Annotated in this window: 49 protein-coding genes (1 of these 49 running past the window's edge); 25 read left to right on the plus strand and 24 right to left on the minus strand. The window is 69.8% G+C overall.

Annotated elements, in window-relative coordinates; all coding sequences use genetic code 11:
- Positions 1–413 precede the first annotated feature (413 nt).
- A complete protein-coding gene (gene ispG / locus KIP89_RS13810; protein WP_213756306.1) occupies positions 414–1,730 on the minus strand; it encodes a flavodoxin-dependent (E)-4-hydroxy-3-methylbut-2-enyl-diphosphate synthase in 1,317 nt (438 codons plus the stop codon).
- Positions 1,731–1,843: 113 nt separating this feature from the next.
- A complete protein-coding gene (locus KIP89_RS13815; RefSeq protein WP_213756039.1) occupies positions 1,844–2,452 on the minus strand; it encodes a Fur family transcriptional regulator in 609 nt (202 codons plus the stop codon).
- A gap of 328 nt (positions 2,453–2,780) precedes the next feature.
- Here KIP89_RS13815 and KIP89_RS13820 point away from each other — a divergent pair, with 328 nt between their 5' ends.
- The 3 genes from KIP89_RS13820 (at position 2,781) to KIP89_RS20165 (ending at position 5,797) form a co-directional block, all read left to right on the plus strand.
- A complete protein-coding gene (locus tag KIP89_RS13820; RefSeq protein ID WP_213756040.1) occupies positions 2,781–3,236 on the plus strand; it encodes a hypothetical protein in 456 nt (151 codons plus the stop codon).
- 135 nt (positions 3,237–3,371) lie between these two features.
- Positions 3,372–4,157 carry a 3-hydroxybutyrate dehydrogenase gene (locus KIP89_RS13825; RefSeq protein WP_213756041.1) on the plus strand — a complete coding sequence of 262 codons (786 nt, stop codon included), beginning with the start codon at positions 3,372–3,374 and terminating at the stop codon, positions 4,155–4,157.
- Positions 4,158–4,183: 26 nt separating this feature from the next.
- Entirely contained in the window at positions 4,184–5,797 is a 1,614-nt protein-coding gene (locus KIP89_RS20165; RefSeq protein ID WP_369807158.1) for a patatin-like phospholipase family protein, read from the plus strand.
- Positions 5,798–5,871: 74 nt separating this feature from the next.
- Here KIP89_RS20165 and KIP89_RS13835 read toward each other — a convergent pair whose 3' ends face one another.
- Complete coding sequence (locus KIP89_RS13835) at positions 5,872–8,118, minus strand: serine protease (RefSeq protein WP_213756042.1); 2,247 nt, start codon at positions 8,116–8,118, stop codon at positions 5,872–5,874.
- A 255-nt stretch (positions 8,119–8,373) separates the two neighbouring features.
- Between KIP89_RS13835 and KIP89_RS13840 the strand changes: the two genes are divergently transcribed.
- Positions 8,374–9,126: an RluA family pseudouridine synthase gene (locus KIP89_RS13840; protein ID WP_213756043.1), complete on the plus strand. Its 753-nt coding sequence runs from the start codon at positions 8,374–8,376 to the stop codon at positions 9,124–9,126.
- Between the two features lie 61 nt (positions 9,127–9,187).
- Here the strand turns inward: KIP89_RS13840 and KIP89_RS13845 are convergent, their stop codons facing one another.
- Positions 9,188–10,159 (minus strand): glucokinase, encoded by a 972-nt coding sequence (locus KIP89_RS13845; protein ID WP_213756044.1) that lies wholly within the window; start codon positions 10,157–10,159, stop codon positions 9,188–9,190.
- 206 nt (positions 10,160–10,365) lie between these two features.
- On the opposite strand from KIP89_RS13845, the gene rsmB reads away from it, so the two are divergent.
- Together rsmB and KIP89_RS13855 are read left to right on the plus strand one after the other, a co-directional pair.
- On the plus strand, positions 10,366–11,736 hold the full coding sequence (gene rsmB / locus KIP89_RS13850) for a 16S rRNA (cytosine(967)-C(5))-methyltransferase RsmB (protein ID WP_213756045.1): 1,371 nt from the start codon (positions 10,366–10,368) through the stop codon (positions 11,734–11,736).
- A 174-nt stretch (positions 11,737–11,910) separates the two neighbouring features.
- Positions 11,911–13,629, plus strand: a complete 1,719-nt coding sequence (locus tag KIP89_RS13855; RefSeq protein ID WP_213756046.1) for a heparinase II/III family protein — start codon at positions 11,911–11,913, stop codon at positions 13,627–13,629.
- 112 nt (positions 13,630–13,741) lie between these two features.
- On the opposite strand, the gene KIP89_RS13860 is transcribed toward KIP89_RS13855, so the two are convergent.
- Entirely contained in the window at positions 13,742–14,452 is a 711-nt protein-coding gene (locus KIP89_RS13860) for an OmpW/AlkL family protein (protein WP_213756047.1), read from the minus strand.
- A gap of 231 nt (positions 14,453–14,683) precedes the next feature.
- Between KIP89_RS13860 and KIP89_RS13865 the strand changes: the two genes are divergently transcribed.
- Entirely contained in the window at positions 14,684–19,543 is a 4,860-nt protein-coding gene (locus KIP89_RS13865) for an NAD-glutamate dehydrogenase (protein ID WP_213756048.1), read from the plus strand.
- 15 nt (positions 19,544–19,558) lie between these two features.
- Here KIP89_RS13865 and KIP89_RS13870 read toward each other — a convergent pair whose 3' ends face one another.
- The 6 genes from KIP89_RS13870 to tsaD form a co-directional block, all read right to left on the minus strand.
- A complete protein-coding gene (locus tag KIP89_RS13870; protein ID WP_213756310.1) occupies positions 19,559–20,269 on the minus strand; it encodes an EAL domain-containing protein in 711 nt (236 codons plus the stop codon).
- Positions 20,270–20,471: 202 nt separating this feature from the next.
- Positions 20,472–22,430 (minus strand): acetate--CoA ligase, encoded by a 1,959-nt coding sequence (acs, locus tag KIP89_RS13875; protein ID WP_213756049.1) that lies wholly within the window; start codon positions 22,428–22,430, stop codon positions 20,472–20,474.
- 120 nt (positions 22,431–22,550) lie between these two features.
- The gene (locus tag KIP89_RS13880) at positions 22,551–23,276 is read right to left on the minus strand and encodes a class I SAM-dependent methyltransferase (protein ID WP_213756050.1); all 726 of its coding nucleotides are present in this window, start codon (positions 23,274–23,276) and stop codon (positions 22,551–22,553) included.
- The gene (locus KIP89_RS13885) at positions 23,237–23,656 is read right to left on the minus strand and encodes an EVE domain-containing protein (RefSeq protein WP_213756053.1); all 420 of its coding nucleotides are present in this window, start codon (positions 23,654–23,656) and stop codon (positions 23,237–23,239) included. Before KIP89_RS13885 ends, KIP89_RS13880 begins: the two co-directional genes overlap by 40 nt.
- A gap of 1 nt (position 23,657) precedes the next feature.
- Positions 23,658–24,647: an NAD(P)H-dependent glycerol-3-phosphate dehydrogenase gene (locus KIP89_RS13890; RefSeq protein WP_213756054.1), complete on the minus strand. Its 990-nt coding sequence runs from the start codon at positions 24,645–24,647 to the stop codon at positions 23,658–23,660.
- Positions 24,647–25,708 carry a tRNA (adenosine(37)-N6)-threonylcarbamoyltransferase complex transferase subunit TsaD gene (tsaD, locus tag KIP89_RS13895; RefSeq protein ID WP_213756056.1) on the minus strand — a complete coding sequence of 354 codons (1,062 nt, stop codon included), beginning with the start codon at positions 25,706–25,708 and terminating at the stop codon, positions 24,647–24,649. The genes KIP89_RS13890 and tsaD overlap by 1 nt, the downstream gene beginning before the upstream one ends.
- A gap of 63 nt (positions 25,709–25,771) precedes the next feature.
- Between tsaD and hemC the strand changes: the two genes are divergently transcribed.
- The 4 genes from hemC to KIP89_RS13915 all read left to right on the plus strand — a co-directional run bounded on the left by hemC (position 25,772) and on the right by KIP89_RS13915 (position 30,560).
- Positions 25,772–26,701 carry a hydroxymethylbilane synthase gene (gene hemC / locus KIP89_RS13900; protein WP_213756058.1) on the plus strand — a complete coding sequence of 310 codons (930 nt, stop codon included), beginning with the start codon at positions 25,772–25,774 and terminating at the stop codon, positions 26,699–26,701.
- Positions 26,702–26,720: 19 nt separating this feature from the next.
- On the plus strand, positions 26,721–27,410 hold the full coding sequence (locus KIP89_RS13905) for a uroporphyrinogen-III synthase (RefSeq protein WP_369807160.1): 690 nt from the start codon (positions 26,721–26,723) through the stop codon (positions 27,408–27,410).
- 97 nt (positions 27,411–27,507) lie between these two features.
- On the plus strand, positions 27,508–28,911 hold the full coding sequence (locus KIP89_RS13910) for a COG4223 family protein (RefSeq protein ID WP_213756061.1): 1,404 nt from the start codon (positions 27,508–27,510) through the stop codon (positions 28,909–28,911).
- Positions 28,908–30,560: a heme biosynthesis protein HemY gene (locus KIP89_RS13915; RefSeq protein ID WP_213756063.1), complete on the plus strand. Its 1,653-nt coding sequence runs from the start codon at positions 28,908–28,910 to the stop codon at positions 30,558–30,560. The genes KIP89_RS13910 and KIP89_RS13915 overlap by 4 nt, the downstream gene beginning before the upstream one ends.
- A 635-nt stretch (positions 30,561–31,195) precedes the next feature.
- On the opposite strand, the gene cobT is transcribed toward KIP89_RS13915, so the two are convergent.
- The 3 genes from cobT to KIP89_RS13930 form a co-directional block, all read right to left on the minus strand.
- Entirely contained in the window at positions 31,196–33,280 is a 2,085-nt protein-coding gene (cobT, locus tag KIP89_RS13920) for a cobaltochelatase subunit CobT (RefSeq protein ID WP_250152498.1), read from the minus strand.
- Positions 33,281–33,428: 148 nt separating this feature from the next.
- The gene (cobS, locus tag KIP89_RS13925) at positions 33,429–34,415 is read right to left on the minus strand and encodes a cobaltochelatase subunit CobS (RefSeq protein WP_213756066.1); all 987 of its coding nucleotides are present in this window, start codon (positions 34,413–34,415) and stop codon (positions 33,429–33,431) included.
- A 54-nt stretch (positions 34,416–34,469) separates the two neighbouring features.
- The gene (locus tag KIP89_RS13930) at positions 34,470–35,087 is read right to left on the minus strand and encodes a J domain-containing protein (RefSeq protein ID WP_213756312.1); all 618 of its coding nucleotides are present in this window, start codon (positions 35,085–35,087) and stop codon (positions 34,470–34,472) included.
- 110 nt (positions 35,088–35,197) lie between these two features.
- Here KIP89_RS13930 and KIP89_RS13935 point away from each other — a divergent pair, with 110 nt between their 5' ends.
- On the plus strand, positions 35,198–35,521 hold the full coding sequence (locus KIP89_RS13935; protein ID WP_213756068.1) for a BolA family protein: 324 nt from the start codon (positions 35,198–35,200) through the stop codon (positions 35,519–35,521).
- Positions 35,522–35,575: 54 nt separating this feature from the next.
- Here the strand turns inward: KIP89_RS13935 and KIP89_RS13940 are convergent, their stop codons facing one another.
- The 4 genes from KIP89_RS13940 to KIP89_RS13955 form a co-directional block, all read right to left on the minus strand.
- Positions 35,576–36,409 carry an META domain-containing protein gene (locus KIP89_RS13940; RefSeq protein WP_213756070.1) on the minus strand — a complete coding sequence of 278 codons (834 nt, stop codon included), beginning with the start codon at positions 36,407–36,409 and terminating at the stop codon, positions 35,576–35,578.
- Between the two features lie 162 nt (positions 36,410–36,571).
- Positions 36,572–37,846 (minus strand): HlyC/CorC family transporter, encoded by a 1,275-nt coding sequence (locus KIP89_RS13945; RefSeq protein WP_213756072.1) that lies wholly within the window; start codon positions 37,844–37,846, stop codon positions 36,572–36,574.
- Positions 37,847–37,855: 9 nt separating this feature from the next.
- Positions 37,856–39,007, minus strand: coding sequence for a 3-dehydroquinate synthase (gene aroB, locus KIP89_RS13950; protein WP_250152499.1), 1,152 nt, complete (start codon positions 39,005–39,007; stop codon positions 37,856–37,858).
- Positions 39,004–39,594: a shikimate kinase gene (locus KIP89_RS13955; RefSeq protein ID WP_213756075.1), complete on the minus strand. Its 591-nt coding sequence runs from the start codon at positions 39,592–39,594 to the stop codon at positions 39,004–39,006. Before KIP89_RS13955 ends, aroB begins: the two co-directional genes overlap by 4 nt.
- 216 nt (positions 39,595–39,810) lie before the next feature.
- Between KIP89_RS13955 and KIP89_RS13960 the strand changes: the two genes are divergently transcribed.
- The 4 genes from KIP89_RS13960 (at position 39,811) to KIP89_RS13975 (ending at position 43,965) form a co-directional block, all read left to right on the plus strand.
- Positions 39,811–39,954 (plus strand): hypothetical protein, encoded by a 144-nt coding sequence (locus KIP89_RS13960; protein WP_213756077.1) that lies wholly within the window; start codon positions 39,811–39,813, stop codon positions 39,952–39,954.
- Entirely contained in the window at positions 39,951–40,964 is a 1,014-nt protein-coding gene (locus tag KIP89_RS13965; RefSeq protein WP_213756079.1) for a tyrosine recombinase, read from the plus strand. The genes KIP89_RS13960 and KIP89_RS13965 overlap by 4 nt, the downstream gene beginning before the upstream one ends.
- Positions 40,965–41,079: 115 nt before the next feature.
- The gene (locus tag KIP89_RS13970; RefSeq protein WP_213756081.1) at positions 41,080–42,033 is read left to right on the plus strand and encodes an acetyl-CoA carboxylase carboxyltransferase subunit alpha; all 954 of its coding nucleotides are present in this window, start codon (positions 41,080–41,082) and stop codon (positions 42,031–42,033) included.
- A gap of 153 nt (positions 42,034–42,186) precedes the next feature.
- A complete protein-coding gene (locus KIP89_RS13975; protein WP_213756084.1) occupies positions 42,187–43,965 on the plus strand; it encodes a L,D-transpeptidase family protein in 1,779 nt (592 codons plus the stop codon).
- 87 nt (positions 43,966–44,052) lie between these two features.
- Here the strand turns inward: KIP89_RS13975 and KIP89_RS13980 are convergent, their stop codons facing one another.
- Together KIP89_RS13980 and secA are read right to left on the minus strand one after the other, a co-directional pair.
- A complete protein-coding gene (locus tag KIP89_RS13980; RefSeq protein WP_213756086.1) occupies positions 44,053–44,454 on the minus strand; it encodes a nuclear transport factor 2 family protein in 402 nt (133 codons plus the stop codon).
- Positions 44,454–47,243 (minus strand): preprotein translocase subunit SecA, encoded by a 2,790-nt coding sequence (secA, locus tag KIP89_RS13985; RefSeq protein WP_213756088.1) that lies wholly within the window; start codon positions 47,241–47,243, stop codon positions 44,454–44,456. Before secA ends, KIP89_RS13980 begins: the two co-directional genes overlap by 1 nt.
- Before the next feature lie 439 nt (positions 47,244–47,682).
- Here secA and KIP89_RS13990 point away from each other — a divergent pair, with 439 nt between their 5' ends.
- From KIP89_RS13990 to mutT, 5 genes are all read left to right on the plus strand, one after another.
- Positions 47,683–48,690 carry a peptidylprolyl isomerase gene (locus KIP89_RS13990; RefSeq protein WP_213756090.1) on the plus strand — a complete coding sequence of 336 codons (1,008 nt, stop codon included), beginning with the start codon at positions 47,683–47,685 and terminating at the stop codon, positions 48,688–48,690.
- Between the two features lie 127 nt (positions 48,691–48,817).
- Positions 48,818–49,102, plus strand: a complete 285-nt coding sequence (locus tag KIP89_RS13995) for a ribbon-helix-helix domain-containing protein (RefSeq protein ID WP_213756092.1) — start codon at positions 48,818–48,820, stop codon at positions 49,100–49,102.
- A complete protein-coding gene (locus KIP89_RS14000; RefSeq protein WP_213756094.1) occupies positions 49,089–49,415 on the plus strand; it encodes a type II toxin-antitoxin system RelE/ParE family toxin in 327 nt (108 codons plus the stop codon). Before KIP89_RS13995 ends, KIP89_RS14000 begins: the two co-directional genes overlap by 14 nt.
- A 150-nt stretch (positions 49,416–49,565) precedes the next feature.
- Complete coding sequence (gene argJ / locus KIP89_RS14005) at positions 49,566–50,813, plus strand: bifunctional glutamate N-acetyltransferase/amino-acid acetyltransferase ArgJ (protein ID WP_213756095.1); 1,248 nt, start codon at positions 49,566–49,568, stop codon at positions 50,811–50,813.
- A 165-nt stretch (positions 50,814–50,978) separates the two neighbouring features.
- Positions 50,979–51,389: an 8-oxo-dGTP diphosphatase MutT gene (gene mutT / locus KIP89_RS14010; RefSeq protein ID WP_213756096.1), complete on the plus strand. Its 411-nt coding sequence runs from the start codon at positions 50,979–50,981 to the stop codon at positions 51,387–51,389.
- Positions 51,390–51,577: 188 nt separating this feature from the next.
- On the opposite strand, the gene KIP89_RS14015 is transcribed toward mutT, so the two are convergent.
- A complete protein-coding gene (locus tag KIP89_RS14015) occupies positions 51,578–52,456 on the minus strand; it encodes a methyltransferase domain-containing protein (protein ID WP_213756097.1) in 879 nt (292 codons plus the stop codon).
- Between the two features lie 117 nt (positions 52,457–52,573).
- Between KIP89_RS14015 and KIP89_RS14020 the strand changes: the two genes are divergently transcribed.
- From KIP89_RS14020 to KIP89_RS14035, 4 genes are all read left to right on the plus strand, one after another.
- Entirely contained in the window at positions 52,574–53,395 is an 822-nt protein-coding gene (locus KIP89_RS14020; RefSeq protein WP_213756098.1) for a ComF family protein, read from the plus strand.
- Between the two features lie 67 nt (positions 53,396–53,462).
- The gene (gene grxC, locus KIP89_RS14025) at positions 53,463–53,723 is read left to right on the plus strand and encodes a glutaredoxin 3 (RefSeq protein WP_213756099.1); all 261 of its coding nucleotides are present in this window, start codon (positions 53,463–53,465) and stop codon (positions 53,721–53,723) included.
- Between the two features lie 16 nt (positions 53,724–53,739).
- Entirely contained in the window at positions 53,740–54,657 is a 918-nt protein-coding gene (locus tag KIP89_RS14030) for a carbon-nitrogen hydrolase family protein (RefSeq protein ID WP_213756100.1), read from the plus strand.
- Positions 54,654–55,148, plus strand: coding sequence for a DUF1178 family protein (locus tag KIP89_RS14035; RefSeq protein WP_213756102.1), 495 nt, complete (start codon positions 54,654–54,656; stop codon positions 55,146–55,148). Before KIP89_RS14030 ends, KIP89_RS14035 begins: the two co-directional genes overlap by 4 nt.
- 203 nt (positions 55,149–55,351) lie before the next feature.
- Here the strand turns inward: KIP89_RS14035 and KIP89_RS14040 are convergent, their stop codons facing one another.
- The 3 genes in view from KIP89_RS14040 to KIP89_RS14050 are tightly spaced (at most 9 nt apart) and all read right to left on the minus strand, a layout consistent with a single transcriptional unit that may run on beyond the window.
- Positions 55,352–55,987, minus strand: coding sequence for a DsbE family thiol:disulfide interchange protein (locus KIP89_RS14040; protein ID WP_369807162.1), 636 nt, complete (start codon positions 55,985–55,987; stop codon positions 55,352–55,354).
- Positions 55,984–56,154, minus strand: coding sequence for a heme exporter protein CcmD (gene ccmD, locus KIP89_RS14045; RefSeq protein WP_213756104.1), 171 nt, complete (start codon positions 56,152–56,154; stop codon positions 55,984–55,986). Before ccmD ends, KIP89_RS14040 begins: the two co-directional genes overlap by 4 nt.
- A gap of 9 nt (positions 56,155–56,163) precedes the next feature.
- Positions 56,164–56,507: the 3' end of a heme ABC transporter permease gene (locus KIP89_RS14050; protein ID WP_213756106.1), read on the minus strand. Its footprint extends 391 nt past the window's final position; only the last 344 of its 735 coding nucleotides appear in the window; the start codon falls outside the window, past its right edge — the gene reads right to left on this strand; it ends in the stop codon at positions 56,164–56,166.

The raw sequence follows: 56,507 nt of genomic DNA on the forward strand, positions 1-56,507 counted from the left end.
TGGGCCGCGACGCCACCGGGTGCGTTAAGCCCGCCGACGCCGCCACCGCCCCCATCCCCCACGCCGGCCGCTCCGGACGCACCCCTCGGTGAGGACAGGTGCGGGTAGGATGGCGCAGTTCGGGGACTGTGTCTAGGGAAATATTCCTATAGTCTCATCCGCCTGCGATTTGCTCGTCATCCCGGACGGCCGAAGGCCGAGCCGGGATCGCGCCCCGCCCCCCAGAACGCCGTCATCCCCGGGCTTGACCCGGGGATCCCAAGACTTGGGTTCGGGCGCATCGGGAGAAGACGTGGATGGCCGGGTTGATCCCCGGATCAAGTCCGGGGACGGCCATGACGGTGTGCAGAGATGGGTCGCCGTCATTGTTAGGTATGGGCGCAGCGAGCCTCGAAGGAGGGGGGGGGCGCCGCTCACTCCGCCGCGTCGACGCCCTCGGTGGGGGTGGGGCGTCCACCGACGCCGAAACGGCGCTCGACATAGTCCTCGACGATCTTCTTGAAGTCCTCGCGCAGGCTGGGGCCGCGCAGGGTCATGGCCTTCTTGCCGTCGAGATAGACCGGGGCGGTGGGGAATTCGCCGGTGCCGGGCAGCGAGATGCCGATATCGGCGTGCTTGCTCTCGCCCGGCCCGTTGACGATGCAGCCCATCACCGCGACGTTCAGCGTCTCGACGCCGGGATAGCGGGCCTTCCAGCCGGGCATGGAGGTGCGGATGAAGTCCTGCACCTCGAAGGCGAGTTCCTGGAAGGTGGTGGAGGTGGTGCGCCCGCAGCCCGGACAGGCGGCGACCAGCGGCACGAAGGTGCGCAGCCCCATGGTTTGGAGCATTTCCTGCGCCACCGTCACCTCACGGGTGCGGTCGCCGCCGGGCTCGGGAGTGAGCGAGACGCGGATCGTGTCGCCGATACCCTGCTGCAGCAGCACGCCCATCGAGGCGGCGGAGGCGACGATGCCCTTCGAGCCCATCCCCGCCTCGGTCAGACCCAGATGCAGCGCGTAGTCGGCGCGGCGGGCGAGCTCTGCATAGACGGTGATGAGATCCTGCACCGCCGAGACCTTGGCGGAGAGGATGATCTTGTTCTTGGGCAGGCCGATATCCTCGGCCAGCGCGGCCGAGAGCAGGGCCGAGCGCACCAGTGCTTCGCGCGTCACGGCGCGGGCTTCCGCCGGGCGGGGGAGTTTGGCGTTGGCATCCATCAGCGCGGTCAGCAGGTCGTCGTCCAGCGAGCCCCAATTGGCGCCGATGCGCACCGGCTTGTCGTGCTTGATCGCCTGTTCGACGATGGTCGCGAAATGCCGGTCGCGTTTCTGCCCGAAGCCGACATTGCCGGGATTGATGCGGTATTTGTCGAGCGCGGCCGCGCAGTCCGGGTACTTGGTCAGCAGCAGATGGCCATTATAGTGGAAGTCGCCGACGATCGGGGTGTCGAGCCCCATTTTCAGCAGGCGTTCCTTGATCGCCGGCACGGCCATCGCCGCTTCCTCGCGATCCACCGTGATGCGCACGATTTCCGAGCCGGCGCGGGCGAGCGCGGCGATCTGCCGGGCGGTGCCCTCGGCGTCGGCGGTGTCGGTATTGGTCATGGACTGGACGACCACCGGGGCGCCGCCGCCCACCGTGATCGACCCGACCTTTACCGCCACGGTGCGGCGGCGCGGTGCGGGGCCGGCGGCCTCCAGATCCGGCGCGACGATGGCGGCCAACGGGGAGGCCAGGGAATCGGCCATCGTGTCGGTCATCGCTTCGCTCTCGCTTCAACGCGGGTGGCCGGTCCGGGCGCCGGTGCCTCGCCGATGATCGGGTTAAGCCGGTGCGGCGAGCCCGTCAACACGGCGCGCGATCACGCCGGGGGGAGGGGCGCGTCGACGCCGGCGGGCCCGGCCTCGCGCGCGGCATCGCGGCAGCGCGCGCAGGTGCCGGCGATTTCCAGCACCGGCGTGTGCGGGGTGAAGCCGGCGGCCCGCGTCGCCCAGGCGAGGTCGCGGCCGATGGCGTGCGAGGACACCTCGGAGGTCAGCCCGCAGCTCTCGCAGATCAGGAAGATGATGACATCGTCGGCGCCGTGGGCGTGGCCGCAGGCGATATAGGCGTTGCGGCTCTCGATGCGGTGGGCGAGGCCCTCCGCCACCAGAAAATCCAGCGCGCGATAGACCGACATCGGCGCGGGCTTGTCGCCGGAGGCGCCGAGCCGCTCCACCAGATCATAGGCGCCGAGCGGGGCATGGCTGTCGGCCAGCCCTTCCAGCACCCGGCGCCGCAGCGGGGTGAGGCGCGCCCCGCTCTGCGCGCAATGCTCCTCGAACCGGGCGAGCGCCCCCGCCACGCAGGCGGCATGGTCATGGTCCTCCGCGCGCGGCTGGCCGCTCGACGGGCCGTGGCCATGCGGATGCGCCGGGGAGTGGGCATGGTCGTGCGGCGGCGCACCGGCGGGGGGAGGGGGAAGTGTCATAGCGGCAATATAGTCGCGATGCGGCAGCGGCGCCACGGGCGGCACGGGGCGCTCGCGATGCCTCCTGCCAAGCCTCCAGCCGCGTCGCCAGCCGTGCCGAGCGCTCCGTCCAAACCTCCGGGATGAGCCTTGGATCGGCGCCCGGTTACCGCGCTCTGTCGTGCGGCTGTCATGGCCGGCCGGCATCTGCGGGGCGCCAGCCATGGCGCGGCAGGAATGTGCGGCGCCGGAACCGGGCTTGCAGGAATAAAATACCGCTGCCGCACCTTGAGACCCTCATAACGCAGGGGCAGGATAGGCGCGTCGGGGTTCATTCATCGGGGGTTACATGCGCGTGTTCAAACTCATTCTGGTGGCGGCGCTGGCGCTGCCTCTGGCCGCCTGTTTCGAGGGCCCGACCGGGCCGGCCGGGCCGGCGGGCCCTGCCGGTGCCAAGGGCGAGGCGGGTGCGCCGGGTGTGGCCGGTCCCGCCGGGCCGGCCGGTCCCGCGGGTGCGGCCGGTCCTGCCGGCCCTGCCGGTGTCGCGGGCGCGGCGGGTCCCGCAGGTCCGGCGGGTCCTGCCGGCGCGCCCGGCTCGGCGCAGATCGCGATGCGCGCGGCCGACTGCCCGGCGGCGGGCTGCGTGGCGAGCTGCGAGACCGGCGAGAGCGTGATCGGCGGCTATTGTCTCAACGCGCAGCGCGGCTTCCAGCACATCGCCTCATTCGCCGAGGATGGCGGCAAGACCGTTGTGGAGTGCCTTCACCCGGTCAAGCAGGTGGTCGCGGTCTGTCTCAAGCCGTGAGGGCGCCCGGTTGCGCCCGGCGATTTCGCGGCGCAACATGGCCCGAAAGAGAGGCCGACGAGACGTCATGTCCGTCGTCTACAGTTCGGCGGGCGGCGCCAAGCCGCCCGTCTGTCAGTGAATGGGGAACCGACTATGGCCTTGAAGGGTAAGAACGCCGTCATCACCGGCTCGACCAGCGGCATCGGCCTCGCCATTGCCCGTGGCCTCGCCGCCGAGGGCGTGAATGTCACGCTCAACGGCTTCGGCGACGCGGCGGCGATCGAGAAGGAGCGCGCGGGGATCGAGAGCGAGTTCGGGGTGAAGGCGATCTATTCCGGCGCGGACCTCACCAAGGCGGCCGAATGCGCGGCGCTGGTGAAATTCGCCGAGGACACGCTCGGCTCCTGCGACATCCTGGTCAACAATGCCGGCGTGCAGCATGTCGCCCCGATCGAGGAATTCCCGGACGACAAGTGGGACCTCATCATCGCGCTGAACCTGTCGGCCGCCTTTCACGCCATCAAGGCTGCCGTGCCGGGCATGAAGGCGCGCAAATGGGGCCGCATCATCAACACCGCCTCGGCCCATGCGCTGGTCGCCTCGCCCTTCAAATCTGCCTATGTCTCGGCCAAGCACGGCATTGCCGGCCTGACCAAGACCGTGGCGCTGGAGACGGCGACCTTCGGCATCACCGTCAACGCCATCTGCCCCGGCTATGTGTGGACGCCGCTGGTCGAGAAGCAGATTCCCGACACCGCCAAGGCGCGCGGCATGACCGAGGAGCAGGTGAAGCACGACGTGCTGCTGGCCGCGCAGCCGACCAAGGAATTCGTCACCGTCGAGGAAGTGGCGGCGCTCGCCGTGTTCCTCGCCTCGGATGCGGGGCGCTCGATCACCGGCTCGCTGCAGCAGATCGACGGCGGCTGGGTGGCTGAGTGACCGACGGACGGGTGAACGACAGGCGCGTGAGCGACAAGGGAGACGGCGTGGCCGAGGACAACAAGCCCGCGCGGGCACGCCGCGCCCCCACTGCCCGCAAGAGCGGGCCTGTCGAGGCTACGCTGGCGGTGCAGGCCGCCCCGGTGGTCGAGGCCGCACCGGCGGATGACACTGCCAAGGCCGGCTCGCCCGCACCCAAGCCGGCTCCCGCGCGCCGCGCGGCGGCCAAGCGGGGCACGGCGCCGGTCAAGGCGGAGCCGGTAACGGCCGCGCCCGCCGCTGTTGACGCGCCTGCCGAGAAACCGGCGAGGGCGGCCGCCAAGGGATCGTCCACGGGCCGCGCCCGGAAGAGTGCCCCTGACACGGCCGCCGCTCCGGCTCCCAAGGCAACCGGCAAGACGCCCGCGAGCAAGACGGTCGTTCCCAAGTCCACGGAGGCCGCGACCGGCGAGTCCAAGCCTTCCGAGTCCAAGCCTTCCGAGTCCAAGCCCACTAAGGCCGAGACCGCCGAGGCGGTCGCCGGGGCGCTGGCGACGCCGTCGGGCCCGGCCGAGGTGAAGCGGGAGGGCGAGGCGCCCGCCCATCACCGGGCCAAGCCGGCGGCGACCCTGCCCAAGCCGCTGAACCTCGCCCTTCAGGGTGGCGGCGCGCATGGCGCCTTCACCTGGGGCGTGCTCGACCGGCTGCTGGAGGATGAGCGCATCGCCGTCGAGGGCATTTCCGGCACCAGCGCCGGGGCGATGAACGCGGCCGTGCTGGCGACCGGGCTCGCCAAGGGCGGCAATGAGGGTGGGCGCCGGGCGCTCGAAGCCTATTGGCGCGACGTTTCCAAGGACGGGCGCACCAGCCCGCTGCAGCGCACCCTGCTCGACCGGCTGATGGGCAATTGGTCGCTCAACGCCAATCCCAGCTACATCGCCTTCGACATGATGAGTCGGTTCCTCTCGCCCTATGATTTCAACCCGCTCAACATCAACCCGCTGATGGAGCTGATCGAGCGGCATGTGGACTTCGTGGAGCTGCAATCCTGCCGCCATGTCCATGTGTTCATCAGCGCCACCAATGTGCACACCGGCAAGGCCCGCGTCTTCGCCCGCCACGAATTGACGCCGCAGGCGATCATGGCCTCGGCCTGCCTGCCCTTCATGTTCCAGGCGGTCGAGATCGACGGCGTGCCCTATTGGGACGGCGGCTATATGGGCAATCCGGCGCTCTACCCCTTCTACAATGCGGTGAAGACCGACGACATTCTCTTGGTCCAGATCAACCCGATCATCCGCCGCGAGACGCCGAAGACGGCCCGCGACATCAGCAACCGGATGAACGAAATCACCTTCAACGCCTCGCTGCTGGCCCAGCTGCGCGCCGCCGAATTCGTCACCCGCCTGCTCGAACATGGCAGCCTGAAGAAGAAGGGCGACGGCATTGACGGCTATCGCGACCTGCGCCTGCACCGCATCGACGGCGCGGAGAAGCTGGTCGCGCTCGACGCCTCCACCAAGATGAACGCGGAATGGGAATTCCTCGTCTATCTCCGGGATATCGGCCGCGAGGCGGCGGAGGCGTTTCTGGAACGCCATTTCGACGATATCGGCGTGCGCTCCACGCTCGATGTGCGCGAAGAACTGCGGCGCAGCTAGGGCCGCGTTCCGATCGGATGTCGCCGACATCCGATCGGGTTCGCCTTCTTCATCCGTCGCGAGAGGCGTGTTGGCTAACCGCCGCAGGGAGCGGGCGCGGCGGAATGACGGATGTTGATCGAGTTGAGGAACTTCAGGACCTCATCCGATGCGATGGCGTAATTGAATTTCGAGGTGTCGCCGCTCGCCCGCCCGCCCGCGACCTTCAGCACGGCCTGCGAGCCCGCATAATGGAGGCCGACGACGTCGCCACAGGCATTGGTGACGGGCGAGCCGGAATTGCCGCCGGAGGTTTCCAGCCCTTCCTGAATGTTGCGCAGGCCGGTCCTGCTGTCGACGAAGACGGACTGGACATGGCCGAAATCAAATTTCGGCGCCGGAATGTCGTCCATGCCCGGAATGCGGTTCTGGCTAATGATCTCGAAGAAGCGTTCGGAGGAGCGGTCGACTTGCGAGGCGCGGCCGGGGAAGCCGCCAATCGCCACCGGCTCGCCCTCGCGCACCATCGGGTTGAAGGACAGATGCCGGTCGGCCGTCCAGTTCACCGTTTCGAGTACGGCGGCATCGATGCCAACGCCCTTGTCGGTCATCCCGATGCCGACAACATTGGCGGCACGCACGCCATAGCGCCGGCTGGCGATTACCAGACGCTTGGCGCCCATCACGACATGGGCGTTGGTCAGGATGTAGCTGGGCCCCATCAGGAAGCCGGTGCCCCAACTGTCGCTTGCGGGATCATAGACGGCGACGATGGAATCCTTGATGAGGCTGGCGATCTCGGCATTGCTGAGCGCCTTGCGCAGCGGGGTGGCGGTTGCCGGGGTGCCGGCGGCAAGCGCGGCGACCTCGGCCTCCACCCGCATTGTAGGTTTCTCGGCGATGGCGGGCGCGGGAGACGCGATGACGGGCTCGGACGCTGGCGGCATGTCGAGCTGCGGGATCAGCGTGGCCTCCGTCGCGGCGGCGACCTGCACCCGGTCGGGGCGACCCAGCGCATCGGCGATGCCGGCGAAAGCGGCGATGTCCGCCACGGTCATCGCCAGAGCCACCGGCGCGTCGCGGGGCTCATCGGCTGGCCCCGCCGCGGTTCGGGGCGAGGCGGCTGGCGTTGAGGTATCGATGCTCGCCGCGTCGGGGGACGCGGCGACCAGATCCGGCAGGGGCGCCGGGGGAGGAGCCGCCGGCTGATCGGCGGCGCGGCTGGCCAGATAGCGGTACCACTGCTCGGCCGCCTCCACATCGCGCGGCTCGCCCAGGCCAAGGGCGAGAGAGGCCGCGATGAACTCGCCATAGGCCGGGCGACCAAGGGCGGCCAGCGCCAAGGCGGCGGCATTGACGATGCCGGCGTCGCGTTCGTTGAGACCAACGCCGGTGCAGGCCAGGAAGTCCTGCATCGCCTTGGCCTTCACTGTTTCCGACAGCGCCGCGTAGCGGCTACCAAGATCGTCGATGGTGGCGGCCGGGTCGGCTTCGGCGAAATCGCCGGCCATGCCGGCCACGGCGTCGCGGACCTTGCCGCATTGGGTCAGCAGCAGTTCCACATTCACGTCGCCGGCCGTCTCGATGGCGGCATTGCCGGCCTCCGTCGCGATTGCGAAGCTGCGGCAGAAATGGGCCCGCAGCGCCGCTTCGCTCTCCGGCGTGCCGGCCTTTTTCACGGCGCGGCGGCCGATGCAGACCTCGTTATAGGCGAGGTCGGGCGTCTCGGCCGTGGCATCGGCGGAGGTGAGCGCGGCCAGCATGGGCGTGGGGGATGGCGTGGCAGCGCCCGCCGCCGACGTCCCGGCCGACGGCGGCGCGACCGCGGGCGGCAGGTCAGCCGGCGTCGCCGTGGCGGGGAATGCCGCCGCGGGCCCGGCTGCCGCATGAGCGGGAGTGCCGTCATCCGGCGTGCGCGAGATAGCGGCGAAGAGCTGGTCGACGCCGGGGTCGCTGCGCGGCACGTTTCCGCCTGGACCGGCCGTCCCTTTGGCCTTGGTCTCGGTATAGGCCTGCATCAGCACGTCGTATTGGACCTGCGTCAGCGTGCCCGTCGGCTCGACGTCCAGCGTCTTCTGGAAGGCGGCTACGGCGCGCCGCGTGCCCGGGCCGTTCTTCCCGTCCACGGCGCCATTGTAAAAGGTGAAAAATTTCAAGGCGGTCTGGATGTTGATCGTGGTCTGGTCGACGACGACCGGCGCCGGCTTCGGCTGCTTGGGGCGGCGGTTGGCGGGCTGACCGGGATTGCGCGCCATGGCGTTGCCGGTCATCACCCCCAGCGCAAAACCCACCGCGCCGCCGGCGAGCGCGGCGCCGACGTCACCGGCGCGGGCATCGGTCATCGGCACCAGCAGGAGCCCGGCACAGAGAAGAACAGCAGGAACACCTCGTCTACGAGGCCGGAAGGTCAGATCGACACGTGCACGCCCGACGCTCCACGTCCCGTTCATGGCTGCCCCCTAGCCGCTCGGCGGTGCTTGAGTATGATTTCAGGGTTGGTCATACGCAACCCGCGCGCCGTGCTTTGTTTACTCTTCGTTAAGAAGTCGCCCCGCGCGCCTCTCGACGCGCGGGCCGCTTTGTGGTGTGACGGCGCGATGAGCCTCACGGAAAACCCCGCGCCTTTCGACATCGCCGCCTGCGTGCTGCACCGGGACGCGATGATGCTGGTCATCGACAAGCCGGCGGGGCTGGCCGTGCACAAGGGGCCGAAGGGCGGGGAGACGCTGGCCGATCACCTCGGCGCGCTCAGCTTCGGTCTGCCGAACCCGCCCGAGCTCGCCCACCGGCTCGACAAGGACACGTCCGGCTGCCTCGTGCTCGGGCGCCACCGCAAGGCGCTGGCCGATCTCGGCAAGGCCTTCGCCGACGGCACGGTGGGCAAGACCTATATGGCGGTGGTGCGCGGCGTGCCGGGTGAGCCGGGCGGGCGGATCGAACTGAAGCTTGCCAAACGCTCGCCGACGCGCGGCTGGTGGATGGCGGTCGACCCGAAGGGGCAGGAGGCGATCAGCGAATGGCGGATGCTGGCGGCGGGCGAGGGCTTCGCGGTGCTGGCGCTCTCCCCGCTCACCGGGCGCACGCATCAATTGCGCGTGCATCTCGACGCCATCGGCCACCCGATCCTCGGCGATTCCATCTATGGCGGCGCCTCGCGCTTGCCGGGCGGGCCGATCCTGCATCTGCATTCACGCCGCGTCGTGCTGCCGCAGAAGAAGGGGCGCGAGCCGATCGACGTGCGCGCGCCGCTGCCCCCGCACATGCGGGCGACGCTGGAGCGGGCGGGGATGGACCCCGCCGCGCTGGAACAGGCCGCCGATGCGGCGGCGTTCACGCCCCGCAACGGCTAGAGCATTTTCGAGCGAAGTGGATTCCGCTTCGCGTGAAGAAAATGCGTCGGAACAAAAAGCTCTAGACGAGGTGGAGGGTCGGTTTCAGCGCGCGCGCCATCCGGGCGCCGAGCTGGCCGCAGCCGATCAGGCCGGGGGTGGGGTGGACGATGATGTTCACCGCCATGCCGGCGAGTCGCGCCTCATGCGGGGGATGCTCCTCGAAGGCCTCGCGGAACGGCGAGCCGGCGAAGAACGGGGCCAGCCCCGCCGAGACGCCGCCGGCCAGAAACACGCCGCCGCGCGCGTTGAAGATGAGCGCGAGATCGCCGGCGATGCGGCCGAACAGGCGCAGGAACAGGTGGCAGCTGGCGACCGCGCCCTCGTCGCCATGCCCGGCGGCGGCGATCACCGCCTCGGGTGCGATCGCCTCGCCGGTGAAGATGCGGTGGATGCGGGCGAGACCGGAGCCGGAGAGCGCGTGCTCCACCACCACCGGGCCGAGCTCGCGCACCAGATGGGCGATCAACCGGGCTTCCTCGGCATTGCTGGCGCCGAGCCGGGCGCGTCCGCCCTCGCCGGTGATGACGGTGGGCAGGCGGGTCTCCTGGATCAGGCCGGCGACGCCGAAGCCGGTGCCCGGCCCGCAGATCAGCACCGGGCCCTTGGGCTCGGCCACGCCATGGCCGACCGGGATCAGATCGCCCGGCCCGAGCGCCATGACGCCATGCGCCAGTGCCTCGAAATCATTGACCGCGGCAAATTTCTGCCAGCCGAAATGCCGGCGGATAGCGCGCTTGGAAAAGCCCCAGTCGCGATTGGTCAGCTTGACATATTCAGCGTCCGCCGGCCCCGCCACTGCCAGCACCGCTCCGCCAATGGCGGCGGCCACCGCGGGATCGCGGCTCGCCAGATCCGCCTCGATCATCGGCTCGAAGCCCGAGAACGAATCATTGCGGTGAATCTGGATGTCGGTCGGGATGCCGTCGGTGCCGACAAGGGCCAGCCGGGACGAGGTTCCGCCGATATCGGCGACGAGTATCAGATGGGCCATGAATCCAACGCTAATCCAACGCTGCGGGGAGGCGGTCGATGAGGCCCGATAGGACCCAATCTCGCGCGCTTCGACAAGGGCCGCGATGCGAGAAGAACGGCCCGTCCGTTACAAGTCGCGCGAAAGCGGTTTGGTTCGCCCGCCTGTGACCCCACAGGAGGCCGGCGCGGTTGCGTTCGCGCCCGCTCCGGCCTAGTGGCTTGACCATGAAAGATGCACCCCGCACCCCCCGCCGCCCCGCCCGTCCCGGAAACGCAGGCTCGCCGCCGGTGAGCAACGCTCCCGGCCTTGCCGTGCGCCGCGCGGCGGCCGATGCGGTCGATGCCGTGCTGGAAAAGGGGCGCCCGCTGGAAGAGGCGCTGGAGCGCCTGACCCGCGACCTCGACGAGCGCGACCGCGCGCTGGCCCGCATGATCGCCGCCACCACGCTGCGCCGGCTCGGCACGCTCGGCGCCATGGTGCGCGACATGCTGGAGCGCGGCCTGCCAGACAAGGCGGGGCGGGTGGAGACGATCCTGCTGATCAGCGCGGCGCAGCTTCTGTTCATGGATGTGCCCGACCATGCGGCGGTGTCGACCGGCGTCGACCTGGCCGGCGAGAGCGCCGCCACCGCCGGCTTCAAGGGGCTGGTGAACGCTGTGCTGCGGCGCATCGCCCGCGAGGGCAAGGCGGCGCTGCCGGATGTGCCGGACCACCCGCTCTGGCTGATGGAGGGCTGGACCTCGGCCTATGGCGCGCCGGGTGCGCTGGCGATCTCGCGCGCCCTGGCGCAGGAGGCGGGCCTCGATCTGACCGTGCGCACGGATGCCGCCGGCTGGGCGGAAAAGCTGGGCGGCACGCTGCTGCCGACCGGCACGATCCGCCTTGTCGACGCAGGCAATATCATCGCGCTGCCGGGCTTCGCGGAAGGAGCCTGGTGGGTGCAGGACGCCGCCGCCTCCCTGCCGGCCCGCCTGCTGAACGCTGAGCCGGGCCAGCGCGTGGCCGATCTGTGCGCCGCGCCGGGCGGCAAGACTGCGCAGCTCGCCGCCACCGGCGCGCACGTGGTGGCGGTCGACCGCGCCGCCCCGCGGCTGAAGCGGCTCACCGAGAATCTCGACCGGCTGGGGCTCACCGCCGACGTGGTCGAGGCCGATGCGGCGAGTTGGCAAGGAGATACCTCCGGCGGGGAGTTCGATGGGGTGCTGATCGACGCGCCCTGCTCGGCCACCGGCACCATTCGCCGCCATCCCGATGTCGCCTGGTCGAAGGCGCCGGGCGACATTGCCAGCCTCGGCGCGTTACAGGCCCGCATCCTCGCCAATGCGGCGGGGCTGGTGAAGCCGGGCGGGCTGCTGGTCTATTCCACCTGCTCGCTGGAGCCCGAGGAGGGCGAGCGGCAGATCGAGGTGCTGCTCGCCGCGCGGAATGATTTCGAGCGCGTGCCGGTCGAGCCGGGCGAGGCGGGTATCGCGGCCGAGTGGATCAATGCGGCGGGCGAGGTGCGCACGCTGCCGACCCATCTGCCGCACGAGGATCCGCGCCAGGCGGGGCTCGACGGGTTCTTCGCCGCCCGGCTGCGCCGCCGCCCCGCCTGAGGCTTCGGCTGCCTGAGGGCATCGGTTGGACCTGCCCGGTGGGTCAGGTAGTCTGTCGCACGGAGGGCCCATGGCCCATCTGCACCGGAAACCGGGCATCATAACCGGCATCCGAACCGCATCGCCGAGGGGGGACAGGCTGCTCTTGAACCATTTGCAGGGAACAATGCGCTGATGGCCCGCGACCACTACGCGGACCGCGCGCGGCTGGGACAGTTCGTCGCCGAATCAGCGTGGCGGCGGATGCGGGCCTGGGCGTTGACCCAACGCTGGTATCCCTGGCGCTCGCGTTCCGTGCCGGTGCCCTCGCGGCTGTTGCTCGCACCCCATGATCTGCGCACCGGCGACCCGACCCGCGCCGCCGAATTCTATTCCGGCCGCTTCGCCTTCGCCGGCAAGGCGGTGCTGACCGACGGGCTCTCGCCCTTCGAGATCGAGCCGCCCTCGCGCGAATGGGCGGAGGAGCTGATGGGTTTCGGCTGGCTGCGCCACATGCAGGCCGCCGCCACGCCGATCGCCCGCGCCAATGCCCGCGCGCTGGTCGGCGACTGGATTTCGCTCGGCTGCCACCGCCTGCCGGCCGCCGCCGCGCCGGAAGTCGCCGCGCGGCGGGTGATCAGCTGGCTGACGCAGGCGCCGCTGATCCTGCAGGACGCCGACGCCGCCTTTCACCGCCGCTTCATCCGCAGCCTCACCGCGCAGGTGCGCTATGTGAAGGGCGCGAGCGCGCAGGCCCGTGACGGGCGCCCCCGGCTTGCCTGCGTCATCGCGTTGGCCTTTGCCGGCCTGTGCATGGCCGACCAGCCCAAGCTGATGCGCAGCGCGCAGCGCCGCCTGACCGAGGAACTGGAGCGGCTGGTGCTCGCCGATGGCGGGCCGGCGACGCGCAATCCCGGCCTGCTGATCGAATGGCTGCTCGACCTTCTGCCGCTGCGCCAATGCTACGGTGCCCGCCATCTGCCGCCGCCGCCGGCGCTGCTCAACGCTATCGACCGGATGATGCCGATGCTGCGCTTCTTCCGCCATGGCGACGGCGCCTTCGCCTTGTTCAACGGCATGGGGCCGACCCCGGCGGACTGGCTCGCTACCGTGCTCGCCTATGATGATGCGCGCGGGCGCCCGCTCTCCAACGCGCCCTATTCCGGCTATCAGCGCATGGAGGCGGCGGGCACCATCGTTATTGCCGACACCGGCGCCCCGCCGCCGCTGCCGCTCAGCCACGAGGCCCATGCCGGCTGTCTCGCCTTCGAGATGTCGGCCGGGCGCAACCGCATCGTCATCAATTGCGGCATGCCGGCCACCGGGCGGGACGAGTGGCGCACCATTGCCCGCCAGACCGCTGCCCATTCCGCCGCCGTGCTGGAGGAGACCTCCTCCTGCCGATTCGTCACGGCTGGCCCGCTGCGGCGCATCTGCGGCACGCCGGTAATCGACGGGCCGGCCGAGCTGCATGTCGACCGGATGGAGCGCAGCGGCGCGGAGGTGCTGCGGGCCAGCCATGACGGCTATGTGCGGCGCTTCGGCATCGTTCACCAGCGGTCCTGGCGGCTCTCGCCGGACGGCATGCGGCTCGATGGCGAGGACCTGTTCCGCCCCGCCGAGGGCGAGGAGTTGCCGGCCGGGGCACGCGACGCCTATGCGCTGCGCTTCCATCTGCACCCGCTGGTGCAGCCCTCGCGGGCGGCGGACGGGCATACGGTGATCCTCAAGCTGCCCGGCGGCGACGACTGGGCCTTCACCGCGCCGGACTGCGCGGTGGCGATCGAGGAGAGCATCGTCTTCGCCGCCGGCGGCGGGCCGCGCCGCACCGAGCAACTGGTGATCGCCGGGCGGGCCCATGAGGCGCCGCGCATCGCCTGGACCTTCGTGCGGGTGAAGGCGTTGATGGGGTGAGCCGCTGGCTCCGCCGATGCGGCACGTCCCGCGACGTACCGCCAACAACGACATGGCCATCAACGAAAAAGGCCGGCTTGCGCCGGCCTTTCGCCTGTCATGAGCGCAACGCTCAGAACTTGTAGGTCACGCCCACGCCGAGGATCCACGGGTTGAGATCGGCGGTGCCGGTGAGGGCCGTGCCGGCCACGGTGACGTCGAAATCGGGCTGCAGGAACAGCTTCTTGAGGTCGACGTTGATGCCCCAATGCTCGTCCAGCATGTAGTCGAAGCCGACCTGCAGGGCCCAACCCCAGGTGTCCTTCACATCGAGCGAATCGGCGGCGTCGGCCTGCTGATCGAAGAAGAAGGTGTAGTTGATGCCGGCGCCGACATAGGGCTTGAACGCGCCGAAATCGGTGAAGTGGTACTGCAGGGTCAGGGTCGGCGGCAGCAGCCACACTTCGCCGATCTTGCCGAGGCCGGAAAGCGAGCCGGCGCCGTCAATGTCGTGCGGCGTCACGCCGAGGATGAGCTCGGCGGCCCAGTTCTTGGTGAAGAAGTAGGTGATGTCGAGTTCCGGCACCACCGAGTCGGAATAGCTGAGATCCGAGCCCGGCACGCCGTTCACCGAACCGCCATCCTCGGGCATCACGGCGAGCACGCGCACGCGGATCATCCACGGATTGAATTCCTCCACCGGGGCCGGAGCCTTGAAGACCGGCGCCGGCGTCGCGCCGAGATCGGCCGCATGAGCCGAACCGAGCACCGCGACGGAGGCGGTGGTGGCGAACAGCGCGGCAAGCGCGGCGAGCGTGTTGATGGTGTTACGGCGCTTGAACATGCGCGATCCCCTTGAATTCCCAGCCCGGCCCCGTGTCCGGTCGATGACTATTCCTGGAACGGGCGCGCTCACGGGCATTTGATACATGTCAAGAATGTTGCGAGCCGTATCGGAGTGTGGCCGCAGCGCAACATTTGCGGGGCGGTGCCGTCACCGTCGCGACAGGTATAGGATGCGAGAAAGGCGGCGGCCGCTCCATGCGCGGCACGCGGCGGCAATGGGAGGAATGACATGGGCGTGGAAGGTTTTCTGTCGACCGAGGACGAGCGCGCGGCCCGCCAGCTGGTCGAACAGGCCGACCTCATCCTGCAGGCGCGCGACGGCGACATTCCGCCGCTGTTCGCCAGCCGGCTGTTCGGGCGGTCGGTGGCGGAGGATGTGCGCCTCTACACCGCCCATGAGCTGGCGGCGCTGGCCCAGCACGCCCATGCCCACCTCGCCCGGCGCAGCCCCGGCACGGCCGATATTCGCGTCGATCTGCCCGCGGGCGCGGGCGAACGGCTCGCCAAGGTGACCGTGGTCGAGATCGTCAATGACGACATGCCGTTCCTGCTCGATTCGGTGATGGCGGCGCTGAATGCGCGCGGCCTCACCGCCTCGCTGGTGGTCCACCCCCTGCTCGCCGTCGAGCGTAACGCCGCTGGCGTGCTGGAAGGCGTGACCGGCACCGACGCGCCGGCCGGGCCGCGTGTGCGGCGCGAGAGCCTGATCCATATCCATGTGCCGCGCATCGAGAATGAGGGCGAGCGCGCCGCCCTGGCCGAGGATCTGGCACAGGTGCTGGCGCGCGTGCGCGCCGCCGTGCGCGACTGGAAGGCGATGACCGAGCAGGTCCGCGCGGCGCTGGCCGATCTCGCCAATGCGCCCGACACCGTCCCGCGCGAGGAAGTGGAGGAGGCGAGCGCCTTTCTCGACTGGCTGCTGGCCGGCAATTTCACCTTCCTCGGCTGCCGCCATTACGATGCGCGGCCGGGCGCCACCGGCTCCGGGGTGACGCTGGCGAGCTTTGATCGCCGCATGACCGACGCGCTCGGCGTGCTGGCCGACGAGGAATTCCGGCTGTTTCGCCGGGCCAGCGATCCGCGCGCGGTGAGCGCGGACCTCTCCGACGTCCTGTCGGAGCCGACGCCGCTCATCATCACCAAGTCGCGGACCCTTTCCGTCGTGCACCGTCGGGCCTGGATCGACGTGGTGGTGATCAAACGCTACGACGCGGAAGGCCGCGTGGTCGGCGGGCTGGCCCTTGCCGGCCTGTTCACCAACACCGTCTATACCGGTTCGGTCCGCGCCATTCCGCTGCTGCGGCGCAAGGCGGCGGCGGTGCTGCTGCGCGCCGGCTTCGTGCCCGACAGCCATTCCGGCCGGGCGCTGGTGAAGGTGCTTGAATCCTTCCCGCGCGACGACCTGTTCCAGATGGAGCCGGAGGCGCTCTATCATTTCTCGATCACCGTGCTGCAACTGGACGAGCATCCGCGCGTGCGCGTCCTGGCCTGGCGCGACCGCTTCAGCCGCTTCGTCTCGGTGCTGGTCTTCGTGCCGCGCGACCGCTACGGCTCGGAGGTACGCGAGCGGATCAGCGATCTGCTGGAGACCTCGTTCGGCGGACAGGTGGCGGCCTTCCGGCCGCTGTTCCTGGAAGGGCCGCTCACCCGCGTCCATTTCATCATCGAGCTGACCGGCGGCGCCACGCGCGAGCCCGGCCGGGCCGAGCTGGAAGAGGGCGTGGAAGAGGTCATCCGCACCTGGGAGGACGCCTTTGCCGCGGCGCTCGGCCTCGTCTTCTCGCCCGCCCAGGCGGCTCTGCTGGCGCGGCGCTATGGCGATGCGTTCCCCGCCGGCTACCAGAGCGGCTACGAGCCCGAGGAGGCGCTGGGCGACCTCCGGCTGATCGAGCGGCTGGGCGAGGCCAATCCGGTCGCCGTCGAATTTCACCGCCCGGCGGCGACGCAGGGACGCGAGCGGATCGCGCTCAAGGTGTTCAGCCATGGCGTGCCGCGCCTGCTCTCCGAGCGGGTGCCGCTGCTGGAGGCGATGGGCTTCATCGTCGTCGACGAGCGCACCTTCACCATCGCGCCGGAAGGCCGCGAGCCGGTCTATCTGCACGACATGGTGCTGGGCCGGCGTGGCGGCGGCGGGATCGAGCTGGAATCGCTGGAGAGCCGGCTGCACGCCACGCTGATGGCGGTGCTGCGCGGTCAGGCGGAGAGCGACGGCTTCAACGCGCTGGCGCTCAACGCCCGGCTCGGCTGGCGCGACATCGCGCTGCTGCGCACGCTGGCGCGCTATCTCCGCCAGATCGGCCTGCCGTTCAGCCAGGATTATCTCTGGGCGACGCTGAACGCCCATCCCGCCCTGGTCGACCGGCTGGTGGCGCTGTTCCATGCCCGCTTCGAGCCGGTGGCGCCGGACGACCGCGCCGCGCGCGAGGCGGCGATCCGCGAGGAGATCGAGGCGGCGCTGGCCGATGTGCAGAGCCTCGACGAAGACCGCATCCTACGGCATTTCACCAATCTGATCGAGGCGGCGGTGCGCACCAATTTCTTCCAGACAGCCGAGGATGGCGGGCCGCGCCCGACCATCGCCATCAAGTTCCGCAGCCGTGAGGTGGACGGCCTGCCGCTGCCGCGCCCGCTGTTCGAGATCTTCGTGCACTCCCCGCGCGTGGAAGGCATTCATCTGCGCTTCGGCCGGGTGGCGCGTGGTGGCCTGCGCTGGTCCGACCGGCCGCAGGATTTCCGCACCGAGGTGCTCGGCCTCGTCAAGGCGCAGCAGGTGAAGAACGCGGTCATCGTGCCGGTCGGCGCCAAGGGCGGCTTCGTGCCCAAGCAATTGCCGAGCGGCCCGCGCGACGCCATTCAGGCGGAAGGCACGGAAGCCTACAAGCTGTTCGTCACCAGCCTGCTGGAGGTGACGGACAATATCGAGGGGACGGAGATCGTCCATCCGGCGCTCACCGCGCGCCATGACGAGGACGACCCCTATCTCGTGGTCGCCGCCGACAAGGGCACCGCGACCTTCTCCGACACCGCCAACGCGATCTCGCAGGCGCGCGGCTTCTGGCTGGGCGACGCCTTCGCCTCGGGCGGCTCGGTCGGCTATGACCACAAGGCGATGGGCATCACCGCGCGCGGCGCGTGGGAGGCGGTGCGCCGGCATTTCCGCGAGATGGATGTCGATATCCGGGTCACACCCTTCACCGTGGCGGGTGTCGGCGACATGTCGGGCGACGTGTTCGGCAATGGCATGTTGCTGGAGAACACCATCAAGCTGGTCGCCGCCTTCGACCATCGCGACATCTTCCTCGACCCAACCCCCGATCCCGCCGTCTCGCTGAAGGAACGCCAGCGGCTGTTCGCCCTGCCGCGCTCCTCCTGGCAGGACTATGACAAGTCGCTGATCTCCGCCGGGGGCGGGGTGTTCCCGCGCAGCGCCAAGAGCATTGCGCTGAGCCCGGCGGTGCGCGAGGCGCTCGGCTTCGACAAGAGTTCGGCCTCGCCCGCCGAGGTGATGAGCGCGATCCTGCGCGCGCCGGTCGACCTGCTCTGGTTCGGCGGCATCGGCACCTATCTGCGCGCCACCACCGAGACCGACGCGCAGGCCGGCGACCGGGCCAACGACGCCATCCGCATCACCGGCGCCGAGGTGCGCGCCAAAGTGGTGGGCGAGGGCGCCAATCTCGGCGTGACCCAGCGCGCGCGCATCGAGGCGGCCCGGCGCGGCGTGCGCCTCAACACCGACGCCATCGACAATTCGGCGGGCGTGAACACCTCCGATGTCGAGGTCAACATCAAGATCGCGCTGGTGCCGGCGGTGCGCGAGGGGCAGCTGGCGGCGGACAGCCGCAAGACACTGCTCGCCTCGATGACCGACGAGGTGGCGACGCTGGTGCTGCGCAACAACTATCTCCAGACGCTGGCCCTTTCGCTGGCCGAGCGGCGGGCGCTGGATGAACTCGGCTTCCACCAGCGGCTGATGCAGCAGCTTGAGGCGCGTGCTCTGCTCGACCGCGCGGTCGAATATCTGCCGGGCGATGCCGAGCTGAACGAGCGTCGCGGGCGCGGCGAGGGGCTGACCCGGCCGGAACTCGCGGTGCTGCTGGCCTATGCCAAGCTCACCGCCCATTCCGACCTGCTCGACACCGACGTGCCGGATGATCCGTATCTCGCCCGCGAACTGACCTCCTATTTCCCGCCGGAACTCAACGCGCGCTTCGCCGAGGGGATCGAGGGGCACCGGCTGCGGCGCGACATCATCGCCACGCGCCTGTGCAATGCCATGATCAATCACGGCGGCCCGGCCTTCGTGGCGCGGCTCACCGACGAGACCGGCGCGGATATCGGCTCCATCGCCAAGGCCTATGCGGCGACGCGCGACAGCTTCGGTCTCGCGGCGCTGGAGAGCAACATCGACGCGCTGGACGGCACGGTGCCGGGCGCGGTGCAGCTTGCGCTCTATGCGGCGGTCAAGGACATGCTGCTCGACCGCACCGTGTGGTTCCTGCGCAATGTCGATCTGCGCCAGAGCCTCGACGAACTGGTCTCGCATTACTCCGCCGGTATCGTCCCGGTGAAGGAGGTGCTCGGCAGCGTGGTGCGCGATCTGCTGCCGGAGGAGACGCGGGCGCGGCATGATGCGCGCATTGCCGAGTGGACGCAGGCCGGTGTGCCGGAGGCGCTGGCGCGCCGCATCGCCCGGCTGCCGGCGATCGAAAGCTCGACCGACATCGTGATGATCGCCGACCGCACCGGGGCGGCGATCAGCGATGTGGCGACGACCTTCTTCGCCGTCGGCCTGCATTTCCGGCTGGACCGCATTCTCGGCCCGGCGCAGGCGCTTTCCGTGCCGGATTATTACGACCGGCTGGCGCTGGAGCGGGCGCTCGCCGCCTTCGAGATCGCCGTGCGGCGGCTCACCGGCGAGGTCATCACCGAGCACGGGGCGGGGGCGGCGGGTGTCGCGGCCTGGGCGGCCGCGCGCGGCGAGGTGGTGGAGCGGGCGCGAAACGGCGTCTACGAGATCGCCGGCTCGGGCCTCACCGTCTCCAAGCTCTCGGTGGCGGCAAGCCTGATCGGCGATCTGGTGCGCGGGTGACCGAGCGGCCGGCGGTCACTCCGCCGCCGGCTTCTCACCTTCCGGCCAGTTTACCACGGGCAGGGCTTCCAGCGCCGGGCGCGCGAACAGATAGCCCTGCGCGAGCGGGATGCCGAAGGCGCGGATGGCCCGCAGTTCGGCGAGGGTTTCCACCCCTTCGGCGACGAGGGTGATGTCCAGCTCGCGGGCAAGCCCGACCACGGCCCGCAGGATCGCCTGCTGGCGTGGCGCGGCCTCGATGCCGCGGATCAGCTTCATGTCGATCTTGACGATGTCGGGGCTGAGTTCGGCGAGCAGGTTCAGCCCGGCATAGCCGGCACCGAAATCGTCGATGGCGAGGGTGAAGCCGATGCCGCGATAGACGCGGATGATCTCTTCCAGATGCGCCACATCGATAATCGGCTCGTTCTCGGTAAATTCGAACACCAGCCGGCGCGGGTCGAAATCGAAGCGGCGGCAGGCCTGAAGCGTGGTGCGGATGCAGGTTTCCGCGCGATAGACGGCATTGGGCTGGAAGTTCACCGACAGGAACGACCCGTCATCCGGGAACAGCCGGCCGGCCAGTTCGACCGCCTTGATCCGGCACTCCTGGTCGAAACGATAGCGGTTGGCGTCCGTCACCTGGGCGAGCACCTCGGCGGCACTCTCCCCCGCTGGGCCGCGCACGAGCGCCTCATGGCCCCAGATCTTCCCGGTGACCAGATTGACGATCGGCTGAAAGGCCATGGTGAAGCCGAAGCTGAGAGGTTCGCTCTGGCAGCCATCACATCGAGGCACGGCGACGACGCTCCCTTTAATAGAGGGGAGAGTTTAGCCGAGGCGGCTTGCGCGACGGTCTCCAGACGGGAGATGCCGCAACAGAAAGCGAGTCTGTGTCATTTCGGCATGGACGGGACGCGCCGGCGTCCCGTCCTCGGCCGTCAAACCATTATGCCGCCGCGTGCTTCTTGTTCTGGCGGTGCGAGATCAGGTCGTCCACTACGCCGGGATCGGCCAGCGTCGAGGTGTCGCCGAGATTGGCGAACTCGTCCTCGGCGATCTTGCGCAGGATTCGGCGCATGATCTTGCCGGAGCGGGTCTTGGGCAGGCCGGGGGCGAACTGGATGAGGTCGGGCGAGGCGATCGGCCCGATTTCCTGACGCACCCAGCCGACCAGTTCCTTGCGCAGTTCCTCGGTCGGCTCGATGCCGGCCATCAGCGTCACATAGGCATAGATGCCCTGGCCCTTGATATCGTGCGGGTAGCCGACCACGGCGGCTTCCGACACCTTCGGATGGGCGACGAGGGCGCTTTCGACCTCGGCCGTGCCCATGCGGTGGCCGGAGACGTTGATCACGTCGTCGACGCGGCCGGTGATCCAGTAATAGCCGTCGGCGTCGCGCCGGCAGCCGTCGCCGGTGAAGTACTTGTTGGGGTAGGTGGAGAAGTAGGTCTGCATGAAGCGTTCATGGTCGCCATAGACCGTGCGCATCTGCCCGGGCCAGCTATCGGCGATGACCAGATTGCCCTCGCAGGGGCCTTCCAGAACCTTGCCCTCGGCATCGACGATCTGCGGCACGATGCCGAAGAACGGCGTCGTCGCCGAGCCGGGCTTGAGGCGCGTGGCGCCGGGCAGCGGGGTGATGAGGATGCCGCCGGTCTCGGTCTGCCACCAGGTGTCCACCACCGGGCAACGCTCCTCGCCGACCACGCGGTAATACCATTCCCACGCTTCCGGGTTGATCGGCTCGCCGACCGAGCCGAGCAGGCGCAGGCTGGCGCGGGAGGTCTTGGTGACCGGGCCGTCGCCCGACTGCATCAGCGCGCGGATGGCGGTGGGGGCGGTGTAGAAGATGCTGACCTTGTGCTTGTCGATCACCTCCCAGAAGCGGGAATTGGTCGGGTAGTTCGGCACGCCCTCGAACATCAGCGTGGTCGCGCCATTCGCCAGCGGCCCATACACGATGTAGCTGTGGCCGGTGACCCAGCCGACATCGGCGGTGCACCAGTAGATGTCGCCCTCGTGGTAATCGAACACGTATTGGTGGGTCATCGAGGCGTAGACGAGATAGCCGCCGGTGGTGTGCAGCACGCCCTTCGGGCTGCCGGTCGAGCCAGAGGTGTAGAGGATGAACAGCGGGTCTTCCGCGTTCACCGGCACAGCGGGGCACTCGCTGGTCACGAGATCGGCGGCCTCATGATACCAGACATCGCGGCCAGGTTTCATGTTCACCGTGCCGCCGGTACGCTTGACCACCACGACGTGATCCACCTCGAAATCGCCGAGCTTGGCGATGGCGGCATCGACATTGGCCTTCAGCGGCACCTTGCGGCCGCCGCGCAGGCCTTCATCGGCGGTGATGATCATCTTGGAATCGCAATCGCGGATGCGGCTTGCCAGGCTGTCCGGCGAGAAGCCGCCGAACACCACGGAGTGCACCGCGCCGAGCCGGGCGCAGGCCAGCATGGCGAAGGCGGCTTCGGGGATCATTGGCATGTAGATGGTGACGCGGTCGCCTTTCTGCACGCTGCGGTTGCGCAGCACATTGGCGAAGCGGCATACCTCGTCATGCAGCTCGCGGTAGGTGATGTGGCGTGATTGCGAGGGGTCGTCGCCTTCCCAGATGATGGCGACCTGATCGCCGCGCGTCGCCAGATGCCGGTCGATGCAGTTATGGGCGATGTTGGTGACGCCGTCCTCGAACCATTTGATCGACACCGCGCCGGGCGCATAGGAGGTGTTCTTGACCTTGGTGTAGGGCGTGAACCAGTCGATCCGCTTGCCTTCCTCGCCCCAGAAGCCGTCGGGATCGCGCACCGAGGCCTCGTACTTGGCCTTGTAGCCGTGTTCGTCGAGATAGGCGCGCTCGGCCCATTGCGCGGGGACGTCGTAAATCTTGTCGGACATTGGCGTTGTCTCCCCTTCGGCTGGCGCTCGGCGCCGCTCTTGCTTTCCCGCGAATTATGGGGACGCGCCCCGGACGCGACAAGCCAGCGGCGGCGCAACTTTGGTCGGTATGTAAATATCCTAGAGAGCGCCGCTATCCGGTCTGTTTACCGTGCGCGGGCGCCAGACACTGGTCTGCTTGATCTCGCTGTCCTCAAGGTCGCGGCTGACGGCAACGCCATATTCCGCAACCTTTTCCAGCCTCTCGCGCGGCAGATAGGAGCGGCCGGGATCGCCGATCCACACATCCGCCCCGCCCGCCGCCAGCGCCTCCAGCCAGGCGAAGACGCGGGCGGCGAGGTCGCGCTCATAGGCGATGTCGCCGGCCAGCACGACATCCCAGCGGCCCGGCGTGCCGATGATGTCCTGATCCAGCACGGTGAGGGCGGCGGCGGCGTTGGCGGCGGCATTGAGGGCAATCGCCGCCTGCGCGAAGCCGTCAATGTCGGCGGCCTCGACATGGGCGGCGCCGGCCTTCAGCGCGGCGATGCCGACCAGCCCCGAGCCGGCAGCGAAATCCAGTACCCGGCGGCCCTGAACAATCCCTGGATTATCAAGGACATGGCGCGCCAGCGCCTGCCCGCCGGCCCAGGCGAAGGCCCAGAAGGGGGGCGGCAGGCCGATGGCGCCAAGTTCCTCCTCCGTGCGCTGCCAGATCGGCAGCGACTCGGCGGCGAGGTGGAGCGAGATTTCCGGCACCAGCGGCACCGGCAGCAGGCGCGTTTCCGCGCGGATGAAGGCGCTTGCGTCGGCGATGCCCCCGCCGCTCACGCCTTGTGGCCCGCCATCTCCAGCACGATGTCCCATTCGCGGTCGGTGACGGGCTGCACGGAGAGGCGGGAGAAGCGCATCAGCGCCATCTCGGCGAGGCGGGGCTCGGTCTTGATGGCGGCGAGGGAAACCGGATTCTTCAACGGTTCGATGGCTTTGAGGTCCACCATGACGAATTTGCCGGAGGGGTCGGACGGGTCCGGATACGCTTCCTTGATGACCTCGACGATGCCGACGATCTCCTTGCCCTCATTGGAGTGGTAGAAGAAGCCGCGATCGCCGAGCTTCATCGCCAGAAGCTGCTGCTTTGCCAGATGGTTACGCACGCCGTCCCAATGGGTGCCGGCGGCGCCGGCGGCGACCTGCTGGTCCCAGGACCATTTGAAGGGTTCGGATTTGTAGAGCCAGTGCGCCATCTCACGCTTCCGCTTTCTGGGGGCGGGTCAGCAGTGACCCGATCGCTTCCTCGACGCCGACGCGGCCGGCGAGCACTGCTTCCACGGCGCGGGCGATCGGCATGTCGACGCCCTTTGCATCGGCCATGGCGACCAGCACGCTGGCGGTCAGGGCACCCTCGGCGAGCTTGCCCGCGGGGTGAAAACCGTCGTCTTTTCCTAGGCTTACGCCAAGTGCGTAATTGCGCGACTGGGTGGTCGAGCAGGTCAGGATGAGGTCGCCGAGGCCGGACAGCCCGGTCAGCGTCTCGGCCCGCGCGCCATAGGCCCGGCCGAAGCGCATCAGCTCGGCAAAGCCCCGCGCGATCAGCGCGGCCGCCGCGCTGGCGCCGAGGCCGCGCCCGCCGACGATGCCGGCGGCGATGGCCAGCACGTTCTTGGCCGCGCCGCCGATCTCGACGCCGCGTACATCGTCGCTGTGATAGAGCCGGAAGGAGGGCGAACCGAGCGCGGTGGCGAGTGCCTCGGCGGTGCTAACCTGTTGCGCGGCCAGCGTTACCGCCGTCGGCAGGCCGGCCGCCACGTCGCTCGCGAAGCTCGGCCCGGAGAGGATGGCGGGCAGTGCCTGCGGGCAGGCCTCACGCAGCACCTGCGTCATGAACAGCGAGGTGCCGCGCTCGATTCCCTTGGCGCAGGTGACCAGCGGCGTGCCCGGCGGCAGCTCGGCGGCCAGCGCGTGGGCGACCTCGCGGCTGGCCTGCGCCGGTACAACCAGAAGTACAGCGTCGCAGGTGGACAGTGAGTGCAGTGAGGTGGACAATGAGACCGACGAGGCCAGTTCGACGCCCGGCAGATGGGCGCGGTTGACGCGGCTCGCCTCCATCGCGGCGATCGCCGCGCCGTCGCGGCTCCACAGCACCACCTCGCGGCCGGCGCGGGCGGCGGCGTTGGCGAGCGCGGTGCCCCAGGCGCCGGCCCCGGCCACGCCGATGCGGGCGAAACGCTGCGGCATCAGTCGGCCATCTCCACCCCGGTCACCTCCTCCAGCGGCCAGCGGGCGCGGGGGGAGACGGCGAGGTCGTCGGTGAGGCCCAGAGCGAAGCGTTCGGCGCCGGCCCAGGCGATCATCGCGCCATTGTCGGTGCACAGCTCCGGCGGCGGCACGGCGAGGCGGGTGCCGCCATCGGCGGCGACCTTGTGCAGCACCCGGCGGACCGCCTGATTGGCGCCGACGCCCCCGGCCAACACCAGCGCGCTCGGCTTCATGCCGCGCTCGCGCATCACCCGCAGCGCGCAGCGCACCCGGTCGGCGAGGATGTCGACGATGGCCCCCTGGAAGGAGGCGCACAGGTCGTTCACGTCCTGATCGGTGAGCGGAGCGATCCTGAGGGCTTCCAGCCGCACCGCCGTCTTCAGGCCGGACAGCGAGAAATCCGGCACCGGCTTGCCGTGCAGCGGGCGCGGCAGGGCAAAGCGCGAGGCATCCCCGCGCAGCGCCGCCCGTTCCACCGCCGGCCCGCCGGGATAGGGCAGGCCGAGCATCTTGGCGGTCTTGTCGAAGGCCTCGCCGATGGCGTCGTCCATGGTGCCGCCGAGCTTGTGATACTCGCCCACCCCGGTGACGGCGACGAGCTGGGTGTGCCCGCCCGAGACCAGCAGCAGCAGGAAGGGGAAGGGCACGGCATCGGTCAGCCGCGCGGTCAGCGCATGGGCTTCCAGATGATTGACCGCCACCAGCGGCTTCCTCGCGGCGAGCGCGATCGCCTTGGCGGTGGTGAGCCCGACGATGACGCCGCCGATCAGCCCCGGCCCGGCGGCGGCGGCGATGGCGTCCATCTCCACCAGCTTGACGCCGGAGGAGCGCAGCGCCCGCTCGATCACCCGGTCGAGCACTTCCACGTGAGCGCGGGAGGCGATCTCCGGCACCACGCCGCCATAGGGCGCGTGATCGGCGGTCTGCGACAGCACGATGTTGGAGAGAATGGTCCCCGAACCGTCGGCGCGGCGGCGCACCACGGCGGCGGCCGTCTCGTCGCAGGTGGTCTCGATGCCTAGAAGGAGAAGATCGCGCATTGACTTTCAGTCGATGGACAGTGTTCTGAACCCGTTCCCGAACCGCTATCACCGCAGGACGCCATGACGCAATCGCTTCCCCGCCTTCGGCTCGGCACTCGTGGCAGCCCGCTCGCCCTGTGGCAGGCCCACGCGGTGCGCGACGCGCTGGTGCGACACCATCGCTGGGAGCCCGAGGCGGTGGAAATCGTGGTGATCCGCACCACCGGCGACGCCATCACCGACCGGGCCCTGTCGGAGGCCGGCGGCAAGGGGCTGTTCACCAAGGAAATCGAGGAGGCGCTGCTGGAGCGGCGCATCGACCTCGCCGTGCATTCGGCCAAGGACATGGGCACGCGCCTGCCGGACGGGCTGCATCTGGTCGGCTATCTGCCGCGCGCGGATGTGCGCGACGCGCTGATCCTGCGCGAGGGGGCTTCGCTGCGCGATCTGCCGGCGGGCGCCAAGGTCGGCACCGCCTCGTTGCGGCGCGAGGCGCAGCTGCGCCGGCTGCGGCCGGACCTGAAGGTCTCGCTGCTGCGCGGCAATGTGCAGACCCGGCTCTCCAAGGTGGCGAGCGGCGAGTTCGACGCCACGCTGCTGGCGATTGCCGGGCTGACCCGGCTCGGCATGGCCGACAAGGCGAGCTGCGTTCTCGACACCGCCGATTTCCTGCCCGCCGTGGGGCAGGGGGCGGTCGCCATCGAAACCCGCCAGCGCGATCTCGCGGTCGATTCGCTGATCGTGCCGGTGGTGTGCCCGGCGACCGGCCTCGCGCTGCGGGTGGAGCGCGCCTATCTCGCCGAGCTGGACGGCTCCTGCCGCACGCCGATCGGCGGCCATGCGCTGGTCAGCGGCGAGGAAATCACCTTCCGCGGCGTGGTGCTCTCTGCCGACGGGACGCAATATTACGAGATCGTCCGGCACGGGCCGCGCAACCGGGCGCTGGAACTCGGCATGGTCGCCGGCCGCGAAATGCGCGCCATGGTGCCGCCCGACCTGCTCCCCTCCTAGTGCCGCGATGCGGGTTCTGGTGACACGGCCACAGCCCGATGCCGACGCCACCGCCGCGCGGCTGGTCGCCGCCGGCTGCGCGGCGCTGGTCGATCCCATGCTGACCATCGAGCCGATCCCCGACGCCGTCCTGCCGCCGGGCCGCTTCGACGCGCTGGCGCTGACCAGCGTCAACGGGGCGCGGGCGCTGGCCGCGCGGAGGGAGCGTGCCGCGTTGGAGGGCCTGCCGCTCCATGCGGTGGGCCGGCGCACGGCGGCGGCGGCGCAGGGCTTTGCCGAGGTGCATGTCGCCGGGGGCGACGGGGTGGCGCTGGCCGGCCTGCTGCGCGCCCGCCTGCCGCGCGGGGCACGGGTGCTGCATGTGGCGGGCGAGGAACGGGCGGTCGATCTCGGCGCGGCGCTGGCCGGCGACGGCATCGAGGTTGAACTTTTCGTCATCTACCGGGCGGTGGCGGCGGGCGGGCTGGCGGCGCACACCCGCGCCGCGCTGGCGGCGGGGCAGATCGACGCGGCGTTTCATTTTTCCCTGCGCACGGCGACCACGCTGGCGGCGCGGGCGCAGCAGGCCGGCCTTGCTTCGGCCTTTGCCGGCGTTCAGCATCTGTGCTTCTCGCGCAATGTCGCCGCGCCCTTGCAGGCCGCCGGCTGGCCGACGCGGATCGCCGACACGCCGACCGAAGAGGGCTTGTTCGCGCTGCTCGACCGGTAAACCATGGGGCTCTCCCGAGGTTGCGGCTTGGGCAGGTGCGGTCTATCCCGGGAACAAGGGCTGGGTCGGCGCTTTATGATCTCGGGGAGGTACGTACGTGGCGAATGATGATCCCAAAAACGATCCGACCGAGACCGAGACGGGCCATGAGGCTGGCCACGAGGCTGGCCACGAGGCTGGCCACGAGGCCGGGGCGCGCGGCAAATCCCGCCGTCGGCCCCCGCCGACGCTCGATCTGGCGGCGACCGAAGTGACGCCGGACAAAGCGTCCGCGGACAAGGCGAGCCCGGCGGCTGAGAAAAGCCCCGCCGATTCCACGGCCGAGGTGCCGGTGCTCGATATCGGCAGCGCGGGCGATGCTCCTGCCGCCGATACTCCCGCCAACGATACTCCCGACGCGCCGCCCGAGCCGGTGCACGCCGCCGAACTGCCGGGCGCGACCAGCCCGCCCGAGGCGCCGAAGCGGCAGATGGGTCTGATCGCCGGGCTGGTGGTCGCGGTGATTTCCGGCGTGATCGGCGGCGCGGTGGCGCTCGCCGTGGTCAGCACCTTCTACGGCGCCGAGCAGAATGCCGACGCCATCACCCAGCTTGAGGCGCGCGCGCTTGACCTGCGCCAGCGCCTGGAGGCGATCGAGCAGGCGGGCGGCGCTCCCGCCGCGCCGGCGCCGGCCGCCAATGCGGAACTGCCGCAGGAGCTGGCGACCCGGCTCGACGCGCTCGAATCCGGCCTCTCGGCGATGGGCGAGCGGGTGACGACGCTCGCCAACGCGCCGGCGCCCGAGCCGGTCGCGCCGGCCGTCTCGCCCGAGGCGGTTGCCGCGCTCGGCAGCCGGCTCGATGGTTTGCAGCAGCGCGTGGAGGCTATTCCCGCGCCGCCGCCGGCCGCCTCGCCGCAGGACCTTGCCACCGCCAATGCCCGGATCGGCGCGGTCGAGCAGAAGCTCGCCACCGTCGCCCAGCAGCAGCAGGCCAGCGGGCAGAGCGCCGCGCAACTGGTGGCGCTCGACGCGCTGGAGGACGCGGTGGCGGGCGGACGGCCCTTCACCACCGAACTGAAGGCCAGCCGGACGCTGCTCGGCGCCGGCGGTGACGGTCTGGCGGCGCTGGAGCCGAAGGCCGGCAGCGGCTACGGCACCGGCCTCGCGCTCGCCGAACAGCTCACCCGCGCCACCGCGCCGACCCCGGCGGAACCGGCGGCGCCGGCCTCTGACGCCGGCGTGCTCGACCGGCTGGTGGAGAGCGCCAAGGGGCTGGTGACGGTGCGCCGCAGCGATGAGGCGCCGGCTGGCGCTGACGCCGAGGCGATCGCCACCGCGCGGGCGCAGCTCCAGCGCGGCGATTTCCCCGGCGCGCTGGCGACGCTGAACGCGCTGCCGGATGAGAGCCGCGCCCGCGTGGCGCCGGTGATCGCCGCCATCGAGGACCGGCAGGCGGCGCTCGCCGCCGTGGCCGGCCTCAGCCAGCATGTGCTGGCCAGCCTTGCGGGAGGAACCCAGTGATCCGCATCGTCGTCTATCTGCTGATCCTCGCCGCCATCGCCTTCGGGGTCGCCTGGCTGGCCGACCGTCCCGGCCAGATCGCCCTCGACTGGCAGGGCTGGCATATCGAGACCAGCGTGCTGGTCGCGGCGAGCGCGCTGCTCGCCGTGATCGCCGCCGCCATCCTGCTGTGGACGCTGCTGCGGCTGATCGTCCGCTCGCCGGACCTGATCGCCGGCTCCTGGCGTCACCGCCGCCGCACCAAGGGCTGGGCGGCGATCTCGCGCGGCCTGGTCGCGGTCGGCTCGGGCGATGTGATGGGCGCCCGGCGCGCCGCCAATGATGCCGAGCGGCTGATGGGCAGCGAACCGCTGACCCGTCTGCTGGCCGCGCAGGCGGCGCAACTCTCCGGCGATTCGGCCGGCGCGGAAGCGGCCTTCCGCACCATGGCCGACACGCCCGGCACGCGCCTGCTCGGGCTGCGCGGCCTGCATGTGGAAGCGCGCCGGCGCGGCGACGCCAATGCCGCGCTGATGACCGCGGAGGAAGCCGCGCGCCACGAGCCGGGCCTTGCCTGGGCGGCGGATGCGGTGATCGAGGCGCGCTGCCTCAAGGGCGACTTTACCGGCGCGCTGGCGATGCTGGAACGCGAGGCCGCCCATGGCGGGCTGGACCGCGCCGCGCATCGGCGCCGCCGGGCGGTGCTGCTCGCCGCGCAGGCGCAGGCGGTCGAACTGTCCGATCCCGCCACCGCCCGTGAGAAGGCGGTCGAGGCGGCGCGCCTTTCGCCGACGCTGGTGCCCGCCGCCGACATTGCCGGGCGCCTGCTCGGCGCCGCCGGGGACACCCGCAAGGCCTCGAAGATCGTCGAGAATGCCTATGCGGCGACCCCGCATCCCGATCTCGCCGAGACCTATCTGCATCTGCGCCCCGGCGATGCCTCGCGCGAGCGGCTGAAGCGCATCCGCACGCTGACCGCCCGCGCCCCGGCCCATCCCGAAAGCGCGATGGTGCTGGCCCGCGCCGCCCTCGACGCGCTGGAGTTCGACATCGCCCGCACCGCGCTGCTGCCGCTGCTCGGCGAGCCGACGCAGCGCGCTTGCCTGTTGATGGCGGAACTCGAAGCCGCCGAGCATGGCGATGTCGGCAAGGCCCGCGAATGGACCGCCCGCGCCGTGCGCGCCCAGCGCGACCCGGCCTGGGTGGCCGATGGCGTGTTGGCGGAAGCCTGGGGGCCGGTCTCGCCGGTCACCGGCAAGCTCGACGCCTATGAATGGAAACTGCCGCCCGGCGTTGCCACGACGCCGATGCTGGAGAATGAGGCCGAGCGGGTGAAAGCGGCGATCGCCGCCGCCATCGCCGCGCGCCCCGTCCCTGCACCGGAGCCGCCGGTGGTCGATCTCGCCCCGGAGCCCCCGACCGCGCCGCTCGCCCCCGAGGTCGAGCCGCGCCCGGAGGTGCTGGAGGCGAAGGTCGAGAACGGCAAGGCGGACGTAGTGAAGGAGCCGGTGAAGGCGGAGGGCGAGAAGCGCCCGGCCGGCGCCGCCGCATCGGGCACCACGTCGGGCGCCGGCCCTGTGGTGGCGATGCCGCATCTGCCGGATGATCCCGGCCCCGGCCCGTTCCCGGACGAGCCCGCCGGCACCACGCGCCCGCCCTACGGGGTGTGAGGCCGGGGGCGGACAAGGCGCGCCCGAGTGGCGCGCGGGTCATCTCAAACAAAAGCGCGCCTTGCGGCGCGGGATGGACCTTTAATAACAAAAAGCGTGCCTTGCGGCGCGCGGGGGTCTTCTCAAACAAAAAGCGCGCCTTGCGGCGCGCTTGTCGCTCTGAGAGAGCGTGACCCCGCCAGACGCCGGTCGCTCGTCAAACGACCGGAGGGAGTGAACGCGGTCGGAGTACATCCGTCCTAACCGCCTTCCAGTCGGCGAGGCGCTGACGAAGCGCCACCATGCCGACAGCCCGTTTCTGGCTGGGTGAACGTTATCTGGGGTGCCGTTGCGGGAATTCAAGGGGCGCGGCGCGGGAAGACGTGGATGCCCGTCCCCGGATCAAGTCCGGGGACGGGCATGACGGTGTTCTGCGGGGGGGGGGAGACAGCGGGAAGTGCGGGAGATTACCTTCTTCCGAAGCTTGCGTCGTCATGCTGAGGCGCCCGGCACCGCCGGGCCTCGAAGCACGCAGGCCCCCACATCACGGTTGAAGGAGCCGCGTTCCCACCGTCACACCGTCACGGCCGGACTTGATCCGGCCATCCACGTCTTCCCGCCCGGCCTCAGCCCAGCCGGCCCTTCCCGCCCGCCTACTACGTGCGGCGGGTGGGGATGTGGGCGGGGGAGGGGCTCGCCTTGCCGGAGACGGGGCGACCGGCAGCGGTGCCGATGCCGGTGCCCAACCCCTTGCCGGAGGCCTGCCCCTTGCCAGAGCCGCCACCGCCGGCGGGGCCGCGTCCGGGGCCGCCGCTCGTGCTGCCGCCGACCGGCTTGGCGAGGTTGATCGGCGTGGCGGCGCGGGGCTTGCGCGGGGCGCCGCGCGGCTTCTCGTCGAACAGCTCGGCCAGCTTCTCGGTCATCACGCCGCCGAGTTCCTCGGCGTCGACGATGGTCACGGCGCGCTTGTAATAGCGCGTCACGTCATGGCCGATGCCGATGGCGATCAGCTCGACCGGGGACTTGTCCTCGATCTGCTGGATCACCCAGCGCAGATGGCGCTCCAGATAATTGCCGGGATTGACCGACAGGGTGGAATCGTCGACCGGCGCGCCGTCCGAGATCATCATCAGGATGCGGCGCTGCTCGTTGCGGGCGAGCAGGCGGTTATGCGCCCAGTCGAGCGCCTCGCCGTCGATATTCTCCTTCAGCAGCCCCTCGCGCATCATCAGGCCGAGATTGCGCCGGGCGCGGCGCCAGGGGGCGTCCGCCGCCTTGTAGATGATGTGGCGGAGATCGTTCAGCCGGCCGGGCGCGCCCGGCTTGCCGGCGGACAGCCACGCCTCGCGCGCCTGCCCGCCCTTCCACGCCTTGGTGGTGAAGCCGAGGATCTCGACCTTCACGCCGCACCGCTCCAGCGTGCGCGCGAGAATGTCGGCGCAGGCGGCGGCGACCGTGATCGGGCGCCCGCGCATCGAACCGGAATTGTCGAGCAGCAGGGTGACGACGGTGTCGCGGAAATCGGTGTCGCGCTCGCGCTTGAAGGAGAGCGGCTGCATCGGGTCGGTGATGATGCGGTGCAGGCGCGCGGGATCGAGCATGCCCTCTTCGAGATCGAACTCCCAGCCGCGATTCTGCTGCGCCATCAGCCGGCGCTGGAGCCGGTTGGCAAGGCGCGCGACGACGCCCTGCAGATGGGTGAGCTGCTTGTCGAGATAGGCGCGCAGGCGCGCCAGCTCCTCCGGGTCGCACAGCTCGTCCGCGTTCACCGTCTCGTCGAAGCGCGGGGTGAAGGGGTGATATTCCGGCGGGCGCGGCTCGCTTGGGACGGCATGCTGCGGCTGCCAGGGCTCGGACGCCTCGTCGGCATCGCCCAGCTCGGCATCGTCGGACAGTTCGGAGGTGGGCTGCTCCTGCTGGTCCTCGGATTCCTCCGGGTTCTGGTCGGAGGACAGGTCGCTGTCGACCTCGGTGGTGCCTTCCGCGCTCTCGTCCGGCTCGGCCTCGCTGCCCTTGCCATTGTCCTCGTCGCGGCGGTCATCGGCGTCGGTCGAGGGGTCGTTGTTCTCGTCGAAGGGGGCGATGTCCTCGCCCATGCCGAGCGAGGAGAGCAGGTCGCGCATCGCCTCGGCATAGCGGCCCTGATTGTCGGCGGCGCCGGCCAGTTCGTCGAGCGCGCGGGCGCCATGCTCCTCGATGAAGCCGCGCCACAGATTGACCATCTCGCGGGCGGCCGCCGGCGGGGCCATGCCGGTCATGCGCTCGCGCAGGATCAGCGACAGCGCGTGCTCCAGCGGCGCGTCGGAACGGTCGGCGAGATTGGCGAAATTGGCCTTCTGGTAGCGGTCCTCCAGCATGGCCGAGAGGTTGAGCGCCACGCCATCCATGCGCAGCGCGCCCAGCGATTCGCAGCGCGTCTGCTCGGCCGCCTCGAAGGCGGCGCGGGCCTGCTGGCCCACCGGGGTGAGGCGCTGATGCACCTTCGGGTCGTGGCAGGCCATACGCAGCGCCATCGAATCGGCATGGCCGCGCATGATCGCGGCGTCCTGCTTCGACATGCGGCGCGAGGGTTCGGGCAGGCGGGCATGGCCGTCGGAGAAGCCCGGCTTGTCGGCGCCGAAGGTGACCTCGATCTCGCGGTCGCCGGCGATGGCACGCAGGCAGCCGGTGACCGCGCGCTTCAGCGGCTCGGTCGGGGCTTCCTTGGTGGCCGGGCGGTTGGGGCGGTTCGAGGTGCTCATGGCGACGCCTTGGATGACATAATTTTTCCTCTCCCCGGCGGGGAGAGGTGGCCCGCGAAGCGGGTCGGTGAGGGGGAGGCACCATTCGGGGCGCCAAGGCCCCCCTCACCCCGGCCCTCTCCCCATTGGGGAGAGGGAGGCAGGTCCGTCAGGACATGACGACGTTGACGGCCGATTCGGTGAGCTCCTTGCCGAAGCAGCGCTGGTAGAACTCGGCCACCAGCGTGCGTTCCAGCTCGTCGCACTTGTTGAGGAAGGTCACCCGGAAGGAGAAGGCGAGGTCCTGGAAGATCTCGGCATTCTCGGCCCAGGTGATGACGGTGCGCGGGCTCATCACGGTCGACAGGTCGCCATTGATGAAGGCCTGACGGGTGAGATCGGCCAGGCGCACCATGCGCGCGACGGTGTCGCGGCCTTCCGGCGTCTGGAAGTTCTTGGCCTTGGAGGCGACGATGTCGACTTCCTTGTCATGGGCCAGATAGTTCAGCGTGGTGACGATGGACCAGCGGTCCATCTGCGCCTGGTTGATCTGCTGGGTGCCGTGATAGAGGCCGGTCGTGTCGCCGAGGCCGATCGTGTTTGCGGTCGAGAACAGGCGGAAGGCGCCATGCGGGCGGATGACGCGGTTCTGGTCGAGCAGCGTCAGGCGGCCGGCGCTCTCCAGCACGCGCTGGATCACGAACATCACGTCCGGGCGGCCGGCATCGTACTCGTCGAACACCAGCGCGACGTTGTTCTGGTAGGCCCAGGGCAGGATGCCGTCGCGGAATTCGGTGACCTGGAGCCCGTCGCGGACCACGATGGCGTCCTTGCCGATCAGGTCGATACGCGAGATGTGGCTGTCGAGATTGACGCGCACGCAGGGCCAGTTCAGCCGCGCCGCGACCTGCTCGATATGGCTCGACTTGCCGGTGCCGTGATAGCCGGTGACCATGACGCGGCGGTTATGCGCGAAGCCGGCGAGGATGGCGAGCGTGGTCGGGCGGTCGAACAGATAGTCGGGATCGACTTCCGGCACATAGGCGTCGGGTTCGGCATAGGCCGGCACGTCGAGATCGACATCGAGCCCGAACACCTGACGGACCGAAACCTTCATGTCCGGCAGCGGGGCGGTTTGCGTGGGCGAGGCGGTCATTCTTCCTCCGTTGCCGCGCCGAATGCACGCGGGCTTGTCTGGCAGGCGCGCCTCTTAGCAGAAGCCCGCATTCTTGAGGTGATTATAGGCCTGGATGACGTCGCGCAGACGGTCCTCGGTCGATATGTCGCCGCCATTGGCGTCGGGATGATATTTTTTCACCAGAACCTTGAAGCGGGCCTTCAGCTCCTCGGGCGTGGCGGAGATTTCCATACCCAGCGATTCGAAGGCGCGGCGCTCGGCATTGCGGATCATGCGGCTCTCGCGCGCCGGCGCCGGGTCGGGGCGCGCCGCGCCGCCGACTTCCTCGAACATGCCGAACGGGTCGGCAATGCCCTCGGTGGCGAAGGTGCGGGCGCTCTCGGCGGTCTTGGCGGCGCCGCGCATGCCCATCTTCCAGGTCGGGCGATGGCCGGTCAGCGCGTCCTTCTGGTAGGCGGTGACGGCATCGTCCGGCATGCCGGCGAAATAATTATAGGACTGGTTGTACGCCCGGACATGGTCGAAGCAGTAGCTCCAGAACTGGCCTTCGCTGTGCCGGCCCTTCGGCGCGCGGTGCGTCGCCGGCTTGTCGCAGCCCGCCCATTGGCATTGCGGGCCGTCCGTCTTCAGACGGCGGTCCCGGTCGGGCTTCACGCGGATGCGGTCGAAGAAGGGAGAGTCGAGCTTCATGATCGGGTGATTATGCTTCCGGCGGGCGAGGTATACAAGAAACCACATATTCGTCACCGCGCCCGGCGGTGATATTGACGCCCCCTTATCCCGGAGCGAGCGCAACGTCCATGAACCCGACTTCGAACGCCACCCCGAACCCGACCTCACCCCCCACGGATGATGCCGTCGCCGCGGCGCTGGCCCGCGTGCGGGCGGCACTGGCCGAACTCTCCCCGAGCGCGCTTGAGCTCGAGGATGAAAGCCACCGCCATGAAGGTCACGGCGGGCATCGCCCCGGCCAGCTCACGCATTTACGCGTGCGCATCGTGGCGGATGCCTTTACCGGCCAGGGCCGGCTGGCGCGTCACCGGATCGTGAACGGCCTGCTGGCCGATGAACTGTCGCGCGGGCTGCACGCCCTCGCCATAGAGGCGAAGGCTCCGGGGGAGTGACCCGGAGCCTTCGATGACCTGCGTTGCTGTATATGGGTGGTGCCGGGGCGAAGTCTACCGCCCGATCTGCATCAGCCGGCGGCCGGAGGCGTCGAGGAAGGCGATCTGCCCCTCCCGGTAGTCCCAGGAGCGCACATTGGCCATGGCCGAGGCCAGATGCTGCTCATAGATCTGCTGCGCATTGCGGCAGTTGATGCGGGTGGACATGACGCGGGAGAACGCCACCTGGCGACCGCGCACATCCATGCGCGAATGGAGGGTGTTGCAGCCCGCGGTGACCGACACCGTCATGTCCGGCCCCACCGTGAAGCGGGCGCGCGATTCACGCGGCGCGGGAACGCCCCGGCCATCCGCGCCGGCGATCCAGAGCCGGGTCCACTGGCCCTGCCATGAAACACGCGGCGTGGAGGCGGCCGGCGTCTCGGGCCGGGCCGGGCCGCCGCGGTCGGGGACGGTGATGAAGCGGAACTGCGCATGGGTGCCGCGCAGATCGGAGGAGGCGGTAAGCTGGCCGGCCCCGTCGACGGTGACGAACTTGCCATTCTGCACCGAGCGCAGCGAAACAGCATCGCCATGGGCGTCCATCTCGAAGGTTTCCCAGCCGCGAATATGCGGGCTGCCGGTGCCCAGCAGGGTCTGCGGGCCGATGCCGGCGCGCACATAGCTGCCATCGCTGGCGCGCAGGGCAATGCGCCGCCCCTCCAGCCGCACGATCTCGAACCGCGCCGCATCGCGCGTGTTGCCGGTCGCCACCAGCATGCCGGCACGCTGGGTCACGTTGGCGTTGTTGGACGCCCATTGCATCACGATGTCGGCGGCCGCCGGCAAGGTCATCAGACCCAGCGCGACCACGGCGGCAAGGCACTTCCCGATGACCGTCCGGCGCATTTCCAGTCCCCTCGTTTGACTATTGTTGGTGAGGGGAGGATAGCGGGTCGAACTGAATTGCGCATGAAGTCGAAATTCATCCGGTATTCATCCGCGCCGGACGTTGGGACAGGACGAACCTCGGCCCCGTGCGGAGGGCGGTCAGCCCTTCGCCTTCCCCGCTCAGGCCGCCCGCGCGAGCGGGGTGACGCGCAGCAGGGTGATGCGGTTGCGCTGCTTGCGCATCACCTGGAAGCGGAAGCCGTGGAACAGGAAGGTCTGGCCCGGCTCGGGGATGATGCGGGCCTCGTGGATGACGAGGCCGGCAATGGTGGTCGCCTCCTCGTCCGGCAGGTCCCAGCCCATGGCGCGGTTGACGTCGCGGATCGGCACCGAGCCTTCCACGCTGACCGAACCGTCCGGGTTGCGCCGCGCGCCGTTGAAGGCCCGGTCGTGCTCGTCGGAAATGTCGCCGACGATCTCCTCCAGAATGTCCTCCAGCGTCACCAGCCCCATCACCTCGCCATACTCGTCGACGACGAGGGCGAAATGCTGCTTGCGGCGGCGGAAGGCCTTGAGCTGGTCGGTCAGCGAGGTGACGTCCGGCACGAACCAGGGTTCGAGCGCGATCTTCTCGACATCGAGCTTGGTGACGTCGTTGCCGAGCGCCTGCAATTCGCGCAGCAGGTTCTTGGCGTGCAGCACGCCGACGATGTTGTCCGGCCGCTCGCGCCAGAGCGGCAGCCGGGTAAAGGACGAGGCGAGCGCCTCGCGCACCAGTTTTTCGGGTGGCTCATCGGCGTTGAGGCTGGCCATCTTGGTGCGGTGGACCATGATGTCCGAGACTTCCAGCTCGGACAGGTCGAGCAGGCCGCCGAGCATGTCCCGCTCGTCCTTCACCACGCTGCCCTCGCGGTGCAGCAGGTCGACCGCGCCGCGCAGTTCCTCGGAGGCGGAGAGCACGCTGGTGGTGGCGCCGAGCGGCACGCCCATCGCCCGCAGCAGGGCGCGCACCAGCGCCTCGATGGCGAGGGTGAGCGGGCCGAACAGGCCGACAATTATCTGGATCGGCCGTGCCACGCGCAGCGCCACGCGATCAGGGTGATTGATGGCGATGGTCTTGGGCAGGACCTCGGAGAAGATCACCACCACGATGGTCATGCCGATCGTCGCATAGGCGATGCCCGCCGTGCCGAACCAGGCGAGCAGGATGCCGGTGGCGAGCGAGGAGGCGGCGATGTTGACGAGGTTGTTGCCGAGCAGGATGCCGCCGATGAGCCGCTCGCGCTGGGCCATCATGTGGTTCACCAGCGCGGCGCGGACGTCGCCATTCTTCTCCAGCGCGTGCATGCGCGCCTTGGAGGAAGCGGTGAGGGCGGTTTCGCTGCCGGAGAAAAAGAACGACAGCAGCAGGCAGACGATAACGGCCCCGAGGGCTAGCCAGTCATATGGGGTCATGGCGGATACTTACCCGGCCTGACGCTCACTCTCAAGGAAAGCCCGCACATCGGCCGGATCAACGTCGCGTGCGATGAAGCTCTGGCCGATGCCGCGCGCCAGGATGAAGGTGAGGGCGCCGCGCGATACCTTCTTGTCCTGTCCGATCAGCGTCATCAGCCCGTCCGTGTCCGGCAGCTCGCCGGGAATGGCCTTGATGCGGGTCGGCAGGCCGACGGTCCGCAGATGTGCCTCGACGCGCTCGGCATCCGCCGGGGCGCACAGGCCCTGCCGGGCGGAGAAGCGGAAGGCCTGCGCCATGCCGATGGCGACCGCCTCGCCATGCAGCAGGCGCTGGGAGAAGCCGGCCCCGGCTTCCAGCGCATGGCCGAACGTGTGGCCGAGATTGAGCAAAGCGCGATCCCCGGTCTCCTTCTCGTCGCGGGCGACCACGGCGGCCTTGGCGGCGCAGCTGGTGGCGATGGCCTCGATGCGCGCCGCCCCGCCGCGGAACACGTCCTGCCATTTGCGCTCCAGCCAGGCGAAGAAGGGCGCGTTGTCGATGAGGCCGTATTTGGCGACTTCCGCATAGCCCGAGCGGAATTCGCGCAAGGGCAGCGTGTCGAGCACATCGGCGTCGGCCAGCACGAGGATCGGCTGGTGGAAGGCGCCGACCAGGTTCTTGCCATGGCGCGAATTGATGCCGGTCTTGCCGCCGACCGAGGAATCGACCTGCGCCAGAAGGCTGGTCGGTACCTGCACGAAATCGACGCCGCGCCGCAGCGCCGCCGCCGCGAAGCCCGCGAGATCGCCGACCACGCCGCCGCCCAGCGCCAGCACGAGGTCGCCCCGCTCGATCCGCGCGTCGAGCAGCGCGTCGACCACCTGCTCGAACATGGCGAAGCTCTTGGACTTCTCGCCCGGCTCGATGACGATGGCGGTGGGGGTGAGGCCGGCGGCGACCAGCGCCGCCTCGACCGTCGGCAGATGCCGCTCGGCCACGTTGCGGTCGGTGACGATGCCGATTCGGGCGCCGGGGCGCAGCGCGGCGATGCGCGCGCCCGCCTGCGCCAGCAGGCCCGGCCCGATGACGATGTCATAGCTGCGCTCGCCGAGCCCGACGCCGAGCCGGGTGATGTCGCTGTCGAGCAATGCGGCCTCGGTCACTTCAGCCTCGGTCAATTCGGCTCTCCTGTCGGGGCGGCGGGCAAATGGTCCATCAGCGCCGCGATGACTTCCTCGACCATCACGTCCTGCGGCACGTCCTGCGACACGACCGTGACCGCCGCCTCGGCATAGACCGGGTAGCGCAGCTCGATCAGGCGGGCGAGGGTGGCGGCGGGATCGTCGGTCTTGAGCAGCGGCCGGTCGTCGCGCCGGCGCACGCGGCGCAGCAGCAGGTCGAGTTCGGCCTTGAGCCAGACGGACACGCCGTGCTCGGCGATGGCGGCGCGCGTCTCGCCATTCATGAAGGCGCCGCCGCCGGTGGCGAGCACCATCGGCCCGGCCTCCAGCAGCCGGGCGATCACCTTCTTCTCGCCATCGCGAAAGGCCGGCTCGCCGTGCAGGGCGAAGATTTCCGGGATGGTCATGCCGGCGGCCTGCTCGATCTCGGTATCGGCATCGGCGAAAGCCAGCGACAGCCGGCGCGCCAGGCGCTTGCCGACCGAGGACTTGCCCGCCCCCATCATGCCGACGAGAACGATGGAACGCCGTCCCAGCCGGTCCCGCAGCTCCGCTGCCTTGCTATCGTCCGTCTCGACCGTCATTGCCGTGCCATGTCCTCAAGGCGACCTATCATCCGCCGGGACGCGACGCAATGCAGGCGGGCGCCGCGTTTGGCCGCGCGTCCAGCCCCGGCTCCAGCACCATATGCGGCGCCGGTTCCTTAAGCCGCCCGAAAGGCCTTAAGGTCCAGATTAACGACAATCCCGAATCGTCGGCGCCAGCCGGCGCTTCCCGGAACCTGCCGAACGGAATTCTCCATGCCGAGCCTGATCCGCCTCCTCGTCATTCTCGGTGTCCTCGGCGGCATCGGCTATGGCGTGATGTGGGCGCTGGCCAATCTGGTCGAACCGACGCCGCGCGAGATGAGCATCACCGTGCCGCTCGACCGCAAGACGCCATGACCACGACCAAGAACGCGACCATAAGCGCCCCCGGCGCCGCGCGCGGGACGGCGTCCCTGTTCCTCGACATGATCGTCGCCGAGCGTGGCGCCAGCGCCAACACGCTGGCCGCCTATGGCCGCGACCTGGAGGATTACGAGGCGTTTCTGGCCACCCAGGGCACGGGGCCGCTGGAGGCCGACACAAGCGCGATCCGCGCCTATCTCGCGGAACTCGGCGCGCGCGGCCTTGCAGCGGCGAGCGTGGCCCGCCGGCTCTCGGCGCTGCGCCAGTATCACCGCTTCCTCTATGTGGAGAATCACCGCGGCGACGACCCGTCCGCCGTGCTGGAAGGCCCGCGCCGCAGCCGGCCTTTGCCCAAGGTGCTGACGCTCGACGAGGTGACGGCGCTGATCGACACCGCCCATGCCCGCGCGGCCGAGCCCGTGCCGACACCGGCCGAGGCGGCGCGGCGGGCGCGTGTCGCCTGTTTCGTCGAGCTGCTCTACGCCACCGGGCTGCGCGTCTCCGAACTCGCCGCCCTGCCGGCCTCGGCGGCGAGCGCCAAGGGCGACGCCATCATCGTGCGCGGCAAGGGCAACAAGGAACGCCTGGTGCCGCTCGGCGAGGCGGCCAAGGTGGCGATGCGCAGCTATCGCGCGGCGCTGGACCGGGCGGTCCGGGCGGCGCCGGCTGGGGGCAAGGCGGCAGGGGCCAAACCGGCGGAAGCCGGGCGCTGGCTGTTTCCGTCCGTCGCGGCCAGCGGCCACATCACCCGCCAGCAGGTGGCGCTCGACCTGAAGGATCTGGCGCTGGCGAGCGGGCTCGATCCGGCCAAGCTCTCCCCGCACGTGCTGCGCCACGCCTTCGCCAGCCATCTGCTGGCGCATGGGGCGGATCTGCGCATCGTGCAGACGCTGCTCGGCCACACCGACATCTCGACCACGCAGATCTACACCCATGTGCTCGACGAGCGGCTGAAAAGCCTCGTGCGCGACCTCCATCCGCTCAGCGATGCGGGTCGGGATTAATCCCAACGCAAGGCTTGCCTTGACGTTGCCACCCTCTCGGGGCAGCTTCCGCGCACCTTTCAAAGGCTCCCGTCTCCGGGGGCCGTTCTCCTGAAGCCGGATTCACCGACAAGCAATGCGCAGCTACCTCGATTTTGAGAAGCCCGTGGCCGAGCTCGAGGCCAAGCTGGAAGAACTGCGGGCGGTCGCCGCGCAGGGCGACGCGGTCGCCATCGGCGACGATATCAGCCGGCTTCAGGCCAAGGCGCAGGACGCGCTGGTCCAGCTCTATGCCAACCTCACCCCCTGGCAGAAGGCGCAGGTCGCGCGTCACCCGATGCGCCCGCACTTCACCGACTATGCCAACACGCTGTTCGAGGATTTCGATCCGCTGGCCGGCGACCGCAAATTCGGCGACGACCACGCCATTCTCGGCGGCTTCGCGCGCTTTCGCGGCCGGCCGGTCTGCCTGATCGGGCAGGAAAAGGGCTCGACCACCGAGACCCGCATCAAGCACAATTTCGGCATGGCGCGGCCCGAGGGCTACCGCAAGGCGGTGCGGCTGATGGAACTGGCCGACCGCTTCTCGCTGCCGGTGATCTCGCTGGTCGATACCGCCGGCGCCTTTCCCGGCCTCGACGCCGAGGAGCGCGGACAGGCGGAGGCGATCGCCCGCTCGACCGATGCGTGCCTTGCGCTCGGCGTGCCGAATGTCGCCGTGATCATCGGCGAGGGCGGTTCGGGCGGGGCCATCGCCATCGCCACCGCCAACCGCGTGCTGATGCTGGAGCATTCGATCTACTCCGTCATCTCGCCCGAGGGCGCGGCCTCCATCCTGTGGCGTGACACCGCCAAGGCGCAGGAAGCGGCGATGAACATGAAGATCACCGCACAGGATCTGGCGCGCTTCCACATCATCGACAAGATCATCGCCGAGCCGCCGGGCGGCGCGCATCGCGACCCGCTGGCGGCGATCCGCAGCGCGGGCGATGCCATCGAATCGGCGCTTGGCGAGATGGACGGGCTCGACGGCCCGGCCTTGCGCAAGGCGCGGCGCGAGAAATTCCTCGCCATCGGCCGCACGCTCTGAGCAGACCCGCCCGGCGTGCGACGCATGGTAGCGGGCGTGGGCTTGCGGTAAGGTGCCGACGGGGATAACGCTTTCGAATCCGTCCTGCTTCGGGACCGGGGAGTATCGGGATTGAGCCGTCCGGCGTTTTCTCAGCAGAAGAAGGCAGGCCTGATGCGCCTGCCGGTCGCTGAATGGTCGGCGCGCTGGCGCATGGCCCTGATGGCCGGCTGCGCCAGCCTCGCGCTTGCCGCCTGCACGGGCGACGATGGCCCGAGCCCGATGTCCAAGGCGATGAAGACGCTCTCGCCGCAGACCGTCGCGCTGATCGAGCAGAAGGGAATGTCCAAGGACAGCCCGATCGTGGTGCGCATCTACAAGGAAGAATCCGAGCTGGAGGTCTGGAAAGAGACCACCAGCGGCGAGTACGCGCTGCTCAAGACCTACCCGATCTGCCGCTGGTCCGGCGAGCTGGGCCCGAAGGTCCGGGAGGGCGACCGTCAGGCGCCGGAGGGGTTCTACACCATCACCCCCGGCCAGATGAACCCGAACTCCAGCTATTACCTGTCCTTCGATCTCGGCTTTCCCAACCCCTATGACCGCGCCTGGGGCCGCTCCGGCTCGAACCTGATGGTGCATGGCGACTGCTCGTCGCGCGGCTGCTACGCCATGACCGACGAGCAGGTGACGGAAATCTTCGCGCTGGGCCGCGAGAGCTTCAAGGGCGGGCAGCGTTCCTTCCAGGTGCAGGCCTATCCGTTCCGCATGACCACCGACAATCTGGTGCGTCACCGCAACAACCCGAACATCGCCTTCTGGAAGATGCTCAAGGAAGGCTCCGACACGTTCGAGCTGACCAAGGCGCTGCCGAAGGTGGATTATTGCGGCAAGCGTTACGTGTTCAACGCGACGCCGACCGACCCGACGCAGAAATTCCAGGCCACGCTGCCGTGCCCCGACTACACGCTGCCCGAAGGGCTGGGCGAGGAGATCGCTGCCCGCCAGCGCGAGGTCGACACCAAGATCGCCAGCGCCGGCTCCCTGACCCCCGTCGCCCCGGTGAAGACCGGCAAGGATGGCGGGATGCACAAGGTGTTCCTGGCCAAGCTGCAGAACCCGGAGCTGAAGGCGCCGGGCTCGCTGCCGCCGGTGGTCAAGCCACCGGGCAGCGATTATGGCGTCGCCACCAACGCTCCCGCGCCCGAGGAGACCGTCGCGCTCGCCCAGGCCGATATGGTGCCGACCGTGGCCGATGTGCCGCTGCCCGTGCCGCGCCCGACCGATGCCCCCGCCGCGACCGCGCTCGCCGCGAGCGAGGCGCCGAGCCTGTTCAGCTTCCGCACCCCGGCCGCGACCGCGCCGGGCACGCAGGTCGCCGCGCTGGATTCCGGCGGCGGCTTCTTCGACGGCGTGAAGAACTGGTTTGGCGGCGGCCCCGCCGCGCCGGCTGCTCCCGTCGCGGCGCCGGCCGATGGCGCGCCCGTGGCCGCGCCGGCGCCCGCCGCTGCCGCGCCCGCTTCCTCCGGCTTCTCGCTCAGCGGCCTGTTCGGCGGCGGTGCCTCGGCGCCAAAGCCTGCGCCGGCGACGGAAACCCCGGCCGATGTGCCGATCCCGCCGGCCCGTCCGCCGGTGCCGCAGGCTTCCGGGCGCCCGGCCGCGACGCCGGTGGTGGCCCGCCCGGCCGCGGCCCATTCTCCGGCACAACAGCCGGCGGCAAATTCGCCATCGGCGTCCGCCCAGCCGGCGGCGCCGAGCTATGCGACGGTGCCGTCGCCCGCGACCTCCTATTCCACCGTGCCGACCCCGGCCGCCGCGGCGGCCAGCGGCGACGCCCCGGTGCTGCGGCCCTCCGTGTCCGGCTCCTCGGCCCCGGCCTCCTCGGCTGCGGGCACGGCGGCGCTGCCGGGCGCCAGCATCCTGACGCCGGGCAGCTTCTCGTCCAGCGCGCAGTAGCCGATTTCATGGTGTGAGGGATGCCATCCCGAACGGCCAGCGGCCGATCGGGGGGGGGGCGTGTGCCGATACGGTTTGCTGGGCGCCTCAGCCGATGGCGCTCGCATGCATGCTGGCGATCCGCCAGCTGGCCCCTTTGCGGGTCCAGACGCGAGTGAAGCGCAGGGCGGCGACGAAGGGCTGGCCGGCGGAACGGCCTTCGGCGTCCGCGCGCAGCCAGACCAGCATCACGCCCTCCGCCAGTTCATGGAAGCGATAGTCGGAAAACTCCAGCCGGGTCAGCCTGAGCGCGCCGGAGCGGTGCAGGTCGAGGTCCTGCTGTTTGCCGAGAATTTGGCCGGCCCGGTCGATGAAGACGAGGTCCTCGGCCAGCAGTGCATCGAGCGCGGCGACATCGCCCGCCAGCGCGGCGTCACGCAGGCGCCGCTCGCCGGCTTCGACCGCGCGCAGAGCCTCCGGGGAGGGGCGCGCGGTCGAAGCCGGCGGCATCACACGAACTTGCCGTGGCAGTGCTTGTACTTCAGGCCGGAGCCGCACGGGCAGGCCTCGTTGCGGCCGACGCGGCCCCAGGTGGCCGGATCGTTCGGGTCGCGCGGCCGGGCGTTCTCGTCCGCCTCCGGCGCCAGCGTCGCCTGCGCGGCGAATTCGGCATCGGCGAGCGCGAATTCATCGAGGCCGGTGTCGGCGTCGATATGGTGGGCGGCCATCTGCGGCTCGTCCGGCGGCGTCTGGGTCATGATCTCGACCCGCATGAGCTGGGCGGTGACCGCCTCGCGCAGATTGGTCAGCATGGCCTCGAACAGCTGGAACGCCTCAGACTTGTACTCGTTCAGCGGATCGCGCTGGGCATAGCCGCGCAGGCCGACCACCTGGCGCAGATGGTCGAGCGTGACGAGGTGCTCGCGCCAGAGGTGATCCAGCGTCTGCAGCAGGATCGACTTCTCGACATAGCGCATGATCTCGGGGCCGTATTTGGCCGTCTTCGCCGCCATCGCCTCGTCGGCGCGGCGCTGGATGCGCTCGCGCATCTCCTCATCGGCAATGCCTTCCTCGGCCGCCCATTCCTGGACCGGCAGATCGAGGCCGATGCCGCGCAGCGCCTCGCCGAGGCCCTCGGTGTTCCACTGCTCGGGATAGGCGTTCGGCGGCACGAACTTGCGGACGAGTTCCTCGATGACGCCATGGCGCATCTCGGCGACCGTCTCGGCGACGTCCTCGTCGCGCATCAGCTCGATGCGCTGCTCGAACACCACCTTGCGCTGGTCGTTCATCACGTCGTCGTATTTCAGCAGGTTCTTGCGGATGTCGTAATTGCGCGCCTCGACCTTCTGCTGCGCCTTCTCCAGCGCGCGGTTGATCCAGGGATGGACGATCGCCTCGCCCTCCTTGAGGCCGAGCTTCTGCAGCATGCCGTCGAGCCGGTCCGACCCGAAGATGCGCATCAGATCGTCTTCCAGCGACAGGAAGAAATGCGAGTGGCCGGGGTCGCCCTGGCGGCCGGAGCGGCCGCGCAGCTGGTTGTCGATGCGCCGGCTCTCATGGCGCTCGGTGCCGATGACATAGAGGCCGCCGGCCTCCAGCGCCTTCTTCTTCAGCCGGGCGATCTCGTCGCGGATGCGCTGTTCGGCGGCGGTGCGCTCCTCGCCTTCCGGCAGATGCGGCAGCTCGTGCTGGATGCGCATCTCGGCATTGCCGCCGAGCTGGATGTCGGTGCCGCGGCCGGCCATGTTGGTGGCGATGGTGATGGCGCCGGGGACGCCCGCCTGCGCCACGATGTAGGATTCCTGCTCGTGGTGGCGGGCGTTCAGCACCGCGAACACCTTGTCCTCGGTCGTGCCCTGATCGCCGTCATAGAGCGGGCGGAAGGCGTCCGGGTCCGAGAAATCCTTCTGCTTGAAGCCGCGCTTCTTCAGCAGTTCGGCCAGCAGTTCCGACTTCTCGATCGAGGTGGTGCCGACCAGCACGGGCTGGCCGCGCGTCTTGCACTCGGTGATGAGGTCGATGATGGCGTTGTATTTCTCGGTCGCCGTCCGGTAGACCTCGTCATCGTCGTCGACGCGCTGGACCGGCAGGTTGGTCGGAATCTCGATGACTTCGAGATTGTAGATGTCCTGGAACTCGGCCGCTTCCGTATTGGCCGTGCCGGTCATGCCGGACAGCTTCTCATACATGCGGAAATAGTTCTGGAAGGTGATCGAGGCCAGCGTCTGGTTCTCGGGCTGGACCTGGACGCGCTCCTTGGCCTCCAGCGCCTGATGCAGGCCTTCCGAATAGCGGCGGCCCGGCATCATGCGGCCGGTGAACTCGTCGATGATAACGACTTCGTTGTTGCGGACGATGTAGTCCTTGTCGCGCTGGAACAGCGTGTGGGCGCGCAGCGCCTGATTGACGTGATGGACCACCGAGACGTTCTCGATGTCGTACAGGGTCTCGCCCTTGAGCAGGCCGGCGTCGCGCAGCAGGGTCTCCATCTTCTCCATGCCGGCTTCGGTCATGGCGACGGAACGCTGCTTCTCGTCGACGTCGTAATCCTCCTTCGACAGGCGGGGGATGTAGGTGTCGATGGTGTTGTAGAAGTCCGAGCGGTCGTCGAGCGGGCCGGAGATGATGAGCGGGGTGCGTGCCTCGTCGATCAGGATCGAGTCGACCTCGTCGACCACGGCGTAGAAGTGCGGGCGCTGGACCATCTGGCCCAGCTCGTACTTCATGTTGTCGCGCAGATAATCGAAGCCGAGCTCGTTATTGGTCGCGTAGGTGACGTCGCAGGCATAGGCCGCGCGGCGCTCATTGTCGTCCATGCCGTGATGGATGATGCCGACGGTGAGGCCGAGGAAGCGGTAGACCCGGCCCATCCATTCGGCGTCGCGCTTGGCGAGGTAGTCGTTGACGGTAACGACGTGGACGCCCTTGCCGGTCAGCGCGTTGAGATAGACCGGCCCGGTCGCGACCAGCGTCTTGCCTTCGCCGGTGCGCATCTCGGCGATGCCGCGATCGTGCAGCACCATGCCGCCAATCAGCTGTACGTCGAAATGCCGCTGCCCGAGGGCGCGCCGGGCGGCCTCGCGGACCGTGGCGAAGGCGGGGACGAGAAGGTCGTCGAGGCTCGCGCCGGCGGCGAGCTGCTCGCGAAACGCGACGGTGCGGGCGCGCAGCTCGTCGTCGGACAGCTTTAACAGCTCCGGCTCGAGCGCGTTGATGGCTGCGACATTCGGCCGGTAGCCGCGTACGCGGCGATCATTGGCCGACCCGAAGAGCTTTCGCGCGAGAGCGCCGAACATGAGGCATCCAATCCGTGTCCCGCCAGGGCAGATACCGGACACGACGGTGACGGGCCGCCGGATCCTGTCACGCCACATCCCGCGCGAAACGCCCGGGCCGGATGTCATCGAGACCCCATTTGCGGCTGAAATGGGTCTTGAGGCTCTGGCCGCCGCGACGGAGCTGCGGGTGGTTGCGTCACATAAATGCGAGCGCCGGGGAGGCCCCGCAGCGCCTGCCACACTTATGAACGGGTTTGGGGGTTGTCAATCGCGCGCCGGACGACAGCTTCACCCATATGCCTCTCCTGGGCCCTGGGTGAGACCTGCCGACGGCGCCCCGTCACCCCGCCCGTACCGGGCATATCGTGCCGCGACCATCGTACCGGCTTGCAACCGGGCCCCGACTGGGCCAGCTTTCGCCGCCCTACGCGGACAACCGCAATTTGAGGAACGCTCCATGACCCGCCATCGCCCGCACACCGTGCTCAAGGCGACTTCCCGTCCCGCCGGCCTCGTGCGCGCCGGACTTCTCGCCGCGCTCATCGGTGTCGCCGCGCTTCCGGCGCTGCCGGCCCTGGCGCAGACCGCCGCCCCCGCTCCGGCGGCTGCCGCCACGGCGGGCGACAATCCCGTGCTCGCCACCGTGAATGGCGCGGAAATCCGCCGCAGCGACGTGAACGCCGCCGCCGAGGAACTCGGCCCGAACCTGCCGCAGCAGATCCAGGGCGCGGCGCGCGAGGAATATGTGCTCGGCTTCCTGATCGATCTCACCGCGATGGCGCAGGCCGCCGAGGCCGACAAGCTGGCCGAGACCGATTCCTTCAAGCAGCAATACGAGTTCATCCGCAAGCGCCTGCTGATGCAGGCCCTGCTGGAGAAGGCGACCAAGGCGGCGCTGACCGACGCCGCTCTGCAGCAGACCTATCAGGAAGCGGTGAAGCAGCAGAAGCCCGAGGAAGAGGTGCGCGCCCGCCACATCCTGTTCCGCGCCGATCCGAACGACCCGAAGGCGCAGGCCGAGGCCGAGAAGAAGGCCAAGGATGTCGAGGCCCAGCTCAAAAAGGGCGCCGATTTCGCCAAGCTCGCCACCGAGCTGACCGAAGACCCCTCCGGCAAGAGCGATGGCGGCGATCTCGGCTTCTTCACCAAGGAGCAGATGGTGCCGGAATTCGCCGAAGTGGCCTTCAGCATGAAGCCCGGCGACGTTTCCCAGCCGGTGAAGACCCAGTTCGGCTGGCATGTCATCAAGGTCGAGGAGAAGCGCGAGAAGCCGGTGCCGACCTTCGATGAGGTGAAGCCGCAGATTGAGCAGTTCCTCGCCCAGAAGGCGCAGGCCGACACGGTGCAGAAGATCCGCGAGGCCGCCAAGGTCGAGAAGACCGCCGCCGCGCCGAAGCCGAGCGACCTCGTCGCCCCGCCCGCTGGCGGCACCGCCCCGGCCGCGCCCGCCGCGCCGGCGCAGTGACGCTCGCCTGAGGCGACCCTTGAACAAGGCCCCGGCCCGCAAGGACCGGGGCCTTTGCTTTTGGGGTGCGGAGTCCTACCTGGTCGGATTTTATGCTACCATAGCGCCTTGCCGCAGGAGTAACGCCATGGCCGCCGCCGAAAAGATCAGCATCACCCTCACCCCGGAAATGCTGCGCCTCGTCGAGGCGGCGGTGGAAGCGGGCGAGTTCGCCTCGGTGAGCGAGGCCCTGCGCGACGCCGTGCGCAGCTGGCAGCGCGAGCGCCAGGAGCGCGCCGAGCGGCTGGAAGCCATCCGCGCCCGCATCCGCCGGTCGATCGAGGATCCGCGGCCGCCCATTAGCGGGGAGGAGCTTGACCGGCGCATGAATGCACTCTTCCAACGCTTGCGGCGCGACGATGAAGCGGCTTGAGGTCATCTACGGCGAAGATGTTTCGGCGAGCCTCGAAAACATTGTGCAGTTCATTTTGATCAATGGCGGCGGCATAGATGCGGCGGAGCGTTTCATCGCCCGTATCCGAGCGCGTTGCGAGCGGATCGGGGATGTTCCGTTCGGCGGTCGCCCGCGTGACGATCTCTTTCCCGGCCTGCGGACGGTGCCCTTCGAGGATAGCGCCGTCATTGCCTATGTCGTCCGCGACGAGCAGGTGGCGATCCTCGACGTCTTCTATGGCGGGCGCGACTATGAGGCGCTCTATCGCGACGAGGCGGCGCCGGGCGGTTAGGCCCCCTCTGCGTCAGGCCCGCCTGCTGCGCCGGGCCCGTGGTCAGGCCCGCGTCCTGGCCTTCCCCGTCTTGCGGATGTCGCGCTTCTCGGGCACATCGCTTCGGCTGTTCGCCGTTCCTCATCCCGTCCCGCTGTTCCGAGTCCCGCCATGGCCCATGACGCCCCCGTCTCGCCGCTTGCCCCCAAGACCACGCCGAAGGTCGGCGCCGTGGAGGGCGTGCGCTTCGCTACCGCCGAGGCGGGGATCCGCTACAAGGGCCGCACCGACGTGCTGCTGCTGGCGCTCGACGAGGGGACGACGGTCGCGGGCGTGTTCACCAAGTCGAAATGCCCGTCCGCCCCGGTGGAATGGTGCCGCGCGAACCTGCCCAAGGGCACGGCGCGGGCTCTGGTGGTGAATTCCGGCAACGCCAATGCCTTCACCGGCGCCAAGGGCCGCGAGGCGACCGCGCTGACCGCCAAGATCGCCGCCAAGGCGCTGGGCTGCGGCGAGGACGAGATCTACCTCGCCTCGACCGGCGTGATCGGCGAGCCGCTGGATGCCACGAAATATGAGGGCGTGCTCGACGAGACCGCGACGCGGCTCGCGCCGCTGCCGTGGATCGACCCGGCCCGGGCGATCATGACCACCGACACCTTCCCCAAGCTCGCCACCGCGACGGTGAAGATCGAGGGCGTGCCGGTCACCATCGCCGGCATCGCCAAGGGCGCCGGCATGATCGCGCCGGACATGGCGACCATGCTGTCCTTCGTCTTCACCGATGCGGCGATCGCCGCCCCCGCCCTTCAGGCGCTGCTCTCCAAGGGCGTGACCGACAGCTTCAATGCCGTGACCATTGATGGCGATACCTCGACCTCCGACACGCTGATGCTGTTCGCCACCGGCGCGGCGGCCAAGCATGGCGCGCCGGTGATCAACGACGCCAAGGACCCGCGCCTCTCGCGCTTCCGCCGCGCGCTGACCGGCGTGCTGGCCGACCTTACCGAGCAGGTGGCGCGCGATGGCGAGGGCGCGCGCAAGCTGGTGCGCATCCACGTCACCGGCGCGACCTCCAAGAAGTCCGCGCGGCGCATCGCCATGTCGATCGCCAACTCGCCGCTGGTGAAGACCGCGGTGGCCGGCGAGGACGCCAATTGGGGCCGCATCGTCATGGCGGTGGGCAAGGCGGGCGAGCCGGCCGAGCGCGACCGGCTGTCCATCTCCTTCGGCGGCATCCGCGTCGCCCATGAAGGCGCGCGCGACCCGGCCTATGACGAGGCCGAGACCTCCGCCTATATGAAGAACGACGTGATCGATATCACCGTCGATATCGGCCTCGGGCGCGGCACCGACCGGGTGATGACCTGCGACCTCACCAAGGAATATGTCGCCATCAACGGCGATTACCGCTCCTGAGGAGCGGCTGGTCGTCGCCATGCGCTCACCTGCAGCTCCCGAACCGCACCGCCGTCATCCCCGGGCTTGACCCGGGGATCCACGCCTTATCGGCCAAGACGTGGATGGCCGGGACAAGCCCGGCCATGACGGATTAGGAGTGAGTGGGTTGATAGGGAGATATTCATGAAGCTCGTTCTTGTCGCCGCCGTCGCGCTCGTCGACGCCGATGGCCGGGTGCTGCTGAGCGAGCGCCCGGCGGGCAAGCAGCTGGCGGGGCTGTGGGAGTTTCCCGGCGGCAAGGTTGAGCCCGGCGAGCGGCCGGAGGACTGCCTGATCCGCGAGCTGGACGAGGAACTCGGCATCGCCGTGAAGGAAGCCTGTCTCGCCCCGCTGACCTTCGCCAGCCACACCTATGAGAGCTTCCAGCTGCTGATGCCGCTGTGGATCTGCCGGCGCTGGGAGGGCACGCCGCAGGGTCGCGAGGGCCAGCGCCTCGCCTGGGTGAAACCGGGCAAGCTGCGCGACTACCCCATGCCGCCCGCCGACGAGCCGATCATCCCGGTGCTGCTCGACCTGCTCGGGCCGGGGCGGTAGATAGCTGGGCCTTTCGCGGCTCGCTTCGCCTCCTGCACGCCGTCATCCTGAGGTGCTCGCCGGAGGCGAGCCTCGAAGGATGCTCGTCTGGCCGGTCCCTGCGCGGCCCGCGACTGCGTGCTTCGAGGCCGGCCTGCGGCCGGCGCCTCAGCATGACGGACGCTGTGACAGCAAGCGGGGCGCCCCTGCTACGCCCCCGGCAGCTTGCCTTCGGGCACGCGTAAGGCATCGGCGAGGCGGGTCTTGGCGGAGCCGGGGCGCAGCGGCTTCTGCTGGCTGTCATGCGGCGCCCAGCCGGAAATCCAGGCGATCTCGAAAGTGGCGCGCAGCCGCCCGTCCGGGTCGGCGAAACGCTCGGCATAGACTTCGAACAGGCGCATCAGGGTCGCGCGCCGCAGCGGCGTGCGGCGGCGGTCGGTCAGCGGGTTGGCGGCGCCCATGCGGCGCAGGTCGTGCAGCAGCGCCAGCGGGTCGCCATAGCGCACCACCACCCGGTCGACATCGGTGACGGGCAAAGCGAGCCCGGCACGTTGCAGCAGGCCGCCCAGATCGCGCAGATCGGCGAAGGGCGCGACGCGCGGCGAGATGCCGCCCAGCGTGTCGCTCTCGGCGATGGCGAAGGCCTCGCGCAGCTCCATCAGCGTGCCCGAGCCGAACAGGCCGGCGATCAGCAGCCCGTCCGGCCGCAGCGCGCGGCGGATCTGCGCGAGAACGCCCGGCAGGTCGTTCACCGTTTGCAGGGCGAGGGCGGAGACGATGAGATCGAGCGATTCCGGCGCGAAGGGCAGGGCCTCGGGGTCGATCACCGCGTTGACATCGGCGCGCTCGGCGGGGCCGAAGGCGTGCAGTTCGCCGATCATCGGCGAGCCGGCCAGCAACGCGCGCAGGAGCGGCGAGGGGGTGCCGAGATCGGCGGCGACGGCGAAATGCCGCTTCACCGCGCCGAGCCGGTCCACCAGATCCTCAGCCGCGCGCTCCATCAGGAAGGTTTCCGGCCCGAGCGCCAGCGCCCGGCGGCGGCGGGCGGCGAGGGCGGCGGGGTCGAAAACGTCGATGGGACCGGACATGGAATGCTCCTCGGCACCAGCCATTCGGGCGCCAGCCATAGAATCCCCGCCGGCTCGGGTCAAAGGCGTGACAGTGGGCACGGGCGCGTTCGTGGGTATCATGCTAGGCTCACCCTCATGCATAACCCGCCGGACCGCGCCTGTGTGCCGGAAGGCACGACGCTCCATGCCGCGCGCCTCCGGCGCGGGGCGGGCGGGCTGGCGCGCCGGCTGGTCGATCTCGCGCTGCCGCCGGTCTGCATGGCCTGCCGGGCGGCGGTGGAGGAACCGGGCTGCCTGTGCGCCGCCTGCTGGCGTGGCATGGAGTTCATCACCTCGCCGCTGTGCGACCGGCTCGGCATTCCGCTGGCCTATGCGATCGAGACCGGGGGACGCCCGCCGGTCTCCGCGCTCGCGCTGGACGATCCGCCGGCCTATGGACGGGCGCGGGCGGTGGCAGCGTTCGGCGATGTGGCGCGCGATCTGATCCACGCGCTGAAATATGCCGACCGCCTCGATCTGGCCCGCCCGATGGGGGCGATGATGGCGCGGGCCGGGACGGATATTCTTGGATCAGCCGACGCGCTGGTGCCGGTGCCGCTGCACGGGGTGCGGCTGTGGCGGCGGCGCTTCAACCAGTCGGTCCTGCTGGCGCAGGGCATAGCCCGTGCGGCGGGCGTGCCGGTGCGGGCGGGCTTTCTGGAGCGCACCCGCCGCACCGTGCCGCAGGTCGGGCTCGACCGGGCGGCGCGGGCGCGCAACGTGGCCGGCGCCTTCCGGGTGCCCGACAGCGCGGGGGCGGAGATCGCCGGGCGCCGCCTCGTGCTGGTGGATGATGTGCTGACCACCGGCGCGACCATCGACGCCTGCGCCAAGGCGCTGCTGCGCGCCGGCGCGGCGGGGGTCGACGTGCTGGTCTTCGCGCGGGTTGTTGACGGGGCGGCCACGCCCATATCATAGGGAAATCATCCGCTTGATCGCCCGCGCGGCGGGACGGCGGGAGGCTCAGGGAGCGCGAGGCACGGCCATGTCGCAGATCGAGATCTACACCACCCATACCTGCCCCTATTGCCACGCCGCCAAGGAGCTGCTGGAGCGCAAGGGCGCGGCCTATGCCGAGATCAACGTCGCCGGTGATCCGCAGGCGCGCTCGGCCATGTCGGCCCGCGCCAATGGGCGCACCAGCGTGCCGCAGATCTTCATCGACGGGCGCCATGTCGGCGGCTGCGACGACCTCTACGCGCTGGAAGAAGCCGGCGATCTCGACCCCCTCCTGGCCGCGCGCTGAGCGCGAGAGTGATGTGATGACCGACACCGCCCCCGCCTCCGATCCCCGCCCGCTGCATCTTGGCGCGCCGTTCACCGCCGCGCTGGTGCAGATGCGCACGCAAAAGAGCATCGCGGCCAATGTCGCGGCGGCCTCGGCGCTGATCCGCGCGGCGGCGGCGGAGGGGGCGAGCTATATCCAGACGCCGGAAATGACCGGCACGATGGAGGAGAACCGCGAGGCGCTGTTCGCCGCACTTCACCCGGAGGAGACCGATCCGGGCCTCGCCGCCTTCCGCGCGCTGGCGGCCGAGTTGAAGATCCACCTGCATATCGGCTCGCTGGCGATCCGCGCGAGCGAGCACCGCGCCGCCAACCGGTCCTTCCTGCTCGGCCCGGACGGAGCGATTGTTGCCCGCTACGACAAGATTCACATGTTCGACGTCGACCTGCCCAATGGCGACGTCTACCGCGAATCGGCCGCCTACCGGCCGGGCGAACTCGCCGTGGTCGAGGACCTGCCGGCGATCCGGCTCGGCTTCACCATTTGCTATGATCTGCGCTTTCCGGCGCTGTTCCGCGCGCTGGCCGAGGCCGGGGCGGGCATGATCGCCGCGCCCGCCGCCTTCACCCAGGTGACGGGCGAGGCGCACTGGCATGTGCTGCTGCGCGCCCGCGCCATCGAGACCGGCTGCTTCGTGCTGGCGGCGGCGCAGGGCGGCACGCATGAGAATGGCCGCAAGACCTTCGGCCACAGCCTGATCATCGACCCGTGGGGCACCATCCTCGCCGAGGCCGGGACCGAGCCGGGCTTCATCACCGCCCTGATCGACCCGGCCAAGGTGACGGCGGTGCGCACGCGCATTCCCTCGCTCCAGCATGGCCGCCGCTTCGAGATGCTGGCGCCGGCCGATGCCGGGCGGCTGCATGTCGTCCCATCCGGGGATGCCGCATGATCCTCTACCGCCTGTGCTGCGCGCGGGACCATGATTTCGAGAGCTGGTTCCGCGATTCGACCGCCTATGACGACCAGAAGGCGCGAGGCCTCGTGACCTGCCCGGCCTGCGGCTCGGCGGAGGTCGACAAGGCCATCATGGCGCCGGCGCTCGGGCGCGGCACCCGCAAATTCGCGGCGGAACCCACGGAGCCGGCGGCCGAGACCCCGGCGGCTCCGGTGCCGGCTGTTCCCGCGCCGGCACAGCCGGTGGCGCTGATGGGCGAGGCCGAGCAGAAGCTGCGCGCCATGGTGCGCGCGCTGCGCGAGCATGTCGTCGCCCATTCCGACTATGTCGGCGATGAGTTCGCCACACTGGCCCGCCGGATGCACGAGGGCGAGGAGGAGCAGCGCCCGATCCATGGCGAGGCCAGCCCGGCCGAGGTGCGGGCGCTGATCGAGGACGAGATCGAGGTGCTGCCGCTCCCGGTGCTGCCGGACGAGCGGAACTGACGATGTACCGCACGGCGGCCCTGCGTGCTTCGAGGCCGGCCGGCGGCCGGCACCTCAGCATGACGGGCCCTGCTCATTCCCACCGCGCGCCGTCATCCTGAGGTGCGAGCCGCAGGCGAGCCTCGAAGGATGTCCTTGGGGGGCGATAAGTCGTGGATGCCCGGCCCACGGCCGGGCATGACGGCGTGCCCGTGACGAGCCGCTTAGGGCGCCGGTGCCGCCGGGGCACCGTTCGCGGCCATCGCCTTCTCGATCTCGGGGATGAGCCGCGCCGTCAGGCCCTCGGCGTCGATCGGGCCGATATATTTGTAGAGGATGCGCCCGTCGCGCCCGACCACGAAGGTCTCCGGCACGCCATAGACGCCCCAGTCGATGGCGGCGCGCCCGTTCGGGTCGACGCCGACCGCGCTGTAGGGGTTGCCGAAGCGGCCGAGGAAGCGGCGGGCGTTCTCCGCGTCGTCCTTGTAGTTGAGGCCGACCAGGCGGAAGCCCTTCATCTGCGAGAGCTGGACGAGGAAGGGGTGCTCGTCGCGGCAGGGCACGCACCAGGAGGCGAACACGTTGAGCACCGTCACCTCGCCGGCGAGAGCGGCTGTGGTGAGGCCCGGCACCGGCGTGCCGTCGCGGGTGAGGCCGTCCAGCGGGGCCAGCGCCAGCGTGGGGGCGGCGCGGCCGAGCAGCGCCGAGGGCACGCGGGACGGGTCGCCCGAGAACAGCCGGCCATAGAACAGCGCGGCGAGCGCCAGGAACAGCACGAGCGGCAGCAGCACCAGCAGGCGGCGGCGGCCGGGGCGGGGCGCGTCGGGCAGGGGCGCTTGGGGCGGGGGCGCGTCGCTCACGAGGCGTCACGCCCGGCCGAGCGGCGACGAATGCCGCGCTGGTCCATTTCCGCCAGCTGGCGGCGCACCGAGCGGCCGTCCAGCACGATGGACAGCGCCAGCGCGCCGAGCACCAGCGCGCTCACGCCATAGGAGGCGAGGATGAAGAAACCGTGCTCGCCCAGCATCACGCGACCTCAGGCATAGGCGGCCTCGGCCGCGGCGCGCGCTTCAAGCGCCCGCAGGCGCCGGCGCAGGATTTCGGTGCGCATCGCGGCCATGTGCAGCGCCAGCATCAGCAGGGAAAAGCCGATGGCGCAGATGAGCAGCGGCCAGAGCAGGCTGGGATGGATGGTCGGTCCGTCCATGCGGAACACCGAGGCCGGCTGGTGCAGCGTGTTCCACCAGTCGACCGAGAATTTCACGATCGGCACATTGACGAAGCCGACCAGCGACAGCACGGCGGCGGCGCGCCCGGCCTGGTTCTGATCCTCGATTGCCGAACGCAGCGCGAGCAGGCCGAGATACAGCAGCAGCAGCA

This window comes from Ancylobacter radicis, from assembly GCF_018449475.1.
Classification (GTDB): Bacteria; Pseudomonadota; Alphaproteobacteria; order Rhizobiales; family Xanthobacteraceae; genus Ancylobacter; species Ancylobacter radicis.

Coding starts and splice junctions, on each gene's coding strand:
- mutT (WP_213756096.1), top strand. CDS start 50,979: ATGAAGCTCGTTCTTGTCGCCGCCGTCGCGCTCGTCGACGCCGATGGC.
- KIP89_RS14000 (WP_213756094.1), top strand. CDS start 49,089: ATGAAGCGGCTTGAGGTCATCTACGGCGAAGATGTTTCGGCGAGCCTC.
- KIP89_RS14020 (WP_213756098.1), top strand. CDS start 52,574: ATGCATAACCCGCCGGACCGCGCCTGTGTGCCGGAAGGCACGACGCTC.
- hemC (WP_213756058.1), top strand. CDS start 25,772: ATGACGCAATCGCTTCCCCGCCTTCGGCTCGGCACTCGTGGCAGCCCG.
- argJ (WP_213756095.1), top strand. CDS start 49,566: ATGGCCCATGACGCCCCCGTCTCGCCGCTTGCCCCCAAGACCACGCCG.
- KIP89_RS13995 (WP_213756092.1), top strand. CDS start 48,818: ATGGCCGCCGCCGAAAAGATCAGCATCACCCTCACCCCGGAAATGCTG.
- KIP89_RS14030 (WP_213756100.1), top strand. CDS start 53,740: ATGACCGACACCGCCCCCGCCTCCGATCCCCGCCCGCTGCATCTTGGC.
- KIP89_RS13870 (WP_213756310.1), bottom strand. CDS start 20,269: ATGGCCTTTCAGCCGATCGTCAATCTGGTCACCGGGAAGATCTGGGGC.
- KIP89_RS13955 (WP_213756075.1), bottom strand. CDS start 39,594: ATGACGGTCGAGACGGACGATAGCAAGGCAGCGGAGCTGCGGGACCGG.
- KIP89_RS13865 (WP_213756048.1), top strand. CDS start 14,684: ATGGGCGTGGAAGGTTTTCTGTCGACCGAGGACGAGCGCGCGGCCCGC.
- KIP89_RS13975 (WP_213756084.1), top strand. CDS start 42,187: ATGCGCCTGCCGGTCGCTGAATGGTCGGCGCGCTGGCGCATGGCCCTG.
- ispG (WP_213756306.1), bottom strand. CDS start 1,730: ATGGCCGATTCCCTGGCCTCCCCGTTGGCCGCCATCGTCGCGCCGGAT.
- KIP89_RS13855 (WP_213756046.1), top strand. CDS start 11,911: ATGGCCCGCGACCACTACGCGGACCGCGCGCGGCTGGGACAGTTCGTC.
- KIP89_RS13990 (WP_213756090.1), top strand. CDS start 47,683: ATGACCCGCCATCGCCCGCACACCGTGCTCAAGGCGACTTCCCGTCCC.
- KIP89_RS13885 (WP_213756053.1), bottom strand. CDS start 23,656: ATGGCGCACTGGCTCTACAAATCCGAACCCTTCAAATGGTCCTGGGAC.
- KIP89_RS13980 (WP_213756086.1), bottom strand. CDS start 44,454: ATGCCGCCGGCTTCGACCGCGCGCCCCTCCCCGGAGGCTCTGCGCGCG.
- KIP89_RS13880 (WP_213756050.1), bottom strand. CDS start 23,276: ATGGGACATCGTGCTGGAGATGGCGGGCCACAAGGCGTGAGCGGCGGG.
- grxC (WP_213756099.1), top strand. CDS start 53,463: ATGTCGCAGATCGAGATCTACACCACCCATACCTGCCCCTATTGCCAC.
- acs (WP_213756049.1), bottom strand. CDS start 22,430: ATGTCCGACAAGATTTACGACGTCCCCGCGCAATGGGCCGAGCGCGCC.
- KIP89_RS13860 (WP_213756047.1), bottom strand. CDS start 14,452: ATGTTCAAGCGCCGTAACACCATCAACACGCTCGCCGCGCTTGCCGCG.
- tsaD (WP_213756056.1), bottom strand. CDS start 25,708: ATGCGCGATCTTCTCCTTCTAGGCATCGAGACCACCTGCGACGAGACG.
- KIP89_RS13815 (WP_213756039.1), bottom strand. CDS start 2,452: ATGACACTTCCCCCTCCCCCCGCCGGTGCGCCGCCGCACGACCATGCC.
- KIP89_RS13835 (WP_213756042.1), bottom strand. CDS start 8,118: ATGACCGATGCCCGCGCCGGTGACGTCGGCGCCGCGCTCGCCGGCGGC.
- KIP89_RS13890 (WP_213756054.1), bottom strand. CDS start 24,647: ATGCCGCAGCGTTTCGCCCGCATCGGCGTGGCCGGGGCCGGCGCCTGG.
- KIP89_RS14015 (WP_213756097.1), bottom strand. CDS start 52,456: ATGTCCGGTCCCATCGACGTTTTCGACCCCGCCGCCCTCGCCGCCCGC.
- secA (WP_213756088.1), bottom strand. CDS start 47,243: ATGTTCGGCGCTCTCGCGCGAAAGCTCTTCGGGTCGGCCAATGATCGC.
- ccmD (WP_213756104.1), bottom strand. CDS start 56,154: ATGCTGGGCGAGCACGGTTTCTTCATCCTCGCCTCCTATGGCGTGAGC.
- KIP89_RS13960 (WP_213756077.1), top strand. CDS start 39,811: ATGCCGAGCCTGATCCGCCTCCTCGTCATTCTCGGTGTCCTCGGCGGC.
- KIP89_RS13940 (WP_213756070.1), bottom strand. CDS start 36,409: ATGCGCCGGACGGTCATCGGGAAGTGCCTTGCCGCCGTGGTCGCGCTG.
- KIP89_RS14035 (WP_213756102.1), top strand. CDS start 54,654: ATGATCCTCTACCGCCTGTGCTGCGCGCGGGACCATGATTTCGAGAGC.
- KIP89_RS13930 (WP_213756312.1), bottom strand. CDS start 35,087: ATGAAGCTCGACTCTCCCTTCTTCGACCGCATCCGCGTGAAGCCCGAC.
- KIP89_RS13840 (WP_213756043.1), top strand. CDS start 8,374: ATGAGCCTCACGGAAAACCCCGCGCCTTTCGACATCGCCGCCTGCGTG.
- KIP89_RS13845 (WP_213756044.1), bottom strand. CDS start 10,159: ATGGCCCATCTGATACTCGTCGCCGATATCGGCGGAACCTCGTCCCGG.
- KIP89_RS13970 (WP_213756081.1), top strand. CDS start 41,080: ATGCGCAGCTACCTCGATTTTGAGAAGCCCGTGGCCGAGCTCGAGGCC.
- KIP89_RS13945 (WP_213756072.1), bottom strand. CDS start 37,846: ATGACCCCATATGACTGGCTAGCCCTCGGGGCCGTTATCGTCTGCCTG.
- KIP89_RS13935 (WP_213756068.1), top strand. CDS start 35,198: ATGAACCCGACTTCGAACGCCACCCCGAACCCGACCTCACCCCCCACG.
- KIP89_RS13825 (WP_213756041.1), top strand. CDS start 3,372: ATGGCCTTGAAGGGTAAGAACGCCGTCATCACCGGCTCGACCAGCGGC.
- KIP89_RS13820 (WP_213756040.1), top strand. CDS start 2,781: ATGCGCGTGTTCAAACTCATTCTGGTGGCGGCGCTGGCGCTGCCTCTG.
- cobS (WP_213756066.1), bottom strand. CDS start 34,415: ATGACCGCCTCGCCCACGCAAACCGCCCCGCTGCCGGACATGAAGGTT.
- rsmB (WP_213756045.1), top strand. CDS start 10,366: ATGAAAGATGCACCCCGCACCCCCCGCCGCCCCGCCCGTCCCGGAAAC.
- cobT (WP_250152498.1), bottom strand. CDS start 33,280: ATGAGCACCTCGAACCGCCCCAACCGCCCGGCCACCAAGGAAGCCCCG.
- KIP89_RS13965 (WP_213756079.1), top strand. CDS start 39,951: ATGACCACGACCAAGAACGCGACCATAAGCGCCCCCGGCGCCGCGCGC.